General features: G+C 65.7%; 45 protein-coding genes and 1 tRNA gene (1 of these 46 running past the window's edge). 41 read left to right on the forward strand and 5 right to left on the reverse strand.

Translation table 11 applies throughout. From position 1 onward, the window contains the following. Positions 1-219: 219 nt before the first annotated feature. Entirely contained in the window at positions 220-1134 is a 915-nt protein-coding gene (locus AC3WOS_RS21035; RefSeq protein ID WP_492718238.1) for an MBL fold metallo-hydrolase, read from the reverse strand. 103 nt (positions 1135-1237) lie between these two features. Here AC3WOS_RS21035 and AC3WOS_RS21040 point away from each other — a divergent pair, with 103 nt between their 5' ends. From AC3WOS_RS21040 to AC3WOS_RS21070, 7 genes are all read left to right on the forward strand, one after another. Next, positions 1238-2176, forward strand: coding sequence for a LysR family transcriptional regulator (locus AC3WOS_RS21040; RefSeq protein ID WP_492718239.1), 939 nt, complete (start codon positions 1238-1240; stop codon positions 2174-2176). A 264-nt stretch (positions 2177-2440) separates the two neighbouring features. Then, a complete protein-coding gene (locus AC3WOS_RS21045; protein WP_492718241.1) occupies positions 2441-5296 on the forward strand; it encodes a 2-oxoglutarate dehydrogenase E1 component in 2856 nt (951 codons plus the stop codon). Between the two features lie 123 nt (positions 5297-5419). Beyond that, positions 5420-6670, forward strand: a complete 1251-nt coding sequence (gene odhB, locus AC3WOS_RS21050; protein WP_492718242.1) for a 2-oxoglutarate dehydrogenase complex dihydrolipoyllysine-residue succinyltransferase — start codon at positions 5420-5422, stop codon at positions 6668-6670. 60 nt (positions 6671-6730) lie between these two features. After that, positions 6731-7072 (forward strand): PspC domain-containing protein, encoded by a 342-nt coding sequence (locus AC3WOS_RS21055; protein WP_492718243.1) that lies wholly within the window; start codon positions 6731-6733, stop codon positions 7070-7072. Between the two features lie 7 nt (positions 7073-7079). Continuing rightward, positions 7080-8513 (forward strand): dihydrolipoyl dehydrogenase, encoded by a 1434-nt coding sequence (gene lpdA / locus AC3WOS_RS21060; protein WP_492718245.1) that lies wholly within the window; start codon positions 7080-7082, stop codon positions 8511-8513. Between the two features lie 207 nt (positions 8514-8720). Beyond that, entirely contained in the window at positions 8721-9818 is a 1098-nt protein-coding gene (gene zapE / locus AC3WOS_RS21065; RefSeq protein WP_492718246.1) for a cell division protein ZapE, read from the forward strand. A gap of 19 nt (positions 9819-9837) precedes the next feature. Continuing rightward, a complete protein-coding gene (locus AC3WOS_RS21070; protein WP_492718248.1) occupies positions 9838-10554 on the forward strand; it encodes a hypothetical protein in 717 nt (238 codons plus the stop codon). Between the two features lie 134 nt (positions 10555-10688). Here AC3WOS_RS21070 and AC3WOS_RS21075 read toward each other — a convergent pair whose 3' ends face one another. Next, positions 10689-11495, reverse strand: coding sequence for a PP2C family protein-serine/threonine phosphatase (locus AC3WOS_RS21075; protein WP_492718249.1), 807 nt, complete (start codon positions 11493-11495; stop codon positions 10689-10691). Between the two features lie 198 nt (positions 11496-11693). Here AC3WOS_RS21075 and AC3WOS_RS21080 point away from each other — a divergent pair, with 198 nt between their 5' ends. Both AC3WOS_RS21080 and yoaA read left to right on the forward strand, forming a co-directional pair. Continuing rightward, entirely contained in the window at positions 11694-11894 is a 201-nt protein-coding gene (locus AC3WOS_RS21080; RefSeq protein ID WP_492718312.1) for a YdcH family protein, read from the forward strand. 263 nt (positions 11895-12157) lie between these two features. Continuing rightward, positions 12158-14152 carry a DNA repair helicase YoaA gene (gene yoaA / locus AC3WOS_RS21085; protein ID WP_492718250.1) on the forward strand — a complete coding sequence of 665 codons (1995 nt, stop codon included), beginning with the start codon at positions 12158-12160 and terminating at the stop codon, positions 14150-14152. 41 nt (positions 14153-14193) lie between these two features. On the opposite strand, the gene AC3WOS_RS21090 is transcribed toward yoaA, so the two are convergent. Continuing rightward, the gene (locus tag AC3WOS_RS21090) at positions 14194-15174 is read right to left on the reverse strand and encodes an NADPH:quinone oxidoreductase family protein (protein WP_492718252.1); all 981 of its coding nucleotides are present in this window, start codon (positions 15172-15174) and stop codon (positions 14194-14196) included. A gap of 196 nt (positions 15175-15370) precedes the next feature. Here AC3WOS_RS21090 and AC3WOS_RS21095 point away from each other — a divergent pair, with 196 nt between their 5' ends. The 11 genes from AC3WOS_RS21095 (at position 15371) to pbpC (ending at position 32696) form a co-directional block, all read left to right on the forward strand. Next, positions 15371-15976 carry a toll/interleukin-1 receptor domain-containing protein gene (locus AC3WOS_RS21095; protein WP_492718254.1) on the forward strand — a complete coding sequence of 202 codons (606 nt, stop codon included), beginning with the start codon at positions 15371-15373 and terminating at the stop codon, positions 15974-15976. A gap of 9 nt (positions 15977-15985) precedes the next feature. After that, positions 15986-17926 carry a KGGVGR-motif variant AAA ATPase gene (locus AC3WOS_RS21100; RefSeq protein ID WP_492718256.1) on the forward strand — a complete coding sequence of 647 codons (1941 nt, stop codon included), beginning with the start codon at positions 15986-15988 and terminating at the stop codon, positions 17924-17926. Positions 17927-18053: 127 nt separating this feature from the next. Next, positions 18054-18791, forward strand: a complete 738-nt coding sequence (gene surE / locus AC3WOS_RS21105; RefSeq protein WP_492718257.1) for a 5'/3'-nucleotidase SurE — start codon at positions 18054-18056, stop codon at positions 18789-18791. Further along, positions 18788-19705 carry a protein-L-isoaspartate(D-aspartate) O-methyltransferase gene (locus AC3WOS_RS21110; RefSeq protein ID WP_492718258.1) on the forward strand — a complete coding sequence of 306 codons (918 nt, stop codon included), beginning with the start codon at positions 18788-18790 and terminating at the stop codon, positions 19703-19705. The genes surE and AC3WOS_RS21110 overlap by 4 nt, the downstream gene beginning before the upstream one ends. Before the next feature lie 111 nt (positions 19706-19816). Then, entirely contained in the window at positions 19817-20743 is a 927-nt protein-coding gene (locus AC3WOS_RS21115; protein WP_492718260.1) for a peptidoglycan DD-metalloendopeptidase family protein, read from the forward strand. Positions 20744-20752: 9 nt separating this feature from the next. Continuing rightward, positions 20753-21778 carry an RNA polymerase sigma factor RpoS gene (gene rpoS / locus AC3WOS_RS21120; protein WP_492718262.1) on the forward strand — a complete coding sequence of 342 codons (1026 nt, stop codon included), beginning with the start codon at positions 20753-20755 and terminating at the stop codon, positions 21776-21778. A 163-nt stretch (positions 21779-21941) separates the two neighbouring features. After that, on the forward strand, positions 21942-23282 hold the full coding sequence (gene rlmD / locus AC3WOS_RS21125) for a 23S rRNA (uracil(1939)-C(5))-methyltransferase RlmD (protein WP_492718263.1): 1341 nt from the start codon (positions 21942-21944) through the stop codon (positions 23280-23282). A 134-nt stretch (positions 23283-23416) separates the two neighbouring features. Next, positions 23417-24010, forward strand: a complete 594-nt coding sequence (locus AC3WOS_RS21130) for a nucleotidyltransferase domain-containing protein (protein WP_492718265.1) — start codon at positions 23417-23419, stop codon at positions 24008-24010. Continuing rightward, entirely contained in the window at positions 23979-24419 is a 441-nt protein-coding gene (locus tag AC3WOS_RS21135; protein ID WP_492718266.1) for a DNA-binding protein, read from the forward strand. The genes AC3WOS_RS21130 and AC3WOS_RS21135 overlap by 32 nt, the downstream gene beginning before the upstream one ends. A 214-nt stretch (positions 24420-24633) precedes the next feature. After that, positions 24634-30396, forward strand: coding sequence for an alpha-2-macroglobulin family protein (locus AC3WOS_RS21140; RefSeq protein WP_492718268.1), 5763 nt, complete (start codon positions 24634-24636; stop codon positions 30394-30396). 299 nt (positions 30397-30695) lie between these two features. Then, positions 30696-32696, forward strand: a complete 2001-nt coding sequence (pbpC, locus tag AC3WOS_RS21145) for a penicillin-binding protein 1C (RefSeq protein ID WP_492718270.1) — start codon at positions 30696-30698, stop codon at positions 32694-32696. A 240-nt stretch (positions 32697-32936) separates the two neighbouring features. On the opposite strand, the gene AC3WOS_RS21150 is transcribed toward pbpC, so the two are convergent. After that, the gene (locus AC3WOS_RS21150) at positions 32937-33620 is read right to left on the reverse strand and encodes a Bax inhibitor-1/YccA family protein (RefSeq protein WP_492718272.1); all 684 of its coding nucleotides are present in this window, start codon (positions 33618-33620) and stop codon (positions 32937-32939) included. Between the two features lie 242 nt (positions 33621-33862). On the opposite strand from AC3WOS_RS21150, the gene ndk reads away from it, so the two are divergent. The 18 genes from ndk (at position 33863) to AC3WOS_RS21240 (ending at position 53580) form a co-directional block, all read left to right on the forward strand. Next, positions 33863-34288, forward strand: coding sequence for a nucleoside-diphosphate kinase (ndk, locus tag AC3WOS_RS21155; protein WP_492718273.1), 426 nt, complete (start codon positions 33863-33865; stop codon positions 34286-34288). A gap of 99 nt (positions 34289-34387) precedes the next feature. After that, a complete protein-coding gene (rlmN, locus tag AC3WOS_RS21160; RefSeq protein WP_492718275.1) occupies positions 34388-35560 on the forward strand; it encodes a dual-specificity RNA methyltransferase RlmN in 1173 nt (390 codons plus the stop codon). Next, entirely contained in the window at positions 35560-36372 is an 813-nt protein-coding gene (gene pilW, locus AC3WOS_RS21165; RefSeq protein ID WP_492718276.1) for a type IV pilus biogenesis/stability protein PilW, read from the forward strand. Before rlmN ends, pilW begins: the two co-directional genes overlap by 1 nt. 13 nt (positions 36373-36385) lie before the next feature. Further along, positions 36386-37399, forward strand: a complete 1014-nt coding sequence (locus AC3WOS_RS21170) for a helix-turn-helix domain-containing protein (RefSeq protein WP_492718277.1) — start codon at positions 36386-36388, stop codon at positions 37397-37399. A 42-nt stretch (positions 37400-37441) separates the two neighbouring features. Continuing rightward, the gene (gene ispG, locus AC3WOS_RS21175) at positions 37442-38707 is read left to right on the forward strand and encodes a flavodoxin-dependent (E)-4-hydroxy-3-methylbut-2-enyl-diphosphate synthase (protein ID WP_492718279.1); all 1266 of its coding nucleotides are present in this window, start codon (positions 37442-37444) and stop codon (positions 38705-38707) included. A gap of 29 nt (positions 38708-38736) precedes the next feature. Next, a complete protein-coding gene (gene hisS, locus AC3WOS_RS21180) occupies positions 38737-40086 on the forward strand; it encodes a histidine--tRNA ligase (RefSeq protein ID WP_492718281.1) in 1350 nt (449 codons plus the stop codon). A 70-nt stretch (positions 40087-40156) separates the two neighbouring features. Beyond that, positions 40157-40810, forward strand: a complete 654-nt coding sequence (locus AC3WOS_RS21185; RefSeq protein WP_492718283.1) for a YfgM family protein — start codon at positions 40157-40159, stop codon at positions 40808-40810. 168 nt (positions 40811-40978) lie between these two features. Beyond that, positions 40979-42115, forward strand: coding sequence for an outer membrane protein assembly factor BamB (bamB, locus tag AC3WOS_RS21190; RefSeq protein ID WP_492718285.1), 1137 nt, complete (start codon positions 40979-40981; stop codon positions 42113-42115). Positions 42116-42119: 4 nt separating this feature from the next. Next, positions 42120-43463: a ribosome biogenesis GTPase Der gene (gene der / locus AC3WOS_RS21195; RefSeq protein ID WP_492718286.1), complete on the forward strand. Its 1344-nt coding sequence runs from the start codon at positions 42120-42122 to the stop codon at positions 43461-43463. A gap of 172 nt (positions 43464-43635) precedes the next feature. Then, positions 43636-43872, forward strand: coding sequence for an RNA chaperone Hfq (gene hfq / locus AC3WOS_RS21200; protein ID WP_182155148.1), 237 nt, complete (start codon positions 43636-43638; stop codon positions 43870-43872). 42 nt (positions 43873-43914) lie between these two features. Continuing rightward, complete coding sequence (gene hflX / locus AC3WOS_RS21205; RefSeq protein WP_492718288.1) at positions 43915-45105, forward strand: GTPase HflX; 1191 nt, start codon at positions 43915-43917, stop codon at positions 45103-45105. Positions 45106-45107: 2 nt separating this feature from the next. Next, entirely contained in the window at positions 45108-46412 is a 1305-nt protein-coding gene (gene hflK, locus AC3WOS_RS21210; RefSeq protein WP_492718290.1) for an FtsH protease activity modulator HflK, read from the forward strand. Beyond that, on the forward strand, positions 46412-47317 hold the full coding sequence (gene hflC, locus AC3WOS_RS21215) for a protease modulator HflC (RefSeq protein ID WP_492718292.1): 906 nt from the start codon (positions 46412-46414) through the stop codon (positions 47315-47317). Before hflK ends, hflC begins: the two co-directional genes overlap by 1 nt. A 200-nt stretch (positions 47318-47517) precedes the next feature. Further along, a complete protein-coding gene (locus AC3WOS_RS21220) occupies positions 47518-48678 on the forward strand; it encodes an ATP phosphoribosyltransferase regulatory subunit (protein WP_492718294.1) in 1161 nt (386 codons plus the stop codon). A gap of 4 nt (positions 48679-48682) precedes the next feature. Continuing rightward, on the forward strand, positions 48683-49996 hold the full coding sequence (locus AC3WOS_RS21225) for an adenylosuccinate synthase (RefSeq protein ID WP_492718295.1): 1314 nt from the start codon (positions 48683-48685) through the stop codon (positions 49994-49996). 26 nt (positions 49997-50022) lie between these two features. Continuing rightward, positions 50023-50568 (forward strand): phosphoribosyltransferase, encoded by a 546-nt coding sequence (locus AC3WOS_RS21230; protein ID WP_492718297.1) that lies wholly within the window; start codon positions 50023-50025, stop codon positions 50566-50568. A gap of 280 nt (positions 50569-50848) precedes the next feature. Beyond that, entirely contained in the window at positions 50849-52906 is a 2058-nt protein-coding gene (locus tag AC3WOS_RS21235) for a TonB-dependent receptor plug domain-containing protein (RefSeq protein WP_492718299.1), read from the forward strand. 77 nt (positions 52907-52983) lie between these two features. After that, the gene (locus AC3WOS_RS21240; RefSeq protein ID WP_492718300.1) at positions 52984-53580 is read left to right on the forward strand and encodes a MarC family protein; all 597 of its coding nucleotides are present in this window, start codon (positions 52984-52986) and stop codon (positions 53578-53580) included. A 126-nt stretch (positions 53581-53706) separates the two neighbouring features. On the opposite strand, the gene uvrB is transcribed toward AC3WOS_RS21240, so the two are convergent. Further along, positions 53707-55794, reverse strand: coding sequence for an excinuclease ABC subunit UvrB (uvrB, locus tag AC3WOS_RS21245; RefSeq protein ID WP_492718302.1), 2088 nt, complete (start codon positions 55792-55794; stop codon positions 53707-53709). A gap of 114 nt (positions 55795-55908) precedes the next feature. Between uvrB and AC3WOS_RS21250 the strand changes: the two genes are divergently transcribed. The 3 genes from AC3WOS_RS21250 to AC3WOS_RS21260 all read left to right on the forward strand — a co-directional run. Beyond that, on the forward strand, positions 55909-57123 hold the full coding sequence (locus AC3WOS_RS21250) for an amino acid aminotransferase (RefSeq protein ID WP_492718304.1): 1215 nt from the start codon (positions 55909-55911) through the stop codon (positions 57121-57123). Positions 57124-57243: 120 nt separating this feature from the next. Further along, positions 57244-57319: transfer RNA gene (locus tag AC3WOS_RS21255), tRNA-Asn, on the forward strand. A gap of 74 nt (positions 57320-57393) precedes the next feature. Continuing rightward, positions 57394-57671, forward strand: partial view of a hypothetical protein gene (locus tag AC3WOS_RS21260; RefSeq protein WP_492718305.1) — the 5' portion only. Its footprint extends 940 nt past the window's final position; only the first 278 of its 1218 coding nucleotides appear in the window; it begins with the start codon at positions 57394-57396; the stop codon falls past the right edge of the window.

The raw sequence follows: 57671 nt of genomic DNA on the forward strand, positions 1-57671 counted from the left end.
AAGTCCCTCACAACTCACTTTAGCCAACCCGCCTGCGTTTCGGCGGCGGGAGGCCGGCTAGATGATTTTCATACCCCATTTTTTGGGACGTACCCCATTTTTGAACCAACAGCCAGCAAAACCCGGGACGTAATACAGTTTCTGGAAAAATGGGGGGGGGAAATGGGGACGTACCCCATTTCTTCTAAAATGGGGTACGTCCCCATTTTCTTTGGTTGCTTACCACTTGATTTCGCCCTTGGCCACCTTGGCCGAGATGTCCAGCGCTCCGGCCAGGCCGGCGGCGGGGTAGGCGGTTTTCATCGCCGCGATCAGGGCGGCGGAGTCGGCGGCCTTCGGCGTTTCGGCTTCGAACCGTTGCAGATAGCTGCGGGTGTAGCCGATGCTGTCGGGCGTGTACGCGGCGCCGACCTGGAAGTGGCCAGGCACCACCGTGGCAGGCTTCAGTGCGCTGATGGCATCCAGCGTGGACTGCCACTGCTGGCGCGATTCCACGGTCTGGGTATCGGCCGTCCACACGTGCAGCTCGTTGAACAGCACCACGCCACCCACCACCGCCTTGATCGAGGGGATCCACACATAGCTGCGCTCGGGCGACTTGCCCTGCAAGCCTTCGATCTTGAGCGCCTGGCCTTCCAGCGCGATGGTGTCGCCCTGCAGCGGCTGCGGCATGACGATCGCTTGCGGCGCATTGTCCTTCAGGATCGGGCCCCAGTATGCGACCTTGGCGGCGGCCTTCTGCTGCATGGCGGCGATGGTCTGCGGCGTGGCCACGATGCGCGCGTCCGGGAAGGCGGCGTGGATTACGTCCAGCCCGAAATAGAAATCAGGGTCGCCGTGGCTCACATATACCGTGGTCAGGCGCTTGCCGCTGGCGCGGATGCGCTCGGCCAGCTTGAGCGCTTCGCCGCGCGAGAACTGGGCGTCGATCAGCACCGCGTCGTGCCGGCCCGCCACCAGTACCGAGGCGACGGGGAAGATGGCCGCTTCGCCCGGGTTGTAGACGTCCAGCGTCAGCGGCGCGGCGGGCGTGGCATGCTTGGCACCGGCGGCGGAAGCGGTTGGAACGATGCCCACGGCGGCGGTGGCGGCGGTGGCGGCGAGGGCGGCGGACAGGATGGTGTGCTTGAACATGATCGTCTTTCTGTCGAAATGGGAATGACGTCATCTTAAATTGCTTGCTTCGAGAGAAAAACGGGGTATCCTGCAACGATTAATTGCATAAATCGATCAAATCATGGACCGCATCACCGCCGCCACCGTCTTTGTCAGCATCGTCGAGCGGGGCAGCATGATCGCCGCGGCCGAGGCGCTGGACATGTCGCGCGCCATGGTCACGCGCTACCTGGCCGAGATGGAACAGTGGGCCGGCGCCCGCCTGCTGCACCGGAGTACGCGCCGCCTGAGCCTGACGGACGCGGGCGACGTCACGCTGGCGCGCTGCCGCCGCATGCTGGAACTGGCCGCTGCCATCGACGCGGTGCCGCCCGAGGATCCGGACTCGCCCCACGGCCTGCTGCGCATCAGCTGCGCCCAGTCGCTGGCGCAGGCGACGCTGGCGTCGGCCGTGCCGGCCTACCTGCGCCGCTATCCGCGCATGGCGGTCGACCTGCAGATGAATAACCGGGCCGTCAACCTGGTCGAGGAGCGCATTGACCTGGCGCTGCGCATCACCAATGCGCTCGACCCCAACCTGATCGCGCGCCGCCTGGGCAGCTGCGATTCCGTCGTCTGCGCCGCGCCGGCCTATCTGGATGCGCACGGCACGCCGCGCCGGGCCGAGGACCTGGCTGACCATAACTGCCTGACCTACAGCTATTTCGGCAAGAGCCTGTGGCAGTTCACGCGCGACGGCGCGGCGCTGTCCGTGCCCGTGGGCGGCAACCTGTCGGCCAATGAAGACCTGATCCTGCTGGCGGCCGCGATGGAAGGGGCGGGCATCGCGCTGCAACCGCTGTACAGCGCGGCCCCGCTGATCGCCGCCGGCAAGCTGGTGGCGCTGCTGCCGGACTGCCTGCCACAGCGGATGGGCATCTACGGCATCTACAGTTCGCGCCAGTATTTACCGCCGGCGCTGCGCACCATGCTGGACTTCCTGCTCGACTGGTTCGGCGGCCACCCCGGCTGGTCCGGCCAGGGCGGCGCGGCGGCCGGGGAGGGCGCCGCAATCCGTTAATCTTATGGCCATGTTTCGGCAGCATCCAGCATTGGCGCGGCCTGCGGGCGCAAAAAGGCCGATATTTTCGTGCGTATTTTTCACGCAGATTTGGTTGTTGAGATACAATGCCGCGTGCTATCCTGATTGACCGATTCTAGTTCGACTGAAAGAAACAGAGCCCTTCCCCACAACTTGATGTGCAATCCGCTAACCGGTCAGGCCGTGTCGCGGAAGGTTAGATTAACCCGCTAATCTCGCGAAGCGCGAAGAAAGGTGAGCAATATGATGCAACAAAATACGTCCAACTCCTACCTGTTTGGTGGGAACGCACCGTACGTCGAAGAGCTGTACGAAGCGTATCTCGACAATCCGGGTTCCGTGCCAGACAACTGGCGTTCCTATTTCGACGCCATGCAGCACGTGCCGGCCGTCGACGGTTCCAACAAGCCTGACGTGGCCCACGCCTCCGTGATCGCCTCGTTCGCCGAGCGCGCCAAGGCCGGCCCGATCCGCACCGTGACCGCTTCCGGCGACCCGGAAATGGGCCGCAAGCGCGTCGCCGCCACCCAGCTGATCGCCGCCTACCGCTACCTCGGTTCGCGCTGGGCCAACCTGGACCCGCTGCAGCGCCAGGAACGTCCGATGATCCCCGAGCTGGACCCCAGCTTCTACGGCTTCGCCGATGCGGACATGGACACCGTGTTCAACATCAGCAACACCTACTTTGGCCCGGAAACCGCGACCCTGCGCGACCTGACCAACTTCCTGCGCGACACCTACACCCGCTCCATCGGCGCGGAGTACATGTACATTTCCGACCCGGCCGAAAAGCGCTGGCTGCAGGAACGCCTGGAATCGATCCGCTCCACCCCCAATTTCACCGCAGAGAAGAAGAAGCACATCCTGGAGCGTCTGACGGCAGCCGAAGGCCTGGAGCGCTATCTGCACACCAAGTACGTCGGCCAGAAGCGCTTCTCGCTGGAAGGCGGCGAAACGTTCATCGCCTCGATCGATGAGATCATCCAGCGCGCCGGCGAAAAGGGCGTGCAGGAAATCGTGATCGGCATGGCCCACCGCGGCCGCCTGAACGTGCTGGTCAACACCCTGGGCAAGAGCCCGAAAGAGCTGTTCGAAGAATTCGAAGGCAAGCACGGCGACGACCTGCCGGCCGGCGACGTCAAATACCACCAGGGCTTCTCGTCCGACATCTCCACCGTCGGCGGCCCGGTCCACCTGTCGCTGGCGTTCAACCCGTCGCACCTGGAAATCGTCAACCCGGTGGTTGAAGGTTCCGTCAAGGCCCGCATGGATCGCCGCGGCGACACGCAAGGCGCGCAAGTGCTGCCTATCCTGGTGCACGGCGACGCTGCATTCGCCGGCCAGGGCGTGGTCATGGAAACGCTGAACCTGGCCCAGACCCGCGGCTACGGCACGGGCGGTACGGTGCACATCGTCATCAACAACCAGATCGGTTTCACCACCTCCGACCCGCGCGACGCCCGTTCCACCATCTACTGCTCGGACGTGGTCAAGATGATCGAGGCGCCGGTGCTGCACGTGAACGCCGACGATCCTGAAGCCGTGGTACTGGCATCGCAGATCGCCATGGATTACCGCCTGCAGTTCCAAAAGGATATCGTGGTCGATATCATCTGCTACCGCAAACTGGGCCACAACGAGCAGGACACGCCTGCCCTGACCCAGCCGCTGATGTACAAGAAGATCGCCCAGCACCCAGGCACCCGCAAGCTGTACGCGGACAAGCTGGCCGCGCAAGGCGTGATCGCTGCCGACGGCGGCGACAAGATGAGCGCCGCCTTCCGCGACGCGATGGACGCCGGCAAGCACACGGTCGATCCGGTCATCTCCAACTTCAAGAACAAGTTCGCCGTCGACTGGCTGCCGTTCCTGAACCGCAAGTGGACCGACTCGGCCGACACCGCCGTGCCGATGACGGAACTGAAACGCCTGGCCACCCGCATCACCACCGTGCCGGAAGCGTTCAAGGTGCACTCGCTGGTGGAAAAAGTGCTGGGCGACCGCGCCTCCATGGGCCGTGGTGAACTGAACCTGGACTGGGGCATGGGCGAACACCTGGCCTACGCCTCGCTGGTATCGTCCGGCTACGCCGTGCGCCTGACCGGCCAGGACGCCGGCCGCGGCACCTTCGTGCACCGCCACGCCGTGCTGCACGACCAGAACCGCGAGCGCTGGGATGCCGGCACCTACGTGCCGCTGCAGAACATCGCCGAAGGCCAGGCACCGTTTACCGTGATCGACTCCGTGCTGTCCGAAGAGGCGGTGCTGGGCTTCGAATACGGCTACTCGACCGCCGAGCCGAACACGCTGACGATCTGGGAAGCCCAGTTCGGCGACTTCGTCAACGGCGCGCAAGTGGTGATCGACCAGTTCATCAGCTCCGGCGAAGTGAAGTGGGGCCGCGCTTCGGGCCTGGTCATGATGCTGCCGCACGGTTACGAAGGCCAGGGTCCAGAGCACTCGTCGGCCCGTCCCGAGCGTTTCCTGCAGCTGTGCGCGGACAACAACATGCAAGTGGTGCAGCCGACCACCGCGTCGCAGATCTTCCACGTGCTGCGCCGCCAGATGGTGCGCCAGTTCCGCAAGCCGCTGGTGATCCTGACGCCGAAGTCGCTGCTGCGCAACAAGGATGCTGGTTCGCCGCTGACCGACCTGGCCAAGGGCGCCTTCCAGACCGTGATCGGCGAGGTGGACGACAAGATCGACGCCAAGAAGGTCAAGCGCGTCGTCGCCTGCTCGGGCAAGGTGTACTACGACCTGGTCAACGCACGCAAGACGCGCGGCCAGACCGATACGGCCATCATCCGCATCGAGCAGCTGTATCCGTTCCCGCACAAGTCGTTCACGGCTGAACTGAAGAAGTTCCCGAACCTGGCCGAAGTGGTATGGGCGCAGGACGAGCCGCAGAATCAGGGCCCATGGTTCCAGATCCAGCACAACATCTTCGAGAGCATGGAAGCGGGCCAGCGCCTGGCCTACGCCGGTCGTCCGGCGTCGGCTTCGCCGGCGGTCGGCTACTACGACAAGCACTACGCCCAGCAAAAAGACCTGCTGGAGACGGCGTTCTCGAAGCTCAAGGGTTTCATCCTGACCAAATAAGGTATTCGGCGCCGTGCCCTTCGCACGGCGCCTGACCTGATTAGCACACAATGACAGTGCGACGCGCGGCCCGGCCAGGCCGGCCAGCGCGACGCCGCAACAATAAAATATACGGAGTTTTACATGGCACAAATCGAAGTCAAGGTTCCCCAACTGTCCGAATCGGTCGCTGAAGCGACCATGCTGACCTGGCATAAGAAAGTCGGCGAGGCAGTGGGCCGCGACGAAAACCTGATCGATATCGAAACCGATAAAGTGGTGCTGGAACTGCCGGCACCTGCCGCCGGCGTCCTGGTCCAGATCATCAAGGGCGACGGCAGCACCGTCGTCGCCGGCGAAGTGATCGCCATCATCGACACCGAAGGTTCGGCCGCCGCCGCCGGTGCTGGCACTGCCAGCACGCAAGCCGCCGCTGCGCCAGCCGCCGCACCAGCTGCCGCCGCTCCTGCCGCCGCCAACAAGGGCGACGTGGCCATGCCTGCCGCCGCCAAGATCCTGTCGGAAGCGAACCTGTCGGCCTCGCAAGTAGCCGGCACCGGCAAGGATGGCCGCGTGACCAAGGGCGACGCCCTGGCCGCCGCCGCCAAGCCTGCTCCTGCCGTCGCGCCGCTGGCGCCAGCCGCTGCCAAGCCAGCGCTGCAGCAAGTGGCCGTGGCCGCTCCTAACCTGGGCGACCGTCCGGAAGAGCGCGTGCCGATGAGCCGCCTGCGTGCCCGTATCGCCGAGCGCCTGATCCAGTCGCAATCGACCAACGCCATCCTGACCACCTTCAACGAGGTGAACATGGCGCCGGTGATGGACCTGCGTAACAAGTACAAGGACAAGTTCGAGAAAGAGCACGGCGTCAAGCTGGGCTTCATGTCCTTCTTCGTCAAGGCCGCCGTGGCCGCGCTGAAGAAGTACCCGATCCTGAACGCCTCCGTGGACGGCAACGACATCGTCTACCACGGCTACTTCGACATCGGTATCGCCGTCGGTTCGCCACGCGGCCTGGTGGTGCCTATCCTGCGCAATGCGGACCAGATGTCGATCGCCGACATCGAGAAGAAGATCGGCGAATTCGGCGCCAAGGCCAAGGAAGGCAAACTGACGCTGGACGACCTGACCGGCGGCACGTTCTCGATCTCCAACGGCGGCACCTTCGGCTCCATGCTGTCGACCCCGATCATCAACCCGCCACAGTCGGCCATCCTGGGCGTGCACGCCACCAAGGACCGCGCCGTGGTTGAAAACGGCCAGATCGTGATCCGTCCGATGAACTACCTGGCGATGTCCTACGACCACCGCATCATCGACGGCCGCGAAGCCGTGCTGGGCCTGGTGGCCATGAAGGAAGCGCTGGAAGATCCAGCCCGCCTGCTGCTGGAACTGTAATTCACCGGCTGTACGGTCTACCCCCGGAGCGCCGCTCCGGGGGCTTCTGAAGGATAAGCCATGAACGCATCCGAAGAAATCAAGCGCCTGCACGAGCTGCACCAGGCCGGCGCGCTGTCCGACGAGGAATTCGCCCAGGCCAAGGCCAGGCTGCTGAGCAGCAGTCCGCCGCCCGGGAGCAGTACCGACGTCGACCTGTCGGGCGAGCTCAATCGCCTGCGCCGTTCGCGCAGCGACCGCTGGCTGGGTGGCGTGTGCGGCGGGCTGGCCAGGGCGTCCGGCATGGATTCCTGGATCTGGCGCCTGATCTTCGCGCTGTTTACGATCTCCTTCGGATTCGGACTGGTGGTCTACCTACTGTTATGGATCTTCGTCCCCGACGAAGAGCTGATTGGGAATTGAGAAAAATATGAGCACTAAACAATTTGACGTCGTCGTGATCGGCGCCGGTCCTGGCGGCTACATCGCCGCTATCCGCGCAGCGCAGCTGGGCTTCTCCGTGGCCTGCGTGGACGCATGGGAAAACGCCAAGGGCGGTCCCGCTCCAGGCGGCACCTGCACCAACGTCGGCTGCATCCCGTCCAAGGCGCTGCTGCAATCGTCCGAGCACTACGAGCACGCCGGCCACTCCTTCAAGGAGCACGGCATCGACGTCGCCGGCCTGTCGCTGAACCTGGGCCAGATGATCAAGCGCAAGGATACCGTCGTCAAGCAGAACAACGACGGCATCCTGTTCCTGTTCAAGAAGAACAAGGTCACCTTCTTCCACGGCCGCGCCTCGTTCGGCGGCGCCGCCACCGCCGACGGCTATCCTATCGTCGTCTCGGCACCGGCCAATGAAACCATCAACGCCAAGCAGGTCATCATCGCCACCGGCTCCAACGCGCGCGAACTGCCGGGCGCACCGTTCGACGAGAAGCTGATCCTGTCGAACACCGGCGCCCTGAACATCGACGCCGTACCGGCCAAGCTGGGCGTGATCGGCGCCGGCGTGATCGGCCTGGAAATGGGCTCCGTATGGCGCCGCCTGGGTTCCGAAGTGACCGTGCTGGAAGGCCTGCCTGTATTCCTGGGCGCCGTCGACGAGCAGATCGCCAAGGAAGCGGCCAAGCTGTTCGCCAAGCAGGGCCTGTCGATCAGCCTGGGCTGCAAGATCGGCAAGATCAGCACCGGCAAGAACAACGTCACCGTGGAATACGAAAACGCCAAGGGTGAAGCCCAGAGCGCCGTGTTCGACAAGCTGATCATCTCGATCGGCCGCACCCCCAACACCAACGGCCTGGCCGCCGACAAGGTCGGCCTGCAGCTCGACGAGCGCGGCTTCGTGGCCGTGGACGGCGACTGCAAGACCAACCTGCCCGGCGTATGGGCAGTGGGCGACGTGGTGCGCGGCCCGATGCTGGCGCACAAGGCGGAAGAAGAGGGCGTTGCCGTGGCCGAGCGTATCGCCGGCCAGCATGGCCACACCAACTTCAACACCATCCCCTGGGTCATCTACACCTCGCCGGAAATCGCATGGGTCGGCAAGACCGAGCAGCAGCTGAAGGCGGAAGGCGTGGCCTACAAGGCCGGCACCTTCCCGTTCCTGGCCAACGGCCGCGCGCGCGCGCTGGGCGACACCTCGGGCATGGTCAAGTTCCTGGCCGACGCGACCACCGACGAAATCCTGGGCGTGCACATCATCGGCCCGATGGCCTCCGAGCTGATCTCGGAAGCCGTGGTGGCGATGGAGTTCAAGGCCTCGGCCGAAGACATCGCCCGCATCTGCCACGCGCACCCGTCGCTGTCGGAAGCGACCAAGGAAGCGGCATTGGCTATCGATAAGCGCACCCTGAATTTCTAAGGAGACCGCCTCAAAAAGCCCGCGGCTTCGTTGCGGCTCCTCGTCGTACAGTCGTACTGTCTTCGTCGCCGCGCCTCGCCGCGCGCATTTTGAAGCAATCTCCAGGCAGTGCGCGGCGGGCTGCGGCCCGCCCTACGCAGTACCGGTAGGGCGGGCACAGGCCCGCCGTTTTTTTATGCGCAGTCGTCGCACACCGAAGTGAATTCCATGAATGTCCAAGAGTTTTACCAGCACGCGCTGCAGCAGCGCGATTTCAAGGCCGACGCCGAGCAGCAGCGCGCCGTCGACCGTCTGCAGCAGTGCTATGACGAATGGGTGGCCTACAAGGGCCAGCGCTCGAACAGCCTGAAACGCCTGATCAACCGCCCCGGCGTGCCGCGCGGCGTGTACATGTGGGGCGGGGTGGGGCGCGGCAAGTCCTTCCTGATGGACAGCTTCTACTCGGTGGTGCCGGTGGTGCGCAAGACCCGCTTGCACTTCCACGAATTCATGCGCGGCGTCCATCGCCAGCTCGACGAACTGACCGGCGTGGCCAATCCGCTGGACGAGGTGGCGCGCCGCATCGCCAGGAAATACCGCCTGATCTGCTTCGACGAATTCCACATCTCGGACGTGGCTGACGCCATGATCATGTACAACCTGCTGTCGGCCCTGTTCGACAACGGCGTGGCCTTCATCATGACGTCCAACTACGATCCGCAGCTGCTGTATCCGGACGGGCTGCACCGGGATCGCATCCTGCCCACCATCCGCCTGCTGTACGACAAGCTCGACGTGATGAATATCGACGCCGGCATCGACTACCGCGGCCGCGCGCTCGAGCAGGTGCAGTCCTACTACACGCCGCTGGGCGCGGCCACCGATCACGCGCTGCGCGAAGCCTACGCCAGCGTGGCCGAATCGGCCGACGAGGACCCGGTGGTGCGCATCGAGAACCGCGAAATCCGCGCCCTGCGCCGGGCCGGCACCATCATCTGGTTCGACTTCGCCACCCTGTGCGGCGGCCCCCGTTCGCAGAACGATTACCTGGAAATCGCCAGCCGCTTCCATACCGTGATATTGTCCGGGATTCCCATGATGTCGGCGGCGATGTCTTCCGAGGCGCGCCGCTTCACCTGGCTGATCGACGTGTTCTACGATCAGAAGGTCAAGCTGCTGATGTCGGCGGAAGTGCCGCCGGAAGAGTTGTACACGACCGGCATGCTGGCCAACGAGTTTCACCGCACCGTCTCGCGCATCGTCGAGATGCAGTCGCGCGAATACATGGATAAAGAGCAGCGCAGCGCGGCCGACGCGCTGGCGTAGCGCGTAACGGAAAATAAATATGACACCATCGACCATCCTGAAGCTGATCGTGCTGCTGGGGGCGACCCTGCTGGGAGCTGTCCGGGCCCAGACCATAGGCCAGGCGCCGCAAGGTGCGCCGGGCGTGCCGGTCAGCCATTCGATCGAGCAGGCCGACGCCACGCTCGTGCAAGTGGCGCGCGACCGCGCCGCCGTGCAGCAGCGTTACGCCCAGGAAGAGCAAGTCTGCTACGGCAAGTTCTTCGTCAACCACTGCCTGGACCAGGCGCGGGAAACGCGCCGCGCGGCGCTGGCCGAGTTGCGGGCGGTGGAAGTGGAAGCCAACCACTTCAAACGCAAGGATGCGGTGGACCGGCGCGACGCCGAGCTGGCCGAGCGGGTCCGCAAGGACGAGCAGGAGCAGGCCGCGCGGGCCGCCCAGCCGCCACGCCCGGCCAGGTCGCCGGCCGACGAGACGCCCGCACCGGCGCCGAAAGGCGGCCCGACGCTGGAGCAGCGCCAGGCCGCGCACGACGCGCACGAGCAGCGCCGCGCCGCCGAGGAAGCGGCCGGCGCCAGCCGGCGCGCCGCCAATGTGGCCGCCTTCGAACGCAAGCAGCAGGAATCGGCCGCACGCCAGGCCGCCATCGCGAAGAAGAAGCAGGAAGCGGGCGCCAAGCGCGCCGCGCGCGAGGAGGCCGAACGCAAGAAGGCCGCCGCCGCCGCTGCTGCCGCCGCATCGGCACTCAAGCAATAAGGCCGCCGGCGCGCCGCCGCTCCATCCAGGCCGGTGGCGCATGGCAGCATGGCTGATGCATGCGCGCGGCGGGCAGCGCTGGGCGCGCACAGGGCAAACACCGGGGGCGACCCCGGGCCAGTGGCCCTGGCGCGCTAGACGGCCCGTTTCAGGCGCTGCACCGTGTAGCTCGGTTTTTCCTTGGGCGGCGCGACCAGCTTGATGATGGCCATCGAACAGTTGTCGCCCTTGCCGGCGGCCCGCTCGATGGCTTTGTTGATCAGCAGTTCCGACGCCTGGCGCGGCGTGTTGCGCGCCAGCGCGGCGGCCAGTTCCAGGTCGGTGAAGTACTGCCACAGGCCGTCGGAACACAGCAGGAAGGCGTCGCCGGCCTGCAAGCCCTCGTGCCGGCCGACGGTGACGAAGGGTGGCTTGAGGCTGTTGCCCAGCACGTTGCTGAGCAGTTTGGAATTGCGATGTTTTTTGGCCGCTTCCAGCGGCAGCTTGTCGTTGGTCACCAGATGGTCGACATAGGCCGCGTCGTTGCTGCGGGCGGCGCAGGCCTGGCCGGCAAAGCGGTACAGGCGCGAATCGCCCACGTGGGCCCACACGGCCTGGCGCTGGGGCGTGAGCACCAGCAGCACCAGCGTGCTCTGCGGTTCGCTGCTGGCGGCGATGGGGTTCATCTGGATCACGTCGTGCGCCTCGCGCGCGATGTTGCGCAGCAGTTCTTCCAGGCGCTGCAGGTTGGCCGTGTCGCCGACGCGGAATTCGTCGAACAGCTGCTTGCTGGTCAGCAGTACCTGGTCGGCCGCCGTGGCGCCGCCGCTGATGCCGTCGGCCAGCACGGCCAGCACGTAGCCGGGTGCCTGGGCGGCCGTGTACAGGGCCACCCGGTCATTTTGCTGGGGCCGGTTGCCAATGTGCTGGGCGGTGCCGGCTTCGATTTTATAGGCGCTCATATGTCACACTGTATCCCGGTCGGGGCCGGCCGTGGCGTCCGTCACATCAATTCTGTTGGCGGCGGGGCTGGGGTAGATTAAACTATGCACCGTTACGCAGTTTTGTTGCAAGCATGGTTGTTGGCTAAGCGAAACTATTTGGATTGTATGCGTATCTGCCCGGAACGCACGGAACAATTTGTAACAGAAAACCTCACCATGACAGATGCACAAGAAATACAGCGACGCCTGATTGAACTCGACGTGGAACACCGCGACCTCGACGCGGTGATCGAAATGCTGACGCTGGACGGACACCACGACCAGTTGCAGCTGCGCCGCCTGAAAAAGCGCAAGCTGCAGCTGAAAGACTATATCACATTGCTGAAAATGCAATTAGTGCCGGACGTGCCGGCCTGACGCCAGGCGCCCCGCACGCCACCTCTAAGCTTATTTTGACCGAACACCAGTTACCGCTTGCGGCCGCGCAGGCCGAGACCGGCGCCGCCACATCGCCGCCGTCAGCGCCGGCCGCCGCCGCCGCATTGCCCGTTGCCGCCGCTACGCCTGGTGCGCCGGCAACGCGTTCTGGCGCCGGAACGGCTGGCGCAGCAACGCCTGGCACCGCAACGTCCGCCGCTGCAACGTCCGCCGCCGCGCCTGCTGCCGCCACAGCGGCCCCCGTGTCCCCCGCGCCGGGCCGTCACGATGCCGAGGTCGAACGCCTGTTCGGCGCCGGCGGTCCGCTGGGCCCGGCCGTGGGCAGCTACCGTCCGCGCCGCTCGCAGACGGAAATGGCCAAGGCCGTGGCCCAGGCCATCTCCGAACAGCAGACCCTGATCGCCGAAGCGGGTACGGGGACGGGCAAGACCTTCGCCTACCTGGTGCCGGCCCTGCTGTGGGGCGGCAAGACCATTGTCTCCACCGGCACCAAGAACCTGCAGGACCAGCTGTTCCTGCGCGACATCCCCACCGTGCGGGCCGCGCTGCAGGCGCCCGTGTCGGTGGCGCTGCTCAAGGGCCGCTCCAACTACGTGTGCCACTACCACCTCGAGCGCACGCTGCAGAACGGCCGCATGACCTCGCGCGACGACGTGGGCCACTTGCGCGAAATTTCCCGCTTCCTCAAGATGACCAGTTCCGGCGACAAGGCCGAGCTGGCCAAGGTGCCGGAAAACGCCATGATCTGGAACCTGGTCACGTCCACGCGGGAAAACTGCATGGGCGCCGAGTGCCAGTACTACCAGGACTGCTTCGTGATGAAGGCCCGCAAGGAAGCCCAGCAGGCCGACGTGGTGGTGGTCAACCACCACCTGTTCTTCGCCGACGTGGCCCTGAAGGACACGGGCGTGGCCGAGCTGCTGCCGTCGGCCAACACCATCATCTTCGACGAGGCGCACCAGCTGCCCGACACGGCCACCCTGTTCTTCGGCGACACCTTCTCCACTTCGCAAGTGCTGGAGCTGTGCCGCGACGTGCTGGCCGAGGGCCTGGCCCACGCGCGCGACGGCGCCGACTGGGGCAAGACGGTGACGGTGGTGGAAAAGGCGGCGCGCGACTTGCGCCTGACCTTCCCGCAAGACATCGTGCGCCTGTCGCTGCCCCAGATCGCCCCGTCGAGCGACTTCTTCCCAGCCCTGCAGACGCTCAAGGACGAGCTGGACGGACTGATCGCCGTGCTGGAAACCCAGGCCGTGCGGGCCGAGACGCTGGAACAGTGCCGGGTGCGCGGCATCGAGCTGGCCCAGCAGCTGGCCGCCTGGAAGTACGATCCCAAGGCCAAGGTGGACAAGGGCGAGGAAGCCGTGTTCTGGGTCGAGGCCTACACCATGTCGCTGCAGCTGCACAAGACGCCGCTGTCGATCGCGCCCATCTTCAACGGCCAGCGCGAAGGCGTGCCGCGCAGCTGGATCTTCACCTCGGCCACGCTGGCCGTGAAGAACGACTTCAGCCACTTCGCCAACCAGATGGGGCTGACCGACGAGCTGTCGATGTCCTGGCCCAGCCCGTTCAACTACGAGCAGCAAGGCATCCTGTACGTGCCGCAGGGTTTGCCCGATCCCAATTCCATCGGCTACACGGACGCCGTGCTGGACAAGGCCCTGCCCGTGATCGAAGCGGCCGGCGGCAAGACCTTCCTGCTGTGCACCACGCTGCGGGCCGTCAAGCGGGCCGCCGAGCGCCTGCGCGACGAGTTCGCCAAGCGCAACCTGCCGTTCCCCCTGTTCGTGCAGGGCGACAAGGGGCGCACGGAATTGCTGGACCAGTTCCGCAAGGCCGGCAACGGCGTGCTGATCGGCAGCCAGAGTTTCTGGGAGGGGGTGGACGTGCGCGGCGACGCGCTGTCGCTGGTCATCATCGACAAGCTGCCGTTCGCGCCGCCCGACGATCCCGTGCTGGCGGCCCGCATCGAAGTGATGGAAAAGCAGGGCATGAACGGCTTCATGCACCACACCCTGCCGGAAGCGATCATCAACCTCAAGCAGGGGGCCGGCCGTTTGATCCGCGACGAAGGCGACCGCGGCGTGCTGATGCTGTGCGATCCGCGCGTCATCTCCAAGCCCTATGGCCGGCGCATCTGGCAAAGCCTGCCGTCGTTCAAGCGCACGCGCGAGCAGGACGAGGTGCTGGCCTTCTTCCGCGACAAGGATGGCAGCGCCGACGCCGAACCGCAGTAATGGGCATTGGGGCAGTTTGAGGTGCCCCGCGCGTATGCTGCTTACGCTTCCGGCAGGATCACTACCTTGCCCGTCACCAGCCGCGCCGCCATGTCGTTCAGGGCCGATGCCGTGTCGGCCAGCGGGTAGCGGGCCGAGATGTGGGGCTGGATCTTGCCTTCCTTGAGCCAGCCCAGCAGCTGTCCCATGGCGGCCAGGCTGGCCTTCGGTTCGCGCTTGACGAACTCGCCCCAGAACACCCCCACCACCGACGCCCCCTTCAACAGCGCCAGATTGAGCGGCAGGCGCGGGATCTCGCCGTTGGCAAAACCCACCACCAGATAGCGGCCGCGCCAGGCGATGGTGCGGAATGCCGGCTCCGCGTAGATGCCGCCCACCGGGTCGTAGATCACGTCCGGCCCCTTGCCGTCCGTGGCGGCCTTGACGGCGTCGCGCCAGTCGTCGTTGCTGTAGTTGACCAGCACGTCCGCGCCGTGCGCCTTGCACACTTCGAGCTTGGCGTCGCTGGAGGCGGCCGCGATCACGCGCGCGCCCAGCGCCTTGCCGATCTCGATGGCGGCCAACCCTACGCCGCCAGCCGCGCCCAGCACCAGCATGGTTTCGCCCGCCTTGAGGCCGGCCCGGTCCACCACCGCGTGATGCGAGGTGCCGTAGGTGAGGGTGATGGCGGCCGCCGTGTCGAAGTGCATGCCAGGCGGCATGGGCATCAGGGCCTGCACCGGCACCGCCAGCTGCTGGGCAAAGCCGCCCTGGCCGGTGAAGGCGATCACGCGCTGGCCCACCTGGTAGCCTTGCACATCGTCCGCCATGGCCCGCACCACGCCCGCCACTTCGCTGCCCGGCGTGAACGGCAGGGCCGGCTTGACCTGGTATTTGCCCTGGATGATGAGCACGTCCGGGAAGTTGACCCCGGCCGCCTTGACATCCAGCACGACCTGGCCGGGGCCGGGCACGAGGTCCGGCAGTTCTTCCAGGGTCAGGGTGTCGGGCAATCCCCATGCCTTGCAGACGATGGCTTTCATTGTTGGCGTTCCTTGTTGGTGGGTGGAAATTAAAATAGTACGACCGTTAGATTTTTTTATTATGCCTGAAATGGCCATCCGTGCGCACCCGTTGTGCACGCTGGCGCCCGTTTGCGCCAGCGCAAAGTGCGGGGCGGGGGGAGGGCTAGAGTGGGTTAGCGCCTGACTGGTTGGAGGAAGAAACGGAGGGGATGTGATGACGATCCGCTACGGCTGTTTCTTTAGCTACGCGCATGGCCAGCATGCGTACATGAGCAAGTTCAAGAACGACTTGATCGACGCGCTCAAATGCTATCTGGAACCCCATTTCGACACGGAAAAAGAGCTGTTCGTCGACAGCGAACAACTGGGCGGCGGCGACGACCTGGACCAGCGCATCGCGCGCGCCATGTGCGAGAGCGTGTGCATGATCGTCATCTACACGCCCAAGTACGAGGCCCACGCCTACACCCGGCGCGAGTTCGCCGCCATGCAGCTGATCGAGGCGGAGCGCCGGCTGTGGTATCCGCTGCCCAGCCATCTGACCATCCCCGTCATCATGACGCGCCACCCTTTGAGCCTGCCGCCGCAGATCACGGAGCCGGGCATGTACGTGGACTTTTCCCGCTACACGCTGGCCAGCACCGACCTCAAGACCAATCCGGACTTCCTGCCCGATATCGAAAGAATCGTCCAGCGCATCGCCAGCCACTACCACTACCTGAAACGCTGCATGCCGCCCGAGCACGATTGCAGCCGCTTCGTGCTGCCCGACATCCCGCCGGAATGGCGCGCCATTCCGCCCCCTCACTTTCCACGCTAAAGGTTCGTCATGGAACTCTCCTCCCTGTCCCTGCCGCCGCTGACGGCGCCCGGTGAAGTCGTGACCTTCTATTCCTACAAGGGAGGGACGGGGCGCACGCTGGCCCTGTCCAACCTGGCCGTGCTGCTGGCCGGGCAACGCCACGCCACCACGCCCGTGCTGATGGTGGACTGGGACCTGGAGGCGCCCAGCCTGCACCACTACTTTCCCTGCCTGGAGCCGGGGCCGGGCCTGCTGGAACTGTTCGAGGCCTGCCGCGACCAGCTGCAGCGGCGCGCCATGCCGGGCCTGGACGAGGTGACGCTGGCGCACGACGTGTTGCAGGCCGTGGGCTGGGAACAATATGTGTGCCGGGTCGACCAGGCCTCGCCCCTGTACCTGATGCGGGCCGGGCACTTCGACGACAGCTATGCGGAGCGGCTGGCGGCCCTGCGCTGGGATGCGTTGTTCGACCGCTGTCCGGCCCTGTTCCGCTGCTTTGCCGACATGCTGGCGCGCCATTTCCGCCACGTGTTGGTGGACGCCCGCACGGGGCGGGCCGACAGCGCCGGCATCTGCACCACGCTGTTGCCGCGCAAGCTGGTGGTGGTGTTCACGCCCGACCGCCAGAACCTGGACGGCGTCCAGACCGTGGTGGCGCGGGCCGCCGCCTACCGTCGCAGCCACGAGGACGAGCAGCGCCCCTTGCTGGTCTATCCCTTGCCGGCGCGCATAGAGATGGCCGACAGCGCCCAGCGCGCCCAATGGCGCCGGGGCGACGCCCGGCTCGGCATCGCCGGCTACCAGCCCCTGTTCGAGCGCCTGCTGGGCGACTGCTACGGCTTGGCCGAGCTGAGCATGGAAAGTTATTTCGACGAAGTGCAGCTGCAGCAGAGCCGTGGCTTTGCCTACGGCGAGCAGCTGGCCGTGCGGCTGGAGCAGGGTGGCGACCGCTTCTCGCTGAGCCGCACCTTCGCCACCCTGCTCGAGTGGCTGGACGGCGACTATTTCCCCTGGCAATCGAAGCACGAAATCGGCCTGCTGGCCGCCATCGGCGCCGCCCGGCGCGACATGGAGCAGGGTGCCGCCCGTGGGCTGGCGCTGCCGCTGGCGGAGCAGTTGCACCGGCTGGGCGAACTGTATCGCGGCGAAGGGCGACTGGCCCAGGCCCGCGCCTGTTTCGACGAGAGCGTCGCCCTGCGCCAGCGCAGCCTGGGTGAAGACCATGCCGACACCCTGGCCGGCAAGGCCAGCCTGGCCGCCCTGATGCGCCAGCAGGGCCAGCTGGGCGAGGCCCGATTCCTGCAGGAGTGCATCGTCGACGCCAGCGCCGCCGCGCTGGGACGCGACCATCCCGACACGCTGGCGGCCCAGGTCCAGCTGGCCGCCACGCTGGCCCTGCAGGGCGAGGGCGCGGACGCGCTGGCCTTGCAGGAAACGGTGCTGGGCGCCTATCAGCGCCTGCTCGGTTCGCACCACCTGCTGACGCTCGACAGCCAGGCCGCACGCGCCGACATGCTGTGCCAGCGGGGCGACTACAGCCTGGCGCGCGACGTGCAGGAGCAGGTGCTGGCGGCCCGCATGCGCCTGCTGGGGGCCGAGCACGGCGATACGCTGCGCAGCAAGACGGCGCTGGCCGGCACCCTGGTCCAGCTGGACGAGCTCGACACGGCCCGCTGCCTGTTGGAGACGGTGTTGCGGGTCCGCCTGCGGCGCCAGGGGCCGGACCACGCGGACACGCGCCAGGCGCGGGCGCGGCTGGCCGACATCCAGCAGCGGCTGGGCGAGCCGGCCGGCCTGTACCGGGAAGGGGGCATGGACGAGGAGGGGCAGGGCGACCCCATGCTGGCGCTGGGCGCCATGGGCGGTGCCCTGCTGGGCGTGCGCGAGCCGGCCGCCGACACCTACCGGCACGACGCCTTGCTGGCGCTCGACGGGCTGCTGGCCGGGCCGCGCGGCGCGCCCCGCTAGCGGCCGACGGTCCCAAGTTCGACCGGCTGCCGGCGCCGGCGCGGCCGGCGCCCCGGCCGGAAATTTATCTGCGCCGCGATGGTCCGGCCATGCGCAGTACGGCCATTGCTTCAGGTAAAATTGTCGTATGAGAATACTGATCAGTAACGACGACGGCTACCTGGCACCCGGCATCAACGCCCTGGCCGAGGCGCTGGCGCCCATCGCCGACATCGTGGTAGTGGCGCCCGACAGCAACCGCTCCGGCGCCTCGAACTCGCTGTCGCTGGACCGGCCCCTGTCCGTCCAGCGGGCCGCCAATGGTTTCTATTTTGTCAACGGCACACCGACCGACTGCGTCCACGTGGCCCTGACGGGCCTGCTCGATTACCGGCCCGACCTGGTCGTGTCGGGCATCAACAACGGCCCCAACATGGGCGACGACACGCTGTACTCGGGCACGGTGGCGGCGGCCACCGAGGGTTATCTGTTCGGCATCCCTTCGATCGCGTTTTCCCAGGGTTCCTACGGCTGGGAACATGTGGCGGACGCGGCCCGCCACGCGCGCGACATCATCGAACGCTACGGCGCTGCGCTGCCCAGCCCCTACCTGCTCAACGTCAACATCCCGAACCGGCCCTATGCGGACTTGAACAAAGTGGTGGCCACCCGGCTGGGCCGGCGCCACCAGGCTGAGCCCGTGATCAAGGCGCTCGATCCGCGCGGCAAGGAAATTTTCTGGATCGGCCCGCCCGGCGCCACCCGCGACGCCGGCGAAGGCACCGACTTCCATGCCTGCGCCCAGGGCTGGACGTCGATGACGCCGCTCCAGATCGACCTGACCCACAAGAGCCAGCTGGACGTGCTGGCGCAAGGCCTGGCATGAACGACAAACCCCGCACCTTCCCCTTGCCCCTGTCTTCGGTGGTCGATGCGGGCGCCAAGAAACCGGCCGTGCGGGGACCGGTCGCCACGCCCCAGACGGCGACCCAGAACGCGGCCCTGAACGCGGCCCAGCATGCGGCCCAGCACGCCACCCGGGGCGGCGCCCCGCTCCATCCCCAGTATCCGGGCAGCCGGCCCGTCGCCTCGCCGTCCAAGTCGCACCGCGAGGCGCTGGACCGGGCCTTGCAAACGGCCGCCGCCCCCGTGCCGCGCCAGAATCCCCTGGTGTCGGATGCCGTGCGGCGCGCCATGGTGGAGCGGGTGGCCAAACAGGGCGTCAAGGACGGCCTGGTGCTGGCCGCGCTCGACAGCGTGCCGCGCCACCTGTTCATGGAGGAGGGGCTGGCGGCCCAGGCTTATATCGACGCCTCGTTGCCCATCGGCCACCACCAGACCATTTCCCAGCCCTACATCGTGGCGCGCATGATAGAAGTGATGCGCAACGGCGGCGAACTCAAGCGTGTACTGGAGATCGGCACCGGCTGCGGCTACCAGGCGGCCGTGCTGTCGTGCGTGGCGCACGAAGTATGGTCGATCGAGCGCATCAAGCCCCTGCACGAGCTGGCCAAGGCCAATTTGCGCCCGTTGCGCGTGCCGAACCTGCGCTTGCATTACGGAGATGGTATGCTAGGCTTGCCGCAAGCGGCCCCATTTGACGGTATCATTCTGGCCGCGGCGGGCCTGGAAGTGCCGCGCGCGCTGCTGGAACAGCTGGCCATCGGTGGCCGGCTGGTGGCGCCCGTGGGCGCCCGCGCCCAGCACCTGGAGCTGATCACGCGCACGGCCAAGGCCGAGTGGGTCAGCACCACGCTGGAAGATTGCCATTTCGTGCCGCTGCGCCCAGGCACCGTGTAAGCGGCCGGCGCCGCCGCCCATCCAGCACACACCAAGGTACCTGACCGTACCTGACCGTACCTGAAGTAGCCCAAAGTACCTTGAGTACCGAATACACAGATTAAGATGAGAATGACTAATAAAAGTTCCCTGCTAGTTGCGACCCTGACGCTTGCCTTGCTGAGCGCCTGCAGTACCACCCCCAACCAGGCGCCGGTGGTCGAGCGCAATCCCGCCCCCCAGCCCAAGCCCGTCACCCCCAGCGAAGAGGCGCAGAAGGAGCGCGACGAGCGGGGCCTGTACACGGTCAAGAAGGGCGACACGCTGATCCGCATCGCGCTCGAGCACGGCCAGAATTACCGCGACATTGCCACCTGGAACAACCTGGCCAATCCGGACGACATCAAGGTCGACCAGGTGCTGCGCGTGCAGCCGCCCGACAGCGCCGCCGTGCAGACGGCGGCCGTCGTCATGCCGCCGGCCGACACCAAGGTGCCGCCGGCCCCGCCCGTGCCACGCAAGACGGGCCCCAAGGGCGAGAAGCGGCCTTACACGGACGCCACCCTGGCCGAGCTGCAAAAGGCGGACGGCGTGCTGCCCGAGCGCACCGAAGTGGCGCTGGTCAAGCCGGCCGTGCTGCAACCGCCGGCCGCTCCCGTGCCCACTCTGCCGCCGCTGGCCGCCGACGAGGAAAAGCTGAGCTGGATGTGGCCGGCCGACGGCAAGGTGGTGGCCAGTTTCGACGAGGGCAAGAACAAGGGCGTGGACATCGCCGGCCGTGCCGGACAGCAAGTCGTGGCGGCCGGTGCAGGAAAAGTGATGTACGCCGGCAGCGGCATCCGCGGTTATGGTAATCTCGTCATTGTGAAGCACAGTAATAGTTTGCTGTCGGCCTATGCCCACAACCGCAACATCGTGGTAAAGGAAGGCCAGAGCGTGAACAAGGGACAAGTGATTGCCGAAATGGGCGACTCGGATACCGATTCCGTCAAGCTGCACTTTGAAATCCGGCAGCAGGGCAAGCCGGTCGATCCGTCCAAATTCCTGCCTAACCGTTAGCGTATCGCCATGACACACACGCCGCACGACCCGCTGGAAGACGACCCGGCGCCGGATGATTATCCGGACGAGCCGGGCGACGACATTGCCGTTGACACCATCGGCCACGCCGACGGCCCCGTCGACGGCGAGGCGGTGGCGGAAGTGGGCGCGGTGCTGGAGAGTGTCGACGAACTCAAGAAGGTGCTGGCGGCCGAGCTGTCGACCGACACCACCCAGCACTACCTGAACCAGATCGGCACCCGGCCCCTGCTGACGGCGCCGCAGGAAGTGCATTACGCCACGCTGGCCAAGCAGGGCGATTTCAGTGCCCGCCAGACCATGATCGAGCACAACCTGCGGCTGGTGGTGTCGATCGCCAAGCACTACATCAACCGCGGCGTGGTGCTGCTCGACATGATCGAGGAAGGCAACATCGGCCTGATGCGGGCCATCGACAAGTTCGAACCGGAGCGCGGCTTCCGCTTCTCGACCTACGCCACCTGGTGGATACGCCAGAGCATCGAACGGGCCATCATGAACCAGGCCCGCACGGTGCGCCTGCCGGTGCACATGGTGCGCGAACTGAACCAGATCCTGCGCGGCAAATACCACCTGGAAGCCCAGCACCACAACGGCAAGGACGCCACCGCCGAGGACATCGCCGAACTGGTGGGCCGGCCGGTGGAAGAGGTGCAGGACATCCTGGCCCTGTCCGAGCACGCCACCTCGCTCGACGCGCCGCTCGACAACGATCCCCAGTCCTCGCTGATGGACATGCTGCCCGGCGACAGCGAGGACAGCCCCGACGCCCGCGCCGAACACCACGAAATGACGGTGCTGGTGCGCGACTGGCTCACCAAGCTGCCCGACAAGCAGCGCATCGTCATCATGCGCCGCTTTGGCCTGGACAACGACGATCCGGCCACGCTGGAAACGCTGGCCGAGGAAATGGGCGTCACGCGCGAGCGGGTGCGCCAGATCCAGCAGGAAGCGCTGGTCAAGCTGAAACGGGCCATGGCCGCGCGCGGCGTGGTGCGCGACTCGCTCCTGTAAGCCGTCATTCTCCCGCGCATGATGGCGCGGACGCGCCCGCCATGGCGCCGCGCCGCATGGCCGTCGGCCCGCGGCGCACCGTCCGGCCGCCGCTTTCTGCTATCATACGGCCCGCCCTGGCACACCAGCGGCCCGCCTGTTCCCTCCTCATTTATTGAACGTTATGCAAGAAAATATCATCGACATCAAATCGCTCGACATGGACGCCCGTGGCGTCGGCCATTTGGACAATGAAGACGGCTCGCCGGGCAAGGTGGTGTTTGTCGAAGGCGCCCTGCCGGGCGAACGGGTCAGTTTCGAGACGTTCAAGAAAAAGAAGAACTGGGAAGCGGGCCGCATGACGGCCCTGCACCATGAATCGTCGCTGCGGGTCAAGCCCAAGTGCGTCCATTTCGACTACTGCGGCGGCTGCTCCATGCAGCACCTGGAGCCGTCGGCCCAGGTCGCCATCAAGCAGCGCGTGCTGGAAGATAACCTGTGGCACATCGGCAAGGTCAGGCCGCTGACGGTGATGCGCCCCATGTACGGCCCCACCTGGGGTTACCGCTACCGCGCCCGCCTGTCGGTGCGCCACGTGGCCAAGAAGAACACGGTGCTGGTCGGCTTCCACGAAAAGAAATCGATCTTCGTGGCCGACATGACGAGCTGCCAGATCCTGCCGCCGCATGTGTCGGACCTGCTGCTGCCGCTGCGCGCGCTGATCGGTTCGCTGACGCTGTACAACCAGATCCCGCAGATCGAAGTGGCGGTGGGCGAGGACGTGACGGCGCTGGTGCTGCGCATCATGGCGCCGCTGACGGCCGACGACGAAGTCAAGCTGAAGGCCTTCGCCGACCAGTACCAGATCCAGTTCTGGCTGCAGACCAAGGGCCCGGACACGGCCGCCCCGTACTATCCGCTGGAGCCCCAGCTGCACTACCTGCTGCCCGAATTCGGCGTGCGCATGCCGTTCAAGCCGGTCGACTTCACCCAGGTCAACCACCACATCAACCGCGTGCTCGTGCACAAAGCGCTGGGCCTGCTGGAAGTGCAACCGGACGACCGCGTGGCCGACCTGTTCTGCGGCCTGGGCAACTTCACGCTGCCGCTGGCCACCCAGGGCCGCGAAGTGGTGGGTATCGAAGGCAGTACCAGCCTGACCGAGCGCGCGCTCGACAACGCCAAGGCCAACGGCCTGTCGGCCAAGACGGCATTCTCGACCCGCAACCTGTTCGAGGTGACGGTGGAAGACCTGATCGCGCTGGGCAAGTTCGACCGCATGCTGATCGATCCGCCGCGCGACGGCGCCATGGCCGTCAGCCAGGCGCTGGGCGCGCTGCGCCAGGTGCGGCCGGACCTGCTGCCCAAGCGCATCGTCTACGTCTCGTGCAGCCCGTCCACGCTGGCGCGCGACGCCGATATCCTGGTCCACCTCGCCGGCTACACGTTGAGCAAGGCCGGCGTGGTCAATATGTTCCCCCACACCTCGCACGTGGAATCGATGGCCGTGTTCGACCTCGAATAGTCATTTAAAATCAATGTGTTGTGTTTGTTGCTCGTGAGTTGACGGGTATTGTGCAGATGCTCGCATGTTTCATTCTCGGAGACGTTCGTATCCCTTTTGGAGTCAAATGTCTCTTGTTGTGATACATTGTGTCCATGCTCGCAGATTTCCTCCTAGGCCCATTTCGTACTCGTATCCTGTCGGCCCTGCTGTTACACCCTGAGACCGCATGGCATGTCAGGGAGCTTGCGCGCCGTCTTGACGCACTGCCGGGTAGTATCAACCGGGAATTGGTGAAACTGGCGGACGTCGGCATCCTGTCGCGGCAGCACATAGGCAATCAAGTGCACTATCGTGCCAACCGCGGCTGTCCTGTGTTCGATGAACTTGCCGGCTTGTTGCGTAAGACTTCGGGCATGGCCACAGTGCTGACAGAGGCTCTTCAGCCTTTGGCTGGCCACATTCAAAGCGCGGTTGTATTTGGCTCGGTGGCGCGAGGTGAGGAGACGGCCCATTCCGACGTGGATGTGCTGGTGTTGGGTGACATCGGTTTTGGGGAAGTGGTCGAGGCTCTACATCCCGCGCAGGATGTGGTGCGGCGTGAAATCAACCCGGTAGTCTACAAAACGGACGACTTCCGTGCGAAGCTTGCCTCGAACAACACATGGGCGCGTGAAGTCGTTGAGAAGCCCAAACTTTTCCTGATCGGGAATGCAGATGACTTTGCAAAACTTGTTGGCTATTCATAGTCTCGTGGAGTTCGCCGCCCAGCGCGAAGACATCCAGCGGCTGTTGGCCGCGGCCGAACGAAATCTGAATGATTCCGCCGTAACGGCCATCAGCGACGAGAACCGCTTCGATGCCGCCTACAAATGCGTGATGCAGTGCGCAATGGCGAGCCTGATGGCCAATGGCTACCGCACATCAACCAGCAAGCCCGGTCATCACCAGACTGCGATTCAAGCCCTGACGTTGACGGTTGGCCTAGACGCCAAGACGGTCATCATCCTCGATGGCCTGCGCAAACAGCGCAACATCAATGACTATGACGGAGACCCTGTCAGTCCAACGGCGGTCGAGGAATGCAGGAAGCAGGCTCAAGCACTGCTGGCCCATGTCCGCGCATGGCTCAAAGCTAACCGCCCGGAATTCTGTTGAGGTGTTCAAGGCGGCGCGTCCGCCAATAGCGTGCGCCCGCATCCCATCGCGCTGCGTGACGTCGCATTTGTGATGGTTTTTTTGTAATTTTATTGACAGGCGCGGACGCGTTTGCAACACTGGCTCATTCCTCGCATTCCTGATGCATGCGCCAGGCCGGCAGTGCTTGTGCACCGTGAGCTCGGTGGTGCCATCACACCCTCATGGAGCCGGCATGTCCGCCTTGCGTCATCTCTTCGCCACGATCCTGCTGTGCTGCGCGGCCCTGTCCGCGCCGGCCACGCCGGCCACGCCGGCCGTGCTCTCGTTCTCGCCCAGTGGCGCCGCCAAGGCCGTGCGCCAGGTGCAGGTGCGCTTCAATACGCAGATGGTGGCGTTCGGCGACCTGGCCCTGGCCGACCCGTTCACCATAGCCTGTCCTGAGGCGGGCAGCGGCCGCTGGATCGACGGCGCCAACTGGAGCTACGACTTCGCGCGCGACCTGCCCGGCGGCGTGGCCTGCCGCTTCACGCTCAAGCCCGGCCTGAAGAACCTGGCCGGCCAGCCGTTGGCGGACGCCGGCCCGTTCAGCTTCAACACGGGCGGCCCGGCCATCGTGCAGGCCATGCCGCGCGAAGGCAACAGCTATATCGACGAGCAGCAGATCTTCGTGCTGGGCCTGGACGCGTTGCCGCGCGAGGAGACGGTGACAGCCCACGCCTGGTGCCGCGCCGACGGCATCAACGAACGCATCCCGGTGCGGGTGCTGGCCGGCGCCGAGCGCGAACAGATCCTGGCCCAGCGCAAGGACTTCACGCAACGTTACCTGTCCCTGTACTTCCGCGCCCGCGGCGTGGTCTGGCGCGCCACCACGGGCGTGCGCAGCAAGCGGCTGGAGCAGCTGCCCATCGTGGTCCTGCAATGCAAGCGCCGCCTGCCGGCCGAAGCCGGCGTGGCGCTGGTGTGGGGCGCCGGCATCGCGGCCGACAGCGGCGTCGCCAACGTGCAGGACCAGACCCTGAGCTACAAGACGCGGCCCGACTTCACGGCCCGCTTCAGTTGCGAACGCCTGCAGCCCAAGGGCGGCTGCATTCCCTTCCTGCCGGTGCGGGTGGACTTTTCCGCCCCCGTGCGCATGGGCGACGCCCTGGCCGTGCGCCTGGCCGGGCCGGGCGGCAAGACCTACAGCGCGGCCGTCGAGGCGAGCGAGAAGAAGGCGGGATACGTGAGCAGCGTCACCATCGCCGGGCCGTTCCCCGAGCTGGCCAAACTGACGCTGTCGCTGCCACCGGCGCTGAAGGATGACGCGGGCCGCGCCTTGCTGAACCAGGCGCGCTTCCCGCTGGCCGTACGCATGGATGCGCAGCCGCCGCTGGTCAAGTTCCCGGCCCGTTTCGGCATCATCGAAGCGCGCGGCGACCGCATGCTGCCTGTCACCGTGCGCAACGTGGAGCCGGCGCTGGCGGGCAGCGTGGCCAGGGTCGATCCGGCCGCCGTCAAGGGCGCCATGCTGCGCGTGGCCGACCAGCAGGACCAGCAGGTGATGGACTGGCTCAAGCGCCTGTCCTACGGCGAGGACAACTGGGAGCCCGGCGAACTGTACGCCCGCGACATGGCCCACCCCATGCTGGGCGGCGCGAGGGACGCGGCTATCGGCCGCTTCACGCTGCCCAAGCCGGGCGGCAAGCGGGCGTTCGAGGTGGTGGGCATCCCGCTGCGCAAGCCCGGCTTCTACGTGGTCGAACTGGCCAGCCCCAAGCTGGGCGCGGCGCTCAACGGGACGCCATCGACGTCCTACGTCAGTACGGCGGCGCTGGTAACCAACCTGGTCGCGCACTTCAAGCATGGCGCCCGTTCGTCGCTGGTGTGGGTGACCTCGCTCGACAAGGGCCAGCCCGTGGCCGGCGCCCAGGTGGCCGTGCGCGATTGCGCCGGCAAGCTGTTGTGGCAGGGCGCGTCGAACGCCCAGGGCGTGGCCGCCATCGCGCAGGAACTGCCGCCAGTGTCCTGCCACAATAACGACGGCTATTTCGTCAGCGCCCGCAGCGGCGGCGACATGACCTTCACGTTGTCGAACTGGAACCGCGGCATCGAGACTTGGCGCTTCAATGTGCCCACCGACGAATTCAAGGCCGACAACATCATCGCCGCCACCGTGTTCGACCGCACCTTGCTGCGGGCGGGTGAGACGGTGCACATGAAGCACTTCCTGCGCCGTCACGTGGAGCAGGGCATACGCTACGTGCGCGCCAGCGACGGGCCGCGTACCACCAGCCGCGACTGGCGCGCGCGCAGCCTGGGCGCGCAGGACCGGGCCGCGCTGCCGGAGAAGATGTTCGTTATCCACGAGGGCAGCGAGCAGAAATATGCGCTGCCGTTGCGCTGGAACGCCAACGGCACGGCCGCCAACGACTGGGTCATTCCGGCCGACGCCAAACAGGGCTGGTACGAAATCATGCTGGGCGGGCAGGGCGCCGGACGCTTCCGCGTCGAGCAGTTCCGCGTGCCGACCATGAAAGCCGTGCTGCAGGGGCCGAAGACGCCGGCCGTGCAGGCTGCCAGCGTGGACCTGGATGTGCAGCTCAGCTACCTTTCCGGCGGCGGCGCGGGCGGCGCGGCCGTCAAGCTGCGCACCGTCGTCGAAGGCAAGAGCGTGCAGTTCGACGATTACGACGGCTTCACCTTCAGCGCCGGCGATGTCCGCGTGGGCAAGGAGGATGATGCGCCCGTGTTCGACGAGGACGAGGGCGGCTTCGACGAGGGCGGCGACCAGCCGGCAGCCGGCGCCGCGCGCACGCGCGAGCTGACGCTGGACCGGGCCGGTGGCGCCCGCGTGACGCTGGATCAGTTGCCGCCATCGCCCGTGCCGCGCCAGCTGGTGGCCGAAATGTCCTACCAGGATGCCAACGGCGAAACGCTGTCCGCTTCCACCAACATCGCCCTGTGGCCGTCGGCCTACGTGATCGGCATCCAGCCCGACGGCTGGGTGATGAGCCGCGATGCGCTCAAGTTCCAGGTGGTGGTGCTGGACCTGCAGGGCAAGCCGGTGGCCGACGCGCCCGTCAACGTGGACTATTTCCAGCGCGAGAACTACTCGCACCGGCGGCGCCTGATCGGCGGCTTCTACGCCTACGAGAACAGCAGCGAAGTGAAGGCGCTGGGCGCCGCCTGCGAAGGCAGGACGGACAGCAAGGGCCTGCTGGTCTGCCAGGTCAAGGCGCCCGCGGCGGGCAACCTGATCTTGCGCGCCCGCACCCGCGACGGCGCCGGCCACGAGGCCGTGACCAACCGCGAGACTTGGGTGGCCGACGGCAGCGACTGGTGGTTCAAGGCCACCGACAACGACCGCATCGACCTGCTGCCGGAGAAGAAGCGCTATGAGCCGGGCGAGACGGCCAGTTTCCAGCTGCGCATGCCGTTCCGCGCCGCCACCGCGCTGGTGACGGTGGAGCGGGAAGGGGTGATCGATACCTATGTGCGCCAGCTGTCGGGCAGCGCGCCCGTGTTCACCATTCCCGTCAAGCCGCAGTACGCGCCCAACGTCTACGTGTCGGCGCTGGTGGTGCGCGGGCGCGTGAGCGGGGTGCAGCCGACGGCGCTGGTGGACCTGGGCAAGCCAGCCTACAAGCTGGGCATCGCGCCGCTGCGGGTGGGCTGGGCGGCCAATGAACTGAAGGTGCAGGTGCGCGCCGACAAGCCGGTCTACAAGATACGGGAGCGGGCCACGGTGGCCGTCAAGGTCACGCGCGCGGACGGCACGCCCGCGCCGGCCGGCGCCGAGGTGGCGCTGGCGGCCGTCGATGTGGGCCTGCTGGAACTGATGCCCAACGCCAGCTGGGACCTGCTGGAGGCGATGATGCAGCAGCGCAGCCTGCAGGTGCAGACGGCCACCGCCCAGATGCAGGTGGTGGGCAAGCGCCACTTCGGCCGCAAGGCCGTGCCCAGCGGCGGTGGCGGCGGCAAAGGCGCAGGCCGGGAACTGTTCGACACGCTGCTGTTCTGGAAGGCGCGCGTGACGCTGGACGCGAACGGCGAGGCCACGGTACAGGTGCCGCTCAACGACTCGCTGACGGCGTTTCGCATCGTCGCCGTCGCCAGCGCCGGGGAAGATTTGTTCGGCACGGGGCGCACGGAAGTACGCAGCACGCAGGACCTGATCCTGTTGTCGGGCCTTCCTGCGCTGGTACGTGAGGGCGACAAGTTCCACGCCGGCTTCACGCTGCGCAATACGACGGACGGCGAGGTGCAGGTGGACCTGGGCGCCAGCGTGGGCGGCAAGGCGCTGGCGCCGCAGAAGCTGGCGCTGGCGGCCGGGCAGGCGCGCGAGATCGGCTGGGACTATCAGGTGCCGGCAGGGGCGGGCGAACTGCAGTGGGACGTGAGCGCGGCCATCCACGGCAGCGATGGCGCCGTTGCCGGATCGGCCGACCGCTTGCGGGTGCGGCAGAAAGTGGTGCCGGCCGTGCCGGTGCGCACGGTGCAGGCCACGCTGCTGCAGCTCGATAAAACGCAGAACATGACGGTGCAGCTGCCGGCCGGCGCCATCCCCGGCCGGGGCGGGGTCGAGGCCACGTTCAGCGCGCGGCTGGGCAACGAGCTGCCCGGCGTGCGCGAATACATGCGCAGCTACCCCTACACCTGCCTGGAACAGCAGGCGTCGCGCGCCATCGCCTTGCAGGACCGCGCCCGGTGGCAAACGCTGGTGGGCACGCTGCCGGCCCACATGGACAACGATGGCCTGCTCAAGTATTTCCCGATGATGCTGGAGGGCAGCGACAGCCTGACGGCCTATGTGCTGTCGGCGGCCGACGAGGCGGGCTACACGATTCCGGCGGAGCTGAAGTCGCGCATGGAGGAAGGGCTGCTGGGCTTCGTGCAGGGCAAGGTGATACGGGGTTCGGCGCTGCGCACGGCCGATCTGGCCGTACGCAAGCTGGCCGCGCTGGAGGCCCTGTCGCGCAGCCGTCCGGTGGCGGCGCCGGAGCTGGAATCGTTCACGCTGCAGCCGGATCTGTGGCCCACGTCGGCCGTCATCGACTGGTATCTGATCCTGCAGCGTAGCGCCGGCCTGCCCCACCATGCGGAACGGATGGCGCACGTACAGCAGGTGCTGCGCACGCGGCTGAACCTGCAGGGCACGACGATGGGCTTTTCGACCGAGCGCAGCGACGACTGGTGGTGGCTGATGGCTTCGCCCGACGCCAACGCCAACCGGCTGCTGCTGGCCGTGATGGACAATCCGGCCTGGCAGGCCGACATGGGCCGGCTGGCGCGCGGCGCGCTGGGTCGGCAGCTGCATGGCCGCTGGCGCACCACGGTGGCCAATACCTGGGGTGTGCTGGCGTTCGACAAGTTCACCCGCAAGTTCGAATCAGCGCCGGTGACGGGCATCAGCAGCGCTTCGCTGGCCGATTCCAGCAAGAGCATCGCCTTCGACAAGAACGTCCCCGGCGGCAGCGCCTTGCTGCCCTGGCCGCGCAGCGGAGGCGAACTGCAGCTTGAGCACGCGGGCAAGGGCAAGCCGTGGGTGACGGTGCAAAGCCTGGCCGCCATCCCGCTCAGGAAGCCGCAGTCGAGCGGCTACGCCATCAACCGCACGGTGACGGCGATTGAGCGCAAGGTGCCCGGCGTATGGTCGCGCGGCGATGTGTACCGCGTGCGCCTGGACCTGGAGGCGCAGTCGGACATGACGTGGGTGGTGGTGGATGATCCGATTCCGGCCGGCGCCAGCGTGCTGGGGACGGGGCTGGGCCGCGATTCGAAGATATTGAGCAGCGGCGAGCAGCGCGGCGGCTGGACCTGGCCTGCGTTCGAGGAGCGCAGCTTCGAGGCGTTCCGCGCCTATTACGCCTTCGTCCCGAAAGGGAAGTGGAGCGTGGAGTACACGGTGCGCCTGAATAACGCCGGCCAGTTCAACCTGCCGCCCACCCGCGTGGAAGCCATGTACAGCCCCGAGATGTTCGGCCAGTCGCCCAATGCGGTGCTGGGAGTGCAGTGATGCGGTGGCGCGTGGCATCGACCGTCAGGCTGACGCTGGCGGTCGTGCTGGCGCTGGCCGGCGCGGCCGCTGCTGCAGGTGGTGCGGGTGGTCTTGTTGACGCCGCGGTCGCTGACGGTAGTGCGGCTGTCGGTCGTGTGTCTGCCGTAGCCGCCGATGTCGTGGCCAGGACGGTCGCATCAACTGATGGCGTGCCAACGCCCGTTCCAGTCGCACCCGGCGGGGCAGCCGCAAGTGTCGATAGCGGCGGCGCCGCCCGTCCGGCTGGTGGTGAGTCATTTGCGCCGGCATTTGAACGGGTGCGGGCCGCCTATCAGCCGTCCGATGCCCAACTGCTGGACCGTCACGGCCAGCCGGTGCAGTCGCTGCGGGTCAATTTGCGGGTGCGCCGCCTGCCGTGGGTGGCGCTGGACGATATCTCGCCCAGCCTGCCGGCCGCCGTGCTGCAGGCCGAGGACCAGCGCTTTTATCAGCACGATGGCATCGACCTGACAGCGATCGGCAAGGCTGCCTGGGACAACCTGTGGCGCAAGCGCGCGCGCGGCGCCTCCACCATTACCATGCAACTGGCCGCACAGCTGGACCCGGCGATACAGGGCGGCGTGGCCGGCCGCAGCTGGCGCCAGAAGTGGGACCAGGCGATGGCGGCCCGCCAGCTCGAAGCGCGATGGAGCAAGCCGCAGATCCTGGAAGCGTATTTGAACCTGGTGTCGTTCCGGGGCGAGTTGCAAGGCGTGGGCGCGGCCGCGCGCGGCCTGTTTGGCAAGGCGCCGTCCGGCCTCAATCAGACCGAAGCGGTGATCCTGGCCAGCCTGCTGCGGGCGCCGGCGGCGCCGGTAGGGCAAGTGGCCAGCCGCGCCTGCGCGCTGGCGCGCGAGATGCGCATGCCCGACAGCTGCACGGCCATCGAACAAAGCACGGTGCTGGCGATGAGTAGACCGCTGCTGGCGTCCACCCTGGCGCCGGCGCCGCAGGTGGCGCGCCAGCTGCTGAAGGAGGGCGCGGGTCCTGTGCGCAGCACGCTGGACGGCGACCTGCAGCGCTACGCCCAGACCGCGCTGCGCCAGCAGTTGATGGCGCTGCGCGCCCGTAACGTGAACGACGGCGCCGTCGTCGTGCTGGACAATGCGAGCGGCGACATCCTGGCCTACGTGGGCAACGCGGGCGGCAGCGATGTCGACGGCGTGACGGCGTTGCGCCAGGCCGGCTCCACCCTCAAGCCCTTCCTGTACCAGCTGGCGCTGGAGCGCCGCCTGATCACGGCCGCCTCGCTGCTGGAGGACAGTCCGATCGATATTTCCACGCCCTCGGGCCTGTACATACCGCAGAACTATGACAAGGAATTCAAGGGCTATGTCAGTGCCCGCACCGGCCTGGCCAGTTCGCTGAATGTGCCGGCCGTGCGCACGCTGCTGATGACGGGGCTGGACCGTTTCCACGACCGCTTGCACGCGCTGGGGCTGGACAGCCTGACGGAGCCGGCCGAATACTACGGCTACTCGCTGGCGCTGGGTTCGGCCGAAGTGAGCCTGCTTGAACTGAGCAACGCCTACCGCACGCTGGCCAGCGGCGGTCTGCAAGGGGCGGTCGGACTGCTGCCCCGTCCACCGCAGGCGCGCCGCCGCGTGCTCGACGCCGGCGCCGCCTTCATCGTCAGCGATATGCTGGCCGACCGCGCCGCCCGCAGCCTCACGTTTGGCCTGAAGAACGAGCTGGCCACCACCGTCTGGAGTGCCGTCAAGACGGGCACCAGCAAGGACATGCGCGACAACTGGTGCCTGGGCTACACGGAACGCTACACGGTGGGGGTCTGGGTCGGCAACTTCGACGGACAATCGATGTGGGACGTGTCCGGCGTGAGCGGCGCCGCGCCCGTGTGGCGCGACGTGATCGACTACCTGCACCAGCACGAGCCCAGCCGCGCGCCTGCGGTGCCGGATGGCGTGGTGCGGCGCCAGGTCGCGTTCCAGCCCGCGCTGGAAGCGCCGCGCGCCGAATGGTTCCTGGCCGGTACGGAAACGCCCGTGGTGGCGCTGGTGGAAGATGGGCGCCGCGTACCGCGTATTCTCTATCCTGGCCAGTCCAGCATCATCGCCATCGATCCCGATATTCCCGAGGCCAGCCAGTGCGTTAGCTTCCAGGCCCAGGCCGGGCAGGGCCTGCAATGGCAGCTGGACGGCGCCCTGCTGGGCCAGGCCGGCGCCGACTACGCCTGGCGCCCCACAGCCGGCCCGCACCAGCTGGCGCTGGTCGACGCCGACGCCCGCGTCATCGCCGAAACCAGCTTCCGCGTGCGTTGAGCGCGGCTTGCTAGAAAATGGGGACGTACCCCATTTTGGAAGGGGGAATGAGGAAGCGGGGACGTCCCTGAAAAAAAACGTACGTCTCAAGAAAAGGGATACGTCCCCATTTTTACGTCCCCATTTTGAAAAAAAGGCGGCGTCCCTGAAAAAGGGGTACGTCCCCATTTTGTCCGTCCCTATTTTGTCGGGGCGAAAAAAAGCCGGCGCGGGGCCGGCTTTCGGTTGGGGACGCGTGGCTCAGTCGCGGTTGCCGCCGGCGATGCCCAGCAGGGCCAGCAGGTTGACGAAGATGTTGTACACGTCAAGGTAAATGGCCAGCGTGGCGCGGATGTAGTTGGTCTCGCCGCCGTTGACGATTTGTTGTACGTCATACAAGATATAGGCCGAGAAGATGGCGATCGCGATCACGGAGATGGTGATGGCCAGCGCCGACAGACCCAGGAAGATGTTGGCCAGCGAGGCCAGGATCAGCACGATCACGCCGGCAAACAGCCACTTGCCCAGGCCCGAGAAGTCGCGCTTGGACACGGTGGCCACGCTGGCCATCACGGCAAACACGCTGGCCGTGCCGCCGAACGCGGTCATGATCAGGAAGCCGCCGTTGGAGTAGCCCAAGGTGCGCGACAGGATGGGCGTGAGCATCAGCCCCATGAAGAAGGTGAAGCCCAGCAGCAAGGCCACGCCCAGGCCGCTGTCCTTGTTGCGCTCGATACCCCAGATAAAGCCGAATGCAATGCCCAGGAACAGCAGCGCGCCCAGCCCGCCGCCCAGCATCGGCACGTGGAAGGCCACGCCGATGAAGGCGCCCAGCACGGTGGGCACCATCGACAGTGCCAGCAACCAGTAGGTGTTGCGCAGGACGTTGTGACGGACGGCCTGGCTGCTGCCGGCATAGTCATAGATGTTTTGCATTTGGTTCATAGTGCCTCCAATTCATTGGTGTTCAGTTAACGACCTGATAAAAGCATAGCACGCCGGAGCAAAAACGCGCAAAATCGCCCTCGGCAGAGGCAAATTCCGGGCCCGCACCGGGCCTGCGGACGCGCCGGCCAGCCCCCTTGCCTTGCAATATCCGTTATATGGGGTGTTCTATGGTAAAATCAAAGGTTGATTGAGTTATCAATACTTGTTTTAAACCTTTCTTTTTATTGGAGTTTTTATAAATGGCAATCGAACGCACCCTGTCGATCATCAAACCAGACGCAGTTGCTAAAAACGTAATCGGCCAAATCTACAGCCGTTTCGAAGGCGCTGGCCTGAAAATCGTTGCAGCACGCATGACCCAGCTGTCGCGCGCAGATGCCGAAGGCTTCTACGCCGCTCACAAAGAGCGCGGTTTCTTCAAGGATCTGGTGGACTTCATGGTTTCCGGTCCTGTCATGATCCAAGTGCTGGAAGGCGAAAACGCCGTCCTGGCACACCGCGATCTGATGGGCGCTACCGATCCGAAGAAAGCTGAAAAAGGCACCATCCGCGCCGATTTCGCTGACTCGATCGACGCCAACGCCGTCCACGGTTCGGACGCTGTTGAAGCTGCTGCTGTGGAAATCGCTTACTTCTTCCCAGCACTGAACGTTTACTCGCGTTAATTTTTAACGCCGGGCGGTGCCGTTTGCGGCGCCGCCGCTGATGTACCCCGTTCCCGCCTAGGCGGGGACGGATTTTTTGGAATTGCTTTGAATAAGATTATGGATACGACCCTCACCAACTTGCTGGACCTGGATCCCGCGCAGCTCATCGCCTATTGCGCCGAGTTGGGAGAGAAGCCGTTCCGCGCCAAACAATTGCAGCGCTGGATACACCAGTTCGGCGCCGCCGATTTTGACTCGATGACGGACTTGGCCAAGTCGCTGCGCGACAAGCTCAAGACGCGCGCCGAAGTGCGCGCCCCGGCCGTCATCAGCGACCACACGTCGTCCGACGGCACCCGCAAGTGGCTGGTGGACGTGGGCAACGGCAACGCCGTGGAAACCGTGTTCATCCCGGAAGACAACCGCGGCACGCTGTGCATCTCGACCCAGGCCGGCTGCGCCGTCAACTGCCGCTTCTGTTCCACCGGCAAGCAGGGCTTCAACCGCAACTTGACCGTGGCCGAGATCATCGGCCAGCTGTGGATGGCCGAGTTCGAGCTGCGCCGCACCAAGGGCATCGAGCCTGGCCCCAAAGGCGAACGCCAGATCACCAACGTGGTGATGATGGGCATGGGCGAGCCGCTGCTGAATTTCGAGCCGACCGTCACGGCCCTCAAGCTGATGCTCGACGATAACGCCTACGGCCTGTCGCGCCGCCGGGTCACCCTGTCGACCTCGGGCGTGGTGCCGATGATGGACAAGCTGTCGCAGGAAGTGCCGGTGGCGCTGGCCGTGTCGCTGCACGCGTCGAACGATGCGCTGCGCGACGGCCTGGTGCCGCTGAACAAGAAATACCCGCTGAAGGAGTTGCTGGCCGCCTGCAAGCGCTATCTGGAATTTGCGCCGCGCGACTTCATCACCTTCGAATACTGCATGCTCGACGGCTTCAACGACAGCGACGAGCACGCGCGCGAACTGGTGGCCCTGGTGCAGGACCGCCAGCACGGCGTCAACTGCAAGTTCAACCTGATTCCGTTCAACCCGTTCCCGGAATCGGGCCTGTTCCGCTCGAAGAATCCCCGCATCAAGGCCTTCGCCCAGATCCTGATGGATGCCGGCATCGTCACCACCATCCGCAAGACGCGCGGCGACGACATCGACGCCGCCTGCGGCCAGCTTGCCGGCGAAGTGCAGGACCGCACCCGGGTCCAGGAGCGGATGGAAAAAATGGCCGAATACCAGCAGAAATTCGGCCCCGACTTCGGCAAGATCGTGGAGATCCGGTCCTGATGACATCCCTGGTCCGCCGCTGCCGTCCGTTCCTGCCCGCCCTAGGCCTGGCAGCGATGCTGGCCGGCTGTGCGTCCGGCCCAGGCAGCAGCGGCAAGCAAGAACTGGCCACGGCGTCGGACCAGACGTCGGCCCAGCGCCGCGCCGAGATCCGCATGCAGCTGGCCGTGGGCTACTACGAGCAGGGCCAGTATCCGGTGGCACTGGACGAAGTCAAGCTGGCGCTGGCGGCCGATCCCCAGTACGTGGACGCCTACGGCATGCGGGCCCTGATCTACATGGCCATGGGCGAGACGGCGCTGGCCGAGGATAATTTCGTGCACGCCCTCAAGCTGGCGCCGCGTAATCCCGATCTGGCCAACAATTACGGCTCGTTCCTGTGCCAGCACGGCCGCGTGCCCGAGGCGCTCAAGCATTTCGAACAAGCCCTGGGCAATCCGGTCTACCAGTCGCCGGCCAATGCGCTGAACAACGCCGGTTCCTGCGCGCTGAAAATCAAGGACTACGCGACGGCGGAAAAGTACCTGCTGCGCGCCTTGCAGCTCACGCCGGACCTGGCGGCGACCAATGCCAACCTGGCGCAGGTCTATTACGTGCGGGGCGATTACACCCGCGCCGGATTTTTCATTACCCGGCTGGGCAAGTTAGCAAAGATGGAGAGCATGACGGCCGATGTGCTGTGGCTCGCGATTAAGGTGCAGCATAAGCTTGGCGACCGGGATGCGGAAGCCGGTTGGGCGACGCAATTGCGGCGCCACCACCCCGGCTCGGCCGAGTATGCTGCGTATCAACGTGGGGCGTTTGATGAATGAAACAGGGGTACCAATGAATTCAGAGTGGGCTGAACCGCCAAAAGACCAGGGCAGCAACCTGGCAACGCCCGGAGTACAACTGGCCGCCGCCCGCGAAGCGGCCGGCTGGACGATAGAACAGATAGCCGACCAGCTGAAACTGGCGCCGCGCCAGGTGGTCGCGCTGGAAAAGGGCGACTACGCGTCGCTGCCCAATATGGCCGTGGTGCGCGGTTTCGTGCGCGCCTACGCCAAGGTGCTGAAGATAGACGCCACGCCGCTGGTGGCCATGATCGAGGTGGTCTCGCCCACCAGCCACGAGGCCGCGCCGCCGCGCCGCGAACGCTCGCCCACCTTCTCCGAGTCGCGCTTTCCGACGCTGACGGAGCGCTCGTCCAAGCCCGCTGGCTGGATGATAGGCGCCGCCGTGGCCGTGGTGGTGGCCGCTGCCGGCGCCTACGCCTATCACGCCGGGCTGATCGCGCCGGGCATGCTGGGGCAGGGCAAGGATGGGGCCTCGGCTTCCGCTTCCGCCGTGGCCGAAAAAACGACGGACGCCGTGGCGCCGATCGAAACGACGCTGGTCAAGCCGGGCCAGGAAACGGCGCCCATCCAGTCGCCGTCGGTGCCGCTGATTTCCGTGCCGCCGCAAGGTGGCGCACCGGCCGCCGGCTCGCCCGGTGCGGGCGCCGCGCCCGCCACCGGCACCGCGCCGGCGACTGTGACGCCGCCAGCCACCGCGCCGGTCGCCGCAGCGCCGGCCGCGCCCGCGCCCGCGGCTGCCGCTGCGCCGGCACCTGCCGCGGCCAGCGGCAGCGCGCTGGTGCTGAAGGTGAACCAGGATTCGTGGATCGAGATCCGCCGTCCCGGCAAGTCGCCGCTCATTTCGCGCCTGGTCAAGGCCGGCGCGACCGAAACGTTCGACATCGCCGATCCGGCCCTGCTCATCGTCGGCAAACCGGCCGGCGTGGAAGCGACGCTGGGCGGCGCGCCGCTGGCGTTGCCCCCGGTGGCGGGCGGCACGATTTCGCGCGTGAACATCAAGTAATCACGTTTCAAGTACATAGCAAGAAACATAGTCAGAACAGTCATGTCCTCTACACAAACAGCCATTCCTTCCGGGCCGTCCGAGCGCCGCGGCAGCCGCCGCGTGCTGGTGGCCAACGGCAGCCGCCAGGTATGGGTCGGCGGCGACGCGCCCGTGGTGGTGCAGTCGATGACCAATACCGACACGGCCGACGTGATCGGCACGGCGATCCAGATCAAGGAGCTGGCCCGCGCCGGTTCCGAACTGGTGCGCCTGACGGTGGACAAGCCGGAAGCGGCAGCGGCCGTGCCCTACATCCGCGAACAGCTCGACAAGATGGAAATCGACGTGCCGCTGGTGGGCGACTTCCACTACAACGGCCACACGCTGCTCAACGATTATCCCGAGTGCGCCAAGGCGCTGGCCAAGTACCGCATCAATCCCGGCAACGTGGGCAAGGGCGCCAAGCGCGACAGCCAGTTCGCCCAGATGATCGAAGTGGCGGCCCGCTACGACAAGCCGGTACGCATCGGCGTCAACTGGGGTAGCCTGGACCAGGCGCTGCTGGCGCGCATCATGGACGAAAACGCCGGCCGCGCCGAACCGTGGAGCGCGCAGGCCGTGATGTACGAGGCGCTGATCACCTCCGCCATCGAGAACGCCGTACGGGCCGAGGAGCTGGGCCTGGGGCGCGACAAGATCATCCTGTCGTGCAAGGTGTCGGGCGTGCAGGACCTGATCGCCGTCTACCGCGAACTGGCGCGCCGCTGCGACTACCCGTTGCACCTGGGCCTGACCGAGGCCGGCATGGGCAGCAAGGGCATCGTGGCCTCGACGGCCGCGCTGTCGGTGCTGCTGCAGGAAGGGATCGGCGATACCATCCGCATTTCGCTCACGCCGGAACCGGGTGGCGACCGTACCAAGGAAGTAGTGGTGGCGCAGGAGATCCTGCAGACCATGGGCCTGCGCAAGTTCACGCCGATGGTGATCGCATGCCCCGGCTGCGGCCGCACCACCTCGACCACCTTCCAGGAACTGGCCGACAACATCCAGACCTATCTGCGCGAGCAGATGCCGGAGTGGAAAAAGACCTATCCGGGCGTGGAGGCGATGAACGTGGCCGTGATGGGCTGCATCGTCAACGGCCCCGGCGAATCGAAGCACGCCAACATCGGCATCAGCCTGCCCGGCACGGGAGAATCGCCGGCCGCGCCGGTGTTCGTCGACGGCCAGAAGGTGGCGACCCTGCGCGGCGAGCGCATCGTGGAAGAATTCCAGACCATCGTTTTGAATTACGTGCAGACCAATTACGGCCAGGCCGCCGCCTGAGTCGTCGCATAAGTTAAAAGAAGATCGAAATGTCCGAAACCAAAAAAGCTGAAAAAATCGTCGCAGTCAAAGGCATGAACGACATCCTGCCGGGGGACGCCCACCTGTGGGAACTGTTCCAGAACACCGCCCAGTCGGTGGTGCAGAGCTATGGCTTCCAGCAGATCCGTACGCCCATCGTGGAGAACACGGGCCTGTTCGCGCGCGCCATCGGCGCCGTCACCGACATCGTGGAAAAGGAGATGTATTCCTTCACCGATTCCATGAACGGCGACCAGCTGACGCTGCGCCCTGAAGGCACGGCCGGCGTGGTGCGCGCCGTGATCGAACATAACCTGGTGTACGAAGGCCCCAAGCGCCTGTGGTACACGGGCCCCATGTTCCGCCACGAGCGTCCGCAGCGCGGCCGCTATCGCCAGTTCTACCAGTTCGGCTGCGAGGCGGTGGGCTTCAACGGCCCGGACGTGGACGCCGAAATGATCATGCTGTGCCGCCGCCTGTGGGATGACCTGGGCCTGGAAAACATCCGCCTGGAACTGAACTCGATCGGCGACGCGGAAGAGCGCGCCCGCCACCGGGTGGACCTGATCGCCTACCTGGAGTCGCACGAGGCATTGCTGGACGCGGAAGCCAAGCGCCGCCTGCACAGCAACCCGCTGCGCATCCTGGACACCAAGAACCCTGCCATGCAGGAGATGGTCAACAACGCGCCCAAGCTGCTCGACTACCTGGGCGAGGAATCGCTGGCCCACTTCAATGGCGTGCGCAAGATCCTGGACCACAACAACATCCCGTACACCATCAACACCCGCCTGGTGCGCGGCCTGGACTACTACAACCGCACCGTGTTCGAATGGGTCACGGACCAGCTGGGTTCGCAGGGCACCGTGTGCGCCGGCGGCCGTTACGATCCGCTGATCGCCAGCTTCGGCGGCAAGCCGACGCCGGCCGTCGGTTTCGCCATGGGCATCGAGCGCCTGCTGGAACTGATGAAGGAAGCGGGCGAGCCGGAACAGCCCAACCAGTGCGACGTGTACCTGGTGCACCAGGGCGAGGCGGCCCAGCTGCAAGCGTTCGTGCTCGGTGAGCGTATCCGCGACGCCGGCCTGGACGTGATCATGCACGCTTCCACGGCCGCCGGTCCCGGCAGTTTCAAGTCGCAGATGAAGAAGGCCGACGGCAGCGGCGCTGCCTTTGCCGTCATCATCGGCGAAGACGAAGTGGCCAACCACACGGCCAGCGTCAAGGCCATGCGCGCGGCCGAAGGCGAGCAGCAGCAGTCGAACGTGCCGTTCGATGAGGTAGTGGACTTCCTGGTCGACCAGATCACCAGCGACGGCGGCCACTATCACGTGCACGACGAGCACTGCAACCACTAAGCAGCAAGCAGTACAAGCAGTACGCAGCACCGTTTCATCAACCCTAACAACTTGAACCTGACCTGAACTCATGGCATACGATCTCGAAGAACAAGAACAACTTGCTTCCCTTAAAGCGTGGTGGAATCAGTATGGCAACCTGACCTCGTGGGTGCTGATCGCAGGCCTGGCCGCCTACTCGGGCTGGACCGGCTGGAACTACTACCAGCGCAACCAGGCGGCCCAGGCTTCGGCCCTGTACGACGAGCTGCAGCACGCCGTCGATGCCAAGGACAGCGCCAAGGTGCTGCGCGCGGCCGGCGACATGGAAAGCCGCTACGGCAGCACGGCCTACGCGCCCATGGGTGCGCTGCTGGCCGCCAAGAGCGCGTTCGACGCCAATGACCTGAAATCGGCCAAGGCCCAGCTGCAGTGGGCTTCCGAGCACGGCGACGAGGAATACAAGTCGGTGGCCAAGCTGCGCCTGGCCGGCGTGCTGCTCGACGAGAAAGCCTACGACGAGGCGCTCAAGGTGCTGGGCAGCGGCATCGCGCCGCAGTTCGCCGGCGCCGTGGCCGACCGCAAGGGTGACGTGCTGGCAGCGCAGAACAAGCTGCCCGAAGCGCGCGCCGCCTACCAGGCCGCGCTGGACGCGACCGACAAGAAGAATCCCGGCCGCCAGCTGATCCAGCTGAAGTTCGAAGCCATCGGCGGCACCGTGCCGGCGGCCAAGGACGCGGCGTAAGCATCTTCGTCGTCCCCGCGCAGGCGGGGACCCCTGCAGCGCTGGCCTGGCGCCGCCTTCCGACGGACCAGGACCTGGCCCCGGAACGGCCGGCGGCGAAATGGCCGACGGCACGCCATGTTGGCGCGCCGGCCGCCGTGCCCGATCAGTAAGAACAAGGTTAAATTTATGCGTACCACCGAAAAAGTTATTGCAGTGAGCCTGCTGGCACTGATGTCCGGTTGCTCGCTGTTCTCGTCGAAAGAAACCAAGAACCAGCCAGCGCCGCTGGTCGAGTTCAAGTCCACCCTGGCGGCGCACGCGGCCTGGAAGTACGCGCTCGGCTCGTCCGGCCAGGCCGTGTTCACGCCCGCGCTGGTGGGCAACAGCCTGTTCGCGGCCGATGCCGGCGGCACCCTGGTGCGGCTCGATGCGGCCAGCGGCAAGGAAGTGTGGCGCGTCAAGACCGGCGCCGACCTGACGGCCGGCGTGGGCAGCAACGGCGACGTGACCGTGGTCGGCGGCGCCAAGGGTGTTATCCTTGCGTTCGACGCCAACGGCAAGCCGCTGTGGAAGGCGCAGGCGTCGAGCGAAGTGCTGTCCTCGCCCGTGGTGGGCGCGGACGTGGTGGTGGTGCGCAGTGTCGACAACCAGATCACGGCCTATGAGGCGGCCACCGGCGCCAAGCGCTGGTCCGTGGCCCGCACCACGCCGGCCCTGACGCTGCGCAACGCGCCCGGCATGACCATCAGCGGCCCCAATGTGTACGTGGCCCAGCCCGGCGGCAAGCTGCTGGCGCTGGCCCTGGCCGGCGGCCTGCCGCGCTTCGAAGTGGTGGTGGGCGAGCCGCGCGGCGCGACGGAACTGGAACGGGTGACCGACATCGCCGGCGCCCCCGTGGTGTACGACAAGGACGTGTGCGCCGTGTCCTACCAGGGCCGGGTGGCATGCTACGACCTGGCCACCGGTGTGCCGCGCTGGAACAAGCCCGCTTCGTCCGACGTGGGCGTGGCCGTCGACCAGCGATTCGTGTTCGTCGCCGACGACCAGGGCGCGGTGGCAGCCTACAGCCGTGAAACGGGCACCAGTGCCTGGAAAACCGACAAGCTGGCGTTCCGCCGCCTGTCTACGCCTGTCTCGTACGGCCGCGCAGTGGCGGTCGGCGATCTGCAGGGTTACATCCACTTCCTGAACCGGGAAGATGGCGCTTTAATAGGTCGCGTCAGCACCGACGGCAGCCCGATACAATCGGCACCGCAGGTGGCAGGCGCGAATTTGATTTTTCAAACCCAATCAGGGACAGTGACCGCCATCGCGGTCGAGTAATACAATGAAGCCGGTAATCGCACTAGTGGGTCGACCCAATGTTGGGAAATCGACCTTATTCAATCGTCTGACCCGCTCGCGCGACGCGCTGGTGGCGGACTTGCCTGGGTTGACGCGCGATCGTCACTATGGCGAGGGCCGTGTCGGCGAACGTCCCTTCCTCGTCATCGACACGGGCGGCTTCGAGCCGGTCGCCAAGGAAGGCATCATGCACCAGATGGCCCTGCAGACCAAGCAGGCCGTGGCCGAGGCCGACGTCGTCGTGTTCCTGGTCGACGGCCGCCAGGGCCTGACGCCGCATGACAAGACCATTACCGACTTCCTGCGCAAGAGCGGCCGTCCGGTGCTGTTGGTGGTCAACAAGTCCGAAGGCATGCGCTACACGGCCGTGGTGTCGGACTTCTACGAGCTGGGCCTGGGCGATCCGTACGCGATCTCGTCGGCGCACGGCGACGGCGTGGCCGACCTGGTGGAAGAGGCGCTGAACCTGGCCTTCGCCCAGCGTCCGGAAGAGCCGGAAGAGCTGGAGCCGGCCGAGCGCGGCATCAAGATCGCCATCGTGGGCCGCCCCAACGTGGGCAAGTCGACCCTGATCAACACCCTGGTGGGCGAGCAGCGCGTGATCGCGTTCGACATGCCGGGCACCACGCGCGACTCGATCGAGATTCCGTTCGAGCGCGACGGCAAGCAGTACACGCTGATCGACACGGCCGGTATCCGCCGCCGCGGCAAGGTGTTCGAAGCGATCGAGAAATTCTCGGTGGTCAAGACGCTGCAATCGATCTCGGAAGCGAACGTGGTGGTGCTGCTGCTGGACGCCCAGCAGGACATCTCCGAGCAGGACGCCCACATCGCCGGCTTCGTGCTCGAATCGGGCCGCGCGCTGGTGGTGGCCGTCAACAAGTGGGACGGCCTGCAGTCGGACCGCCGCGACGAGATCAAGATCGACCTCGACCGCAAGCTCGACTTCCTGTCCTTCGCCAAGACTCACTTCATCTCGGCCCTGAAGGCGACCGGCATCGGCCCGCTGATGAAGTCGCTCGACGCAGCCTACGCGGCCGCCATGTGCGACCTGTCCACGCCGAAGCTGACGCGCGCCCTGATCGAGGCCGTGGAGAAGCAGGAACCGCGCCGCAAGGGCTCGATCCGACCCAAGCTGCGCTATGCGCACCAGGGCGGCATGAACCCGCCCGTGATCGTGATTCACGGCAATGCACTGGACGCGGTGGGCGACCCCTACAAGCGTTACCTGGAAAAGCATTTCCGCGACACGTTCGCGCTGGTGGGTACGCCGCTGCGCATTGAATTGCGCACCGGCAAGAATCCATTTGCCAAAACACAGAAATAAGGCAAATCGCGCCGGCGCGGCCTGCAGAAAGTGCGAAAACAGGTTACAGTAGCTTCATAGCATGATTCCCCTCTGGGAGAATGAAGCTTGCACCCTGTTTTTGCATAGTGCAGCACTTGAAAACCGGCGTGTCGCCTCCAATTCAAACACTACAACATCAAACGGAGCTGTTATGAGCAACAAAGGGCAACTGTTACAAGACCCATTCCTCAATGCCTTGCGCAAAGAGCACGTGCCCGTCTCGATCTACCTGGTCAACGGCATCAAGCTGCAAGGCCACATCGAGTCGTTCGATCAATACGTGGTACTGCTGCGTAACACCGTCACCCAGATGGTCTACAAGCATGCCATTTCGACCGTGGTGCCGGCCCGCGCCGTCAATCTGAACATTGAAGCCGACGCGGAATAAGCGCTTGCCACACCGCTTCCTGCCCACCTGCCTGACCGCCGTATGCGCGCCGCTTTAGTCGGTATCGACTTCGGTCAGGGCGACTTTGCCGCCAGCGTCGAGGAACTGCAACTGCTGGCCCGCTCGGCGGGGGCGGATCCGGTCACGACCATCACGGCCAAGCGTTCCAGTCCCGATGCGGCCTATTTCGTTGGCAGCGGCAAGGCCGACGAGATCGGCCAGGCCGTGCTCGATCACCAGATCGAGATCGTCATCTTCAACCACGCCCTGTCGCCTGCCCAGCAGCGCAACCTGGAAAAGCGCCTCAACATCCGGGTGCTGGACCGTACCAGTTTGATCCTCGACATCTTCGCCCAGCGGGCCAAGAGCCACGAGGGCAAGCTGCAGGTGGAACTGGCCCAGCTGCAGCACCTGGCCACGCGCCTGATCCGCGGCTGGACCCACCTGGAACGGCAAAAGGGCGGTATCGGCCTGCGCGGTCCCGGTGAAACCCAGCTCGAGACGGACCGCCGCCTGATCGGCGAACGCGTCAAGGCGCTGCGGGCCCGGCTCGACAAGCTGCGCAAGCAGCACGAGACCCAGCGCCGCGCCCGTGGCCGCAGCCAGACCTTTTCCGTCTCGCTGGTGGGCTACACCAACGCCGGCAAGTCGACCCTGTTCAACGCCGTCACCAAGGCCGGCGTGTACGTGGCCGACCAGCTGTTCGCTACCCTCGACACCACGTCGCGCCGCGTCTACATGGGCGAGGACGTGGGCCAGGTCGTCATTTCCGACACCGTCGGCTTCGTGCGCGAACTGCCGCACCAGCTGGTGGCGGCGTTCCGCGCCACGCTGGAAGAGACCATCCACGCCGATCTGCTGCTGCACGTGGTGGATGCCGCTTCACCCGTGCGCATGGAGCAGATCGAGCAGGTCAACCTGGTGCTCAAGGAAATCGGTGCCGATCATATTCCCCAGATCCTTGTGTGGAACAAGATTGACGCGGCAGGGCTGGAGCCGTCCGTCGAGCGTGATGAATATGATAAAATTTCCCGCGTTTTCATCAGCGCCCGCACGGGAGCCGGCCTCGATCTGCTGCGCGACGCGATCGTGGAATGGGCCCGGGCCGCGCCAGGCGCACGCCTGCCGCAACCGCGCGACTACGGACAGGATCTGCACGACGACGACGCACTGGCGCCCGATGACGGCCAGCCAGACAGCATTCCAACCATCACTCATGTCGGATCACATTAAGTATGCGTGTCTCCTCTCTCATGCAACGACTGGGCCTGAAGCTCTCGCTCAACGATCCCCGCTGGGGCGCTGACAAGAAGGACGGCAACCGCCACGCCCAGGAAGGCAACAAGCCCGGCGACGGTCCGCCCGACCTGGACCAGCTGTGGCGCGATTTCAACCAGCGCCTGAACGCCATCTTCGGCCAGAAGAAGGGCCCCGACAATGGCGGCACGCCGTCCGGCCCCCGTCCCGACATGAAGGGCGCGGGCATCACGGCTGGCGCCGTGGCGGCCGTGGTGGCCCTGATCTGGCTCGCCTCCGGCTCCTTCATCGTGCAGGAAGGCCAGACCGGCGTGGTGCTCACGTTCGGCAAGTTCAGCCACACCACGCCAGCCGGCTTCAACTGGCGCTGGCCGTATCCGTTCCAGAGCGACGAGACGGTCAAGGTGTCGCAGGTGCGCACGGTGGAAGTGGGCTACCGCGGCAGCGTCAAGAACAAGCAGTCGCGCGAGGCGCTGATGCTGACTGACGATGAGAACATCATCGACATCCAGTTCGCCGTGCAGTACACGCTGAAAGACCCGGTGGCCTGGCAGTTCAACAACGCCGAGCCCGAGGAAACCGTGCGCCAGGTGGCCGAGACGGCCATCCGCGAAGTGGTCGGCAAGAGCAAGATGGACTTCGTGCTGTACGAGGGCCGCGAGAAAGTGGCCTTCGAGACCCAGCAGCTGATGCAGCACATCCTGGACCGCTATGCGGCCGGCGCGCAGATCACCAACGTTACCATGCAGGGCGTGCAACCGCCCGAGCAGGTGCAGGGTGCCTTCGACGACGCCGTCAAGGCCGGCCAGGACCGCGAGCGCCAGAAGAACGAAGGCCAGGCCTATGCCAACGACGTGATTCCGAAAGCGCGCGGCGCCGCCTTCCGCCTGGTGCAGGAGGCCGAAGCCTACAGCTCCACCGTGAGCGAGAACGCGGCCGGTAACGCGGCCCGCTTCAAGCAGGTGCTGGCCGAGTACCAGAAGGCGCCGGCTGTCACGCGCGACCGCATGTACCTGGAAACCATGCAGCAGATCTTCTCCAGCGCCAGCAAGGTGATGGTGGACGCCAAGTCCGGCAGCAACCTGCTGTACCTGCCGCTCGACAAGCTGATCGCCCAGGCGGCGGCCACCGATGCGGCGGCGGCGGCGGCCAAGGCTGCCGCGGCGGCGCCGGCTGCCGCGCCGGCGGCGCCGGTGCCGGCCGAAATGATGCCGACAGTGGAAATGACCCGCCAGCGCGACAGCCGTTCGCGCGATTCGTCACGTGACCGGGAGGGTCGTTAATGAATCGTATAGTTACTATCGTTGTGGGCGGCTTCATCGCCCTGATGCTGCTCTCGTCGACCATGTTCGTGGTCGACCAGCGCCGCTACGCCATCGTGTTCGCCCTCGGTGAGGTAAAAGAGGTGATCCGCACGCCGGGCCTGCACTTCAAGCTGCCGCCGCCGTTCCAGAACGTGCTGTACCTCGATAACCGCATCATGACCATCGAGTCGCCCGACGCCGAACGCTTCATCACGGCCGAGAAGATGAACATCCTGGTCGACACCTTCGTCAAGTGGCGCATCGGCCGCGGCGAAGACCAGCCCCGGAAGTATTTCGTCAGCTTCGGCGGCGACGAGGGCAGGGCGCGCGACCGCATGTCGCAGATCGTCAAGGCGGCGTTGAACGAGGAGATCACCAAGCACACCGTGCGCGAAGTGATCTCCGGCCAGCGCGGCCAGGTGATGGAAGCGCTGCGCACCAAGGTGGTGACGGAGGCGAGCCAGATCGGCGTCGAGATCATCGATGTGCGCCTGAAGCGGGTCGACTACGTGGAGCAGATCAACAACTCCGTGTACGACCGCATGAAGGCGGAGCGGGTGCGGGTGGCCAACGAGCTGCGTTCGACCGGTTCGGCCGACTCGGAAAAGATCCGCGCCGACGCCGACAAGCAGCGCACCGTGATCCTGGCCGAAGCCTATCGCCAGGCCGAGACCATCCGCGGCGAAGGCGACGCCAAGGCGTCGCAGATCTATGCCGAAGCGTTCGGCAAGAATCCCGAGTTCTACAAGTTCTACCGCAGCCTGGAAGCGTATCGCGCCACCTTCAAGAATCACGGCGACGTGATGGTGATCGATTCCAATTCCGACTTCTTCAAGTATTTCAAGGGTTCGGGCGCTTCGGCGGCCCCATCCGGCAAGAAGTAAGGCTGACCGTAACAGGGCGGCAGGGCCGGCCGGCGCAGCGTCAAGCTGCCCGGCCGGTTCCATGTGGGCCCGTCCGTGGCATGATTTTCTACCTTCCGCGGCGCATTTTCGCGTAAAATATCAGGTTCGGCTCTGCGCTTGATGATTGCGCCTGTGCGCCTCATTGTTCATTTTTCAATAACTTCCGTATCCAGTTTCCCATGCCGAATTGGCTTTTGCCCGAGAATATCGCCGACGTACTGCCGTCGGAAGCCCGCAAGATCGAAGAACTGCGTCGACTGATGCTGGATAATTTCCGTCTGTACGGATATGAACTGGTGATGCCGCCGCTGCTCGAATACCTGGAGTCGCTGTTGACCGGCGCCGGCCAGGATACCGATCTGCGCACCTTTAAACTGGTCGACCAGATTTCCGGCCGCATGCTGGGCCTGCGTGCCGACATGACGACCCAGGTCGCCCGCATCGACGCCCACCTGCTCAACCGCACCTCCGTCACCCGCCTGTGCTACGCCGGCAGCGTGCTGCATACCCGTCCGTCGGGCCTGCACGCCACGCGCGAGCCGCTGCAGATCGGCGCCGAAATCTACGGCCACGCCGGCCTGGAAGCGGACGCCGAGATCCAGGAACTGGCGCTGGCCTCGCTGGCCATGGCCGGCTTCACCGACGTGCGGCTGGACCTGTCCCACGTGGGCGTGCTGCGCGCGCTGATCGCGGGCGACGCGGCGGCCCTCAAGGACGAGGCGGCCCTGTACCTGCTGCTGCGCGCCAAGGACATGCCCGGCCTGCGCGAACTGACGGCCGACTATTCGCCCATGGTGCGCGACGCGCTGCTGGCCCTGCCCAACCTGTATGGCGACGTCGAAGTGCTGAAAAAGGCGCGCGCCGTGCTGCCCGACCTGCCCGGCATCGCCAAGGCGCTGGCCGAACTGGCCGCGCTGGCCGGCTCGGCCATCGGCCGCGCCGAAGTGGCGATCGACCTGGCCGACCTGCGCGGCTACCAGTACGAGAGCGGCGCCATGTTCGCGCTGTACGTGCCGGGCCTGCCGAACGCCGTGGCCCGTGGCGGCCGTTACGACCACGTGGGCGAAGCCTTCGGCCGGGCCCGTCCCGCGACCGGCTTCTCGCTCGACTTGCGCGAGCTGGCCCGCCTGCTGCCGACGGCAGAACGCAAACATTCGATCCGCGCGCCGTGGGGCAATGCGCCGGAGCTGAAAGAGAAAATCGCCGAGCTGCGCAAGTCCGGCGAAGTGGTGATCCAGTCCATGCCGGGTCACAGCAATGAACAGGACGAGTTCGAGTGCGACCGCGCGCTGGTGCTCGACGATGATGGTAGTAGCTGGATTCTTAAAAACTTAGGTTAGTGTGATGTCAAAGAAAAATATGGCAAAGAACGTCGTTGTCATCGGCACCCAATGGGGCGATGAAGGTAAAGGCAAGATCGTCGACTGGTTGACCGATCATGCACAAGGTGTGGTGCGCTTCCAGGGCGGCCACAACGCCGGCCATACGCTGGTCATCGGCGGCGTGAAGACGGCGCTGCAGCTGATCCCGTCGGGCATCATGCGCCCGGGCGTGGCCTGCTACATCGGCAACGGTGTGGTGGTGTCGGTGCCGGACGTGCTGCGCGAGATCGACAAGCTGGAAGCGGTCGGCGTGGAAGTGGCGTCGCGCCTGAAGGTGTCGGACGCCGCCCCCGTGATCCTGCCTTACCACGCTGCGCTGGACGCGGCCCGTGAAGCGGCCCGCGGTGCCGCCAAGATCGGCACCACCGGCAAGGGCATCGGCCCGGCCTATGAAGACAAGGTGGCCCGTCGCGCCATCCGCATCGCCGACCTGCTGAACGAAAAGCGCTTCTCGGAAAAACTGGCCGAGAACCTGGACTACCACAACTTCGTGCTGGAAAACTATTTGAAGGCGCCCAAGGTCGACTACCAGAAGACCCTGGACGACGCGCTGGCCTACGTGCCGCGCCTGCGCCCGATGGTGACCGACGTCTCGAGCGCGCTGTACGCCGCGCACAAGGCCGGCGCCAACCTGCTGTTCGAAGGCGCGCAAGGCTCGCTGCTGGACGTGGACCACGGCACCTATCCATTCGTCACCTCGTCCAACTGCGTGGCCGGCAATGCTGCCGCCGGTTCCGGCGTGGGTCCGGGCATGCTGCACTACATCATGGGCATCACCAAGGCCTACACCACCCGCGTCGGTTCCGGCCCGTTCCCATCGGAACTGCCGACCGATGCCGGCGTCGGCCATCACCTGGCGCAAGTGGGCCACGAGTTCGGCACCGTGACGGGCCGCGCCCGCCGCTGCGGCTGGTTCGACGCGGCCCTGCTGCGCCGTTCCGTGCAGATCAACGGCGTGACGGGCATGTGCCTGACCAAGCTGGACGTGCTGGACGGCCTGGAATCGCTCAAGCTGTGCACCGGCTACCTAGTGGACGGCAAGGCCGTGGACATCTTCCCGTCCGGCGCGGAAGAAGCGGCGCGCTGCGTGCCGGTCTACGAAGAAATGCCGGGTTGGACGGAAAGCACGGTCGGCGCCAAGTCGCTGGCAGCGCTGCCGGCCGCCGCCCGCAACTACATCAAACGAATCGAAGAGTTGGTCGGCGTGCCGGTTGACATGGTGTCGACTGGTCCCGATCGCGAAGAAACGATCGTGCTGCGTCACCCGTTCGAGTAATTCAAGCAACAAACTGAGGAGCCATCTTGACCACCCCACAATCGAACGACAAGCATCTCTGGGTGTCCTGGGACGAATACCATCGCCTGATCGAGCGCCTGGCGCTGAAGGTGTATGAATCGGGCTGGAAATTCGACCAGGTACTGTGCCTGGCCCGCGGCGGCGTGCGCCCCGGCGACATGTTCTCGCGCATCTTCGACGTCCCGCTGGCGATCCTGTCGACCAGCTCGTACCGTGAAGAAGCGGGCACCGTGCGCGGCGACCTCGACATCGCCAAGTACATGACGATGACCAAGGGCCCGCTGCAAGGGCGCATCCTGCTGGTGGACGACCTGGCCGATTCCGGCGTCACGCTGGTCAAGGTCATGCAGCACCTGAAGGACAATTTCGAAGGCGTGACGGAAGTGAAGTCGGCCGTGATCTGGACCAAGGGCAGCTCCGTATTCAAGCCGGACTTCCAGATGGAAGAACTGCCGCACAACCCGTGGATCCACCAGCCGTTCGAAGACTACGACGGCCTGCGCCCGCACCAGCTGGCGGCCTGGATCAAGAAAGGCGAAGCGGCGGCCTAAGCTGTCCTCGTCCCTCCCCAAAAGCGGCTCCGGCCGCTTTTTTTTCGTCCGCTGCAACACCTGAAGAGAAATGGGGACGTACCCCATTTTTCAGAAATGCGGACAGAAAAGGGGTACAGAAAAGGGGTACGTCCCCATTATCTCGTCCCCATTCTCTTTGCGTGCAACAGTTGCGATAAGCTAGTTACTGGCTATTGCCAGAATAGTCACATTCTCGCTTACAATGCCATAGGCAGTGTTGCGGAGCTGCCTGTATTGTCATGTCGACCGGAATCTCCCCATGCGCCCATCTAGACCGATAGCTGTTCCGCCAGCCCGCACGCTGTGTGTCGCGTCGCTGGCGGCCGCGCTCATGGGCTTGAGCAGCGCTGCCGGCGCGGCAGCCCAGCCGCCGGGCGACCTGGGCGAGCTGTCGCTGGAGGAGCTGGCCAATGTCGACGTCAGCGCGGCCTCGCTGCTGTCGGCCGGGTTGCTCGATACGGCCGCCTCGGTCAGCGCCGTCACGCCCCTGCAGTGGCAGCGCCGCGGCGCGCGCCGCCTGCTCGATGCGCTCGACACCCAGCCCGGCGTGCAGGTGCTGCCCCACACTAGCGGCAACCAGGTGCTGGCCATCCGCGGCTACGCCCGCAGCACTTCCTACACGGGCGTGGCCACCAGTTGGGATGGCGTGCCGCTCAACGACCTGTTCCGCTCCGGCCCCCAGTTCAACCTGCCCGCCATCAACCTCGGCGCATTGAGCCAGTTGCAGCTGATCGAGGGCCCCGGTTCCGCCCTGTACGGCAGTGACGCCTTCCACGGCCTGGTGGCCCTGCGCGGCTACGAGTCCGAGCGCGACCAGCGCAACGCGAGCGCGGCCGGCGCCAGCAACGGCTATTACGAAGCGGCCCTGCAGCAGAGTGCGGCCGTGGCCGCCGGCACGCGCCTCAACGTGGCCCTGGCCGCCAACGGCCAGCCGGATCAGGACCGCGTCGCCTATGCCGTCCACCCCGTCACGGGGCGGCCCCTGCGCAGCGAGCGCGAGAATAACTTCCAGGCCCAGACGGCTTCGTTCAAGCTGGCCGGTGCAGGGGAGGGTGGCCTGTCCTGGTTCGGCGGCCTGTACCTGCACCATTACGACGCCGACGCCTTCCAGGGCTCGGGTACGCGCCTGTCCGGCGGCGACGACCTCGGCTGGCTGGCCACCCGCTTCGCCATGACCCAGGCCGGCGTGCGGCGCGAACTGGAGCGGGGCGGCTCCGTCGAACTCAAGGGCTACTACTGGTGGGTCGACAACGACCTGGCCAGCAACCTGGGCACGGGCGCCGTGCCCATCCACCGCGACTTGTGGACGCGCCAGTTCCGTACCGGCGTGCAGGCCACATGGCGCGACGGCATCCCCGCCTGGCACACGGCCTGGGCCCTGTCGGCCGGACAGGAGCGCCTGGGCGTGCGCAGCGCCCGGGCCGAGGCTGTGACCATGGCCGGCCGGGTGCTGCCCACGACCATCAATCCGGCCGAAGGGGCGGGGCGCGGCGTGCGCAACCTGACGCTGGAGCTCAACAGCAACTGGGGCGAGCGCTGGGGCCTGGTGTACGGTGGCCGGCTGGACGAGTACTCCGACTTCGGCCGTCACGGTTCGCCGCGCCTGGGCCTGATCTACCATCCCCAGTCCGGCACCGCCCTCAAGCTGCTGTATGGCCAGGCGTTCCGGGCGCCGTCGGCGGTGGAAATGGGCGGCGCGGCCGGCAGCGTGCTGGGCAACCCCGACCTCAAGCCGGAGGTGATCGACAGCTACGAACTGGTGGCCCAGCGCCAGACGGCGCGCTACCTTGCCCAGTTCACCTTGTTCCGCACGCTATGGCGGGACGGCATTTCCGCCGTGCTGGCCCCGCCGGCCACGCTGACCCAGTACCGCAACGTGGGCCGCAACGACGCCTACGGCGCCACCGCCAGCCTGCAGGCCCAATGGCAGGGCTGGGGGCTCGACGCCAGCGCCTCCTACGTCCGCAGCCGCAACGCCGTGACGGGGATGGACTACAACATCTTCCCGGCCACGATGGCAAATGTGAGCATCAGCCGGGCGCTGGCCGATCCCGCCTGCATGCTGACGCTGAGCCAGCGCTGGCAATCGCGCACGGACGACATCTCGTCCGCCGAAGGCTTGCCCGTGCATACGCTGCCGCGTTACCTGCGCACGGACGTGGGCGTGGAGAAGCGCTATACACCGCGCCTGACGGCCTACGTCCAGTTGCGCAACCTGTTCAATCGCGACAACCGGCTGCCTTCGGCGCCGGCCTCCGTGGGCGGCATCCCGGACGAACATTTCAGCCTGAACCTGCGGCTCGATTACCGTTATTGAGCGGCGCCGGAGATTGCGCAAAAAGTTGTCTCGTGGCAGCATGGAGCCGCCAACCGGCACCCGTATGAAAGCCCTAGATGACCCAGAATTTTTTCCAGACCTTTATCCTGCTGTTGCTGGTCACCGACCCGTTCGGCAACGTCCCCCTGTTTGCCGCCGCGCTCAACCCGGTGGCGCCCGCGCGCCGGCCCCGCATCGTGATCCGCGAGTGTGCCATCGCGTTCGCCGTGCTGCTGATCTTCATGTTCTTCGGCCGCCACTTCCTGTCGGCGCTGCAGCTGTCGGAAGTATCGCTGCGCATAGGCGGCAGCGTGATCCTGCTGCTGATCGCGATCCGCATGATCTTCCCCCATCCCGACGGTGTGCTGGGCAAGACGGAAGGGGGCGAGCCGTTCATCGTACCGCTGGCCATTCCCGCGCTGGCCGGCCCGTCGGCGCTGGCCACGGTGCTGCTGTTCTCGCGCGAGAGCACGGGCGAAGTGCTGGTCCACGTGGCCGCGCTGGGCGCCGTGGGCGTGGTGTGGCTGGCCGTGTTCCTCGGTGCCGAGCGCTTGCAGAAAGCGCTAGGTTCGCAAGTCATGACGGCCTTCGAGCGCTTGATGGGCCTGATCCTGACGGCCATGTCGATCGAAATGCTGCTGGGCGGCGTACGCGAATTCGTCAAGACGCTGTAAAGCAAAAATAGACGGCGCCGAAAAATGGGGACGCGAAAAATGGGGACGTACCCCATTTCAGGGAAATGGGGTACGTCCCCATTTTTCGTTTGAAAACCGCGTTACGTCCCGGGTTTTTGCGGATGGCTAGAGGGTGATGGCGCCCAGGTGATCTTCGCCCGGGGCGCCGAACAGCTGCTGCTTGAGGACATGCAGCTGGTCGCGCACCTGGGCCGCTTTTTCGAACTCCAGGTTCTTGGCGTGGTCCAGCATCAGCTTTTCCAGGCGCTTGATTTCCTTGCTGATCTGCTTCTCGCTCATGGCCTCGTACTTGGCCGCCTCCTGCGCCACCTGCAATTCCTCGCGCGCCGTCTCGGGACTGTAGACGCCGTCGATCATGTCGCGGATCGACTTGCTCACGCCGCGCGGCACGATGCCGTTCGCTTCGTTGAAGGCGATCTGCTTGGCCCGCCGCCGCTCCGTCTCGCCGATGGCGCGGCTCATGGAGTCCGTCACCCGGTCGGCGTACAGGATGGCCACGCCATGCAGGTTGCGGGCGGCCCGGCCTATGGTCTGGATCAGCGAGCGCTCCGAACGCAGGAAACCTTCCTTGTCCGCGTCCAAAATGGCCACCAGCGACACTTCCGGCAAGTCCAGCCCTTCGCGCAGCAGGTTGATGCCGACCAGCACGTCAAAGGTGCCGATGCGCAGGTCGCGCAGCAGTTCCACCCGTTCCACCGTTTCGATGTCGCTGTGCAGGTAGCGCACCTTGATGCCGTGGTCGCCCAGGTATTCCGTCAGCTGCTCGGACATGCGCTTGGTCAGCGTGGTCACCAGCACGCGCTCGTTCCTGGCCACGCGCAGGGTGATTTCCGACATCAGGTCGTCCACCTGGCTCAACGCCGGACGCACGATGATCTGCGGGTCGACCAGGCCGGTGGGGCGCACCACCTGTTCCACCACCTGGTCCGCATGCGTGTTTTCGAAGTCGGCCGGGGTGGCGGAGACGAACACGGTCTGCCGCATCTTCTGTTGGAATTCCTCGAATTTCAACGGCCGGTTGTCCAGCGCCGACGGCAGCCGGAAGCCGTAATCGACCAGGTTGGTCTTGCGCGAGCGGTCGCCGTTGTACATGGCGCTGAGCTGGCCCACCAGCACGTGCGACTCGTCGAGGAACATCAGCGCGTCCTGCGGCAGGTAGTCGACCAGCGTGGGCGGCGGTTCCCCCGGCAGCGCCCCGCTCAGGTGGCGCGAGTAGTTCTCGATGCCCTTGGTGAAGCCGATCTCCGTCATCATTTCCAGGTCGAAGCGGGTGCGCTGCTCGAGCCGCTGTTCCTCGATCAGCTTGTTCTCCTTGCGGAAGAACTCGAGCCGCTCGCGCAGTTCGTCCTTGATGGTCTCGATGGCGCGCAGCACGGTGGCGCGCGGCGTCACGTAGTGCGAGCCGGGGTAGACGGTGAAGCGGGGGATCTTTTGCTTGACGCGGCCCGTGAGCGGATCGAACAGCTGGATCGATTCGAGCTCGTCGTCGAACATTTCCAGTCGCACGGCGAGTTCGGCGTGTTCGGCCGGGAAGATGTCGATGGTGTCGCCGCGCACGCGGAAGGTGCCGCGGCCGAAGTCCACTTCGTTGCGCGTGTACTGCATCTGGATCAGGCGGGCGATGATGTCGCGCTGGGCCACCCGGTCCTTGGCGCGCAGCGTCAGGATCATCTGGTGGTATTCGCTGGGATTACCGATACCGTAGATGGCCGACACGGTGGCCACGATCACCACGTCGCGCCGCTCCATCAGCGACTTGGTGCACGACAGGCGCATCTGCTCGATGTGCTCGTTGATCGACGAGTCCTTTTCGATGAACAGGTCGCGCTGGGGCACATAGGCTTCCGGCTGGTAGTAATCGTAGTAGCTGACGAAGTACTCGACCGCGTTCTCGGGGAAAAATTCGCGGAACTCGGAATAGAGCTGGGCCGCCAGCGTCTTGTTGGGGGCGAACACGATGGCAGGACGGCCCAGGCGGGCGATCACGTTGGCCATGGTGTAGGTCTTGCCCGAGCCCGTCACCCCCAGCAGGGTCTGGAAGAACAGGCCGTCGTTGATGCCTTCGCACAGCGCGTCGATGGCCGTGGGCTGGTCGCCGGCGGGCGCAAAAGGCTGGTGCAGCTTGAAGGGCGAACCGGGAAAAGTGACGATTGTTGCTGCGGAAGGGGTTTTTACATCTGCTGTGTCAGCCATCTTTTCAGACCTTTGATAGAATAATGGCCTGTCAGCGGCCTGAAGCACTTTATTTAATTCGGAGCCGCCGACTAAATCCGCCGCGTACTGCTACCAAACGACTCCAATCTTATCATGACGAATCCTTCCGTTTCTGCCAGCCTCTTCAGCGCCATCGACATGGCTCCACGCGACCCTATCCTGGGCATCACTGAAGCCTTCAACGCGGACCAGAACCCCGCGAAAATCAACCTGGGCGTGGGTGTCTATTATGACGACAATGGCAAGGTTCCGCTGCTGTCGTGCGTGCAGAAGGCCGAAGCCATGCTGATCGAGCAGCCTGCGCCGCGCACCTACCTGCCGATCGAAGGCCTGGCGGCCTATGACCAGGCCGTGCAGCAACTGGTATTTGGTGCCGACAGCGCCGTCATTCAAGAGAAGCGCGCCGTCACCGTGCAAGCGATCGGCGGCACGGGCGCACTGAAGATCGGCGCCGACTTCCTGCAGCGCTTCGCGCCCGGCGCCCAGGTCTACATCAGCGACCCAAGCTGGGAAAACCACCGCGCCCTGTTCGAGAGCGCCGGTTTCGTCGTCAACAACTACAGCTACTACGATGCCGCCACCCACGGCGTGAACTTCGCCGGCATGCTGGCCGACATCAAGGCCATGCCGCGCGGCTCCATCGTGCTGCTGCACGCCTGCTGCCACAACCCGACCGGCGCCGACCTGAGCTCGGCCCAGTGGGATGAGGTGATCGCCGCCGTGACGTCCGGCGGCCTGGTGCCGTTCCTGGACATGGCTTACCAGGGCTTTGGCGCCGGTATCGCCGAAGACGGCGCCGTGGTGCGCCGCTTCGCGGCCGCCGGCGGCCCGCTGCTGATCTCGAACTCGTTCTCCAAGTCGTTCTCGCTGTACGGCGAGCGCGTGGGCGCCCTGAGCGTGGTCGCCGCCAGCGCGGAAGAGGCCTCGCGCCTGCTGTCGCAACTGAAGCGCGTGGTGCGCACCAACTACTCGAACCCGCCTGTGCACGGCGGCAAGGTGGTGGCCACCGTGCTGACCACGCCGGCCCTGCGCCAGCTGTGGGAAGAGGAACTGGCCGGCATGCGCGTGCGCATCAAGGAAATGCGCGAAGCCTTCGTCACCAAGCTGAAGGAAAAGGCCCCTGGCCACGACTTCGCCTTCGTGCGCGACCAGGTGGGCATGTTCTCGTACTCGGGCCTGACCAAGGCGCAAGTGGAGCAGCTGCGCGCGCAGTCGATCTACGCGGTGGACACGGGCCGCATCTGCGTGGCGGCCCTGAACTCGCGCAATATCGATATCGTCATTGACGCGATCGCCAAAGTCCTTTAATATCCTGCTTCTTCGGATAGATCGAAAGATTGATCCGGAAGGCAACACGGAGTACGAAATAAGTTGCACTGTCAGAAAGCTTGATGGCGTGATCGAAACAGTATAAAATGTTGCCTCTAATCCCTGATAGCTCAGTTGGTAGAGCGACGGACTGTTAATCCGCAGGTCCCTGGTTCGAGTCCAGGTCGGGGAGCCAGAATATATGCAAAAAGCCCAGCCGAAAGGTTGGGCTTTTTGCTATGGGTCCGTCGTACAATGGCAAAGGTCCCGATGGTGTGGGTATTTTCTATTCTTGCCGAATCCACCTTGCACAAACCCGCCGCTACCGCTGCCGCCCGCCACGTTCCCCTGCCGAACGAACCGCGCATCTTCGACCCGGTGCGGCAGGCTGCGCTGACCGAGCGCTATCTGTTGCCGGCGCTGGCGGAACTCGAGGCATTCTTTCTTGCGGTACGGGCCCATGTCGATCCGGCGTTGCAGCGCCTGCAGCCGACCAAGCTGGGTAAAACGTATCCACTGGGGCAGTGCCTGGAAATCTCCAAGGCGGT

The organism is Rugamonas sp. FW305-51, from assembly GCF_058786935.1.

Excerpts from the sequence above, each read along its gene's own strand:
- AC3WOS_RS21035 (WP_492718238.1), bottom strand. The coding sequence starts at position 1,134 with ATGTTCAAGCACACCATCCTGTCCGCCGCCCTCGCCGCCACCGCCGCC.
- AC3WOS_RS21040 (WP_492718239.1), top strand. The coding sequence starts at position 1,238 with ATGGACCGCATCACCGCCGCCACCGTCTTTGTCAGCATCGTCGAGCGG.
- AC3WOS_RS21045 (WP_492718241.1), top strand. The coding sequence starts at position 2,441 with ATGATGCAACAAAATACGTCCAACTCCTACCTGTTTGGTGGGAACGCA.
- odhB (WP_492718242.1), top strand. The coding sequence starts at position 5,420 with ATGGCACAAATCGAAGTCAAGGTTCCCCAACTGTCCGAATCGGTCGCT.
- AC3WOS_RS21055 (WP_492718243.1), top strand. The coding sequence starts at position 6,731 with ATGAACGCATCCGAAGAAATCAAGCGCCTGCACGAGCTGCACCAGGCC.
- lpdA (WP_492718245.1), top strand. The coding sequence starts at position 7,080 with ATGAGCACTAAACAATTTGACGTCGTCGTGATCGGCGCCGGTCCTGGC.
- zapE (WP_492718246.1), top strand. The coding sequence starts at position 8,721 with ATGAATGTCCAAGAGTTTTACCAGCACGCGCTGCAGCAGCGCGATTTC.
- AC3WOS_RS21070 (WP_492718248.1), top strand. The coding sequence starts at position 9,838 with ATGACACCATCGACCATCCTGAAGCTGATCGTGCTGCTGGGGGCGACC.
- AC3WOS_RS21075 (WP_492718249.1), bottom strand. The coding sequence starts at position 11,495 with ATGAGCGCCTATAAAATCGAAGCCGGCACCGCCCAGCACATTGGCAAC.
- AC3WOS_RS21080 (WP_492718312.1), top strand. The coding sequence starts at position 11,694 with ATGACAGATGCACAAGAAATACAGCGACGCCTGATTGAACTCGACGTG.
- AC3WOS_RS21090 (WP_492718252.1), bottom strand. The coding sequence starts at position 15,174 with ATGAAAGCCATCGTCTGCAAGGCATGGGGATTGCCCGACACCCTGACC.
- AC3WOS_RS21095 (WP_492718254.1), top strand. The coding sequence starts at position 15,371 with ATGACGATCCGCTACGGCTGTTTCTTTAGCTACGCGCATGGCCAGCAT.
- AC3WOS_RS21100 (WP_492718256.1), top strand. The coding sequence starts at position 15,986 with ATGGAACTCTCCTCCCTGTCCCTGCCGCCGCTGACGGCGCCCGGTGAA.
- surE (WP_492718257.1), top strand. The coding sequence starts at position 18,054 with ATGAGAATACTGATCAGTAACGACGACGGCTACCTGGCACCCGGCATC.
- AC3WOS_RS21110 (WP_492718258.1), top strand. The coding sequence starts at position 18,788 with ATGAACGACAAACCCCGCACCTTCCCCTTGCCCCTGTCTTCGGTGGTC.
- AC3WOS_RS21115 (WP_492718260.1), top strand. The coding sequence starts at position 19,817 with ATGACTAATAAAAGTTCCCTGCTAGTTGCGACCCTGACGCTTGCCTTG.
- rpoS (WP_492718262.1), top strand. The coding sequence starts at position 20,753 with ATGACACACACGCCGCACGACCCGCTGGAAGACGACCCGGCGCCGGAT.
- rlmD (WP_492718263.1), top strand. The coding sequence starts at position 21,942 with ATGCAAGAAAATATCATCGACATCAAATCGCTCGACATGGACGCCCGT.
- AC3WOS_RS21130 (WP_492718265.1), top strand. The coding sequence starts at position 23,417 with ATGCTCGCAGATTTCCTCCTAGGCCCATTTCGTACTCGTATCCTGTCG.
- AC3WOS_RS21135 (WP_492718266.1), top strand. The coding sequence starts at position 23,979 with ATGACTTTGCAAAACTTGTTGGCTATTCATAGTCTCGTGGAGTTCGCC.
- AC3WOS_RS21140 (WP_492718268.1), top strand. The coding sequence starts at position 24,634 with ATGTCCGCCTTGCGTCATCTCTTCGCCACGATCCTGCTGTGCTGCGCG.
- AC3WOS_RS21150 (WP_492718272.1), bottom strand. The coding sequence starts at position 33,620 with ATGAACCAAATGCAAAACATCTATGACTATGCCGGCAGCAGCCAGGCC.
- ndk (WP_492718273.1), top strand. The coding sequence starts at position 33,863 with ATGGCAATCGAACGCACCCTGTCGATCATCAAACCAGACGCAGTTGCT.
- rlmN (WP_492718275.1), top strand. The coding sequence starts at position 34,388 with ATGGATACGACCCTCACCAACTTGCTGGACCTGGATCCCGCGCAGCTC.
- pilW (WP_492718276.1), top strand. The coding sequence starts at position 35,560 with ATGACATCCCTGGTCCGCCGCTGCCGTCCGTTCCTGCCCGCCCTAGGC.
- AC3WOS_RS21170 (WP_492718277.1), top strand. The coding sequence starts at position 36,386 with ATGAATTCAGAGTGGGCTGAACCGCCAAAAGACCAGGGCAGCAACCTG.
- ispG (WP_492718279.1), top strand. The coding sequence starts at position 37,442 with ATGTCCTCTACACAAACAGCCATTCCTTCCGGGCCGTCCGAGCGCCGC.
- hisS (WP_492718281.1), top strand. The coding sequence starts at position 38,737 with ATGTCCGAAACCAAAAAAGCTGAAAAAATCGTCGCAGTCAAAGGCATG.
- AC3WOS_RS21185 (WP_492718283.1), top strand. The coding sequence starts at position 40,157 with ATGGCATACGATCTCGAAGAACAAGAACAACTTGCTTCCCTTAAAGCG.
- bamB (WP_492718285.1), top strand. The coding sequence starts at position 40,979 with ATGCGTACCACCGAAAAAGTTATTGCAGTGAGCCTGCTGGCACTGATG.
- der (WP_492718286.1), top strand. The coding sequence starts at position 42,120 with ATGAAGCCGGTAATCGCACTAGTGGGTCGACCCAATGTTGGGAAATCG.
- hfq (WP_182155148.1), top strand. The coding sequence starts at position 43,636 with ATGAGCAACAAAGGGCAACTGTTACAAGACCCATTCCTCAATGCCTTG.
- hflX (WP_492718288.1), top strand. The coding sequence starts at position 43,915 with ATGCGCGCCGCTTTAGTCGGTATCGACTTCGGTCAGGGCGACTTTGCC.
- hflK (WP_492718290.1), top strand. The coding sequence starts at position 45,108 with ATGCGTGTCTCCTCTCTCATGCAACGACTGGGCCTGAAGCTCTCGCTC.
- hflC (WP_492718292.1), top strand. The coding sequence starts at position 46,412 with ATGAATCGTATAGTTACTATCGTTGTGGGCGGCTTCATCGCCCTGATG.
- AC3WOS_RS21220 (WP_492718294.1), top strand. The coding sequence starts at position 47,518 with ATGCCGAATTGGCTTTTGCCCGAGAATATCGCCGACGTACTGCCGTCG.
- AC3WOS_RS21225 (WP_492718295.1), top strand. The coding sequence starts at position 48,683 with ATGTCAAAGAAAAATATGGCAAAGAACGTCGTTGTCATCGGCACCCAA.
- AC3WOS_RS21235 (WP_492718299.1), top strand. The coding sequence starts at position 50,849 with ATGCGCCCATCTAGACCGATAGCTGTTCCGCCAGCCCGCACGCTGTGT.
- AC3WOS_RS21240 (WP_492718300.1), top strand. The coding sequence starts at position 52,984 with ATGACCCAGAATTTTTTCCAGACCTTTATCCTGCTGTTGCTGGTCACC.
- uvrB (WP_492718302.1), bottom strand. The coding sequence starts at position 55,794 with ATGGCTGACACAGCAGATGTAAAAACCCCTTCCGCAGCAACAATCGTC.
- AC3WOS_RS21250 (WP_492718304.1), top strand. The coding sequence starts at position 55,909 with ATGACGAATCCTTCCGTTTCTGCCAGCCTCTTCAGCGCCATCGACATG.